This is a genomic window from Pantoea leporis (assembly GCF_028048155.1).
GTDB lineage: Bacteria > Pseudomonadota > Gammaproteobacteria > Enterobacterales > Enterobacteriaceae > Pantoea > Pantoea leporis.
On the sequence record NZ_JALMEU010000007.1, the window covers coordinates 57,672 to 115,342 of the forward strand.

A 57,671-nucleotide genomic window follows, 5' to 3' on the forward strand; every position below is an offset into this window, starting at 1 on the left:
TACGCGACGGCGTGTATGCCAGCAATGCCTGGGCTGAAGGCGGCTATACCTGCGTGTTACTGGATCTGGGCTTGCCGCGTGAAGATGGCCTGCAGGTGCTGCGTCGTGCGCGCACGCGCGGTGACATGACGCCGGTGCTGGTGCTCACCGCCCGCGATACCGTGCAGCAACGTATTCAGGGATTGGACAGCGGCGCCGACGACTATTTGCTGAAACCCTTTGATCTGCAAGAAGTACTGGCACGTATGCGTGCCATTACCCGCCGTCGCCACGGTGCAGCAGATTCTCTGCTCGGCAGCGGCGATGTGCAGATCGACATCATGACGCGCGAGGTGCTGTACAAAGGTCAGCGCGAACAGCTCACCGCACGTGAATATGCCCTGCTCTACGCCTTGCTGGAGCGGCCGGGCGCCATTCTTTCGCGCGAACAGTTAGAAAACCGCATTTACGGCTGGGGCGAAGAGGTCAGCAGCAACGCGGTGGATGTGCTGATCCACGGAATGCGTCGCAAACTGGATAACGAAGTGATCCGCAACGTACGCGGACTTGGCTGGCGGGTACCGGCAATATGAAACCTTTCACCTTTATGCGCTCGCTGCGTAACAAGCTGCTCGCCACGCTGGTGATTCTGCATCTAGCGATGATTGGCGGCGTCACCTGGTATTTCTATCACTGCTACGGCGACATGATGGGCACCATGAAAGACGACCAGCTCGCCAAGATCGCCGATGCGTGGGCCAGCAGCCAACGTATGCCGGCCCTAATGCCGATGGTGATGCATGAAGAGAAACTGAAAAGCACCTATATCGTCCAGTTGTGGGACGAAAGCAATCATCTGCGCGCCAGCTCCTGGCCGGGCCTGCATGCGCCATTGCAGCTGAAAAAAGGCTGGACCGATTTGAAAGTCGGAGACTGTGGCGACGACTGCGAATGGCGTGTCTATACGCGACCCGGCGAGCTGGGCAGTGAAATTGGCAACATTCAGGTACTACACAATATCGGCTACATGAAAAGTATCATGGTCAAGCGAGCGCTCTCCGCCATCATTCCGCTGGTGCTGATGATGCCGCTCTCACTGATTGTGATATGGCTGGTGGTGCGTGCTATTACGCGCGATTTACGCGTGGCGTCGCGCCATATCGCAGCGCAGGAAACCCTGCATCCGCATAGCGTTTCACCTGATGGTTTACCGGATGAAGTGCTGCCGCTGGTGGCAGCTTACAACGCCTTGCTGGATAGACTGCGCGCGGCCTGGTCATCACAGCGCCAGTTCCTTGAAGATGCGGCGCATGAGCTGCGCACGCCGGTCACCGCCGTGACTTTGCAGCTGGAGAATCTGCGGCAACATATCCAACCCGGTGAAGCCAGCCGCCAGTTTGACCAGCTGGAAGCGGGCGTGACGCGCACGCGCCATCTGGTGACGCAGCTGCTGAATATCTCGCGTCAGGAAGATCAATCGGTGGTCGCCACAGTGGAAAGCATCGAACTGGACGACCTGCTGAAAGAGAGCATTGAGCAACTGATGGTGGTGGCGGATAAGCGCGGCATCGATATCGGCTTCAACGGCACCACACACTATCGCCTGCACGCCAGCCGCTCCGATCTGCGCAGCCTGTTCGATAACCTGATTGGCAATGCGATGCTGCATACGCCGGAAGGCAGTTTGGTCGATGTGCTGCTGCATCGCGTCGGCAATCACACCGTGGTGGATATCGTCGATAACGGTCCCGGCATGGCGGAATCCTTTATCGAGCGTGCCTTTGACCGCTTCACCCGTTCGCCGGATGTGCAGGCGCAAGGCAGCGGACTGGGCTTGTCGATTGTGCGCAGCGTAGCGCAGAAACATCAGATGCAGGTTGCGCTGTCGAACCGCCACGATCCGCAGGGGCAGATTGCCGGCCTGCAGGTGCGCGTGACATTGCCATAAACTTCACCGTGCCGTAGCGGCGCAATTTATTGCGCAAAGTTGCTGTGGGCACGGTGCGACATCAAAACAATGCGATAAACCGCGCCGCTACATCCTTTCCCTACATCAATAACTTTCCCAGCTGTACGCGACACGTAAACGGTTGCGGGGTTCCGTTCGCTACATGGCTTTAATGTGATAACGATCACATTTCCAGTGAATCAAACTGCAACACTTTTTGACAAACGTGACCAAAATCTATTTTCTATGCCTCTGTTACAGGCACATTACGCAAGCTTGAAAATCTGGCGATGCAGACCGGATACGACAACTCACTGCCCATCCCCTGGGATCAATTTCACCCGATCGCGGCGACGGCCCGGCGATCAAAAGCATGTGGTTAACAATAATGAAATATAAAGCGTTGATAGCAGGGGCCTTATTGGCCAGCAGCTGGACTGGTGCGGCACAAGCAGCAGACAGCGATCCGCAGTACGTTTCTGACTGGTGGCATCAGAGCGTGAACGTGGTGGGCAGCTACCACACCCGTTTTGGACCCCAGTTCAACAACGACGTGTACCTGGAATATGAAGCCTTTGCCAAAAAGGATTGGTTCGATTTCTATGGCTACCTCGATCTGACCAACTTCTTCGGCGTGGGCAACAGCAACGCTAACGGCGTGTTCGACCACGGTTCGCCGATGTTCATGGAAATCGAGCCACGTTTCTCCATCGATAAGCTGACCGGCACCGATCTCTCTTTTGGTCCGTTTAAAGAGTGGTACTTCGCTAACAACTACATCTATGACATGGGTCGCAACAGCGATAACCGTCAGAACACCTGGTACATGGGTCTTGGCACCGACATCGATACGCACAGCGATATCGGCCTGTCGCTGAACGTTTACGCTAAATACCAGTGGGAAAACTACGGTGCGGCGAACGAAAACAGCTGGGATGGTTATCGCTTTAAGGTGAAATACTTTGTGCCGATTACCGATCTGTGGGGCGGCAAGCTGAGCTATATCGGCTTTACCAACTTCGACTGGGGTTCAGATCTGCGTGATAAGTCCGATCGTTCACGCACCAGCAACTCGATTGCGTCCAGCCACATTCTGTCGCTGAACTACGATCACTGGCATGTTTCTACCGTGGCGCGTTATTTCCACAACGGCGGCCAGTGGGCTGACGGCCAGGAGCTGAACTTCGGTAACGGCCCGTTTGAAGTGAAATCAACCGGTTGGGGTTACTATTTGGTGGTGGGTTACAACTTCTAAGTTGTTGGTTTCCCTCACCCCGGCCCTCTCCCGCAAGCGGGCGAGGGAGTAAATAGGCTCGATCGGTTCCCTTTCCCACCCGTGGGAGAGGAAATAATTCGCTTGATCGGTTCCCTCTCCCACCTGTGGGAGAGGGTTAGGGTGAGGGCCAGCGCGCACCCTCTACTCAAATCTGCGGCTTATACGCATTTACCATCCACGGCACGCCGAACTTATCGGTCAACATGCCAAAGCCATTAGCCCAAAACGTCGGTGCCCAGCTTTTCGTCACCTCACCGCCCGCTGACAACGCCTCAAACCAACGCTTGCCTTGCGCCTCATCCGGCGTGGATAAACTCACGGCAAAACCGCCATACGCCGCCTGCGGTGCGCCGTCACTCATCATCAATTCACCCTGCCCGATACGCAGATGGGCATGCATGATCTGCTCCGGCGAAAAGCTCACGCCCGAGATACAACCTTCATCCTCCACCGGCGTTTCATCCGGCATATCGCCATAGGTCATCTTGAACAGCAGCTCGCCGTCGGTGGCGTCGAGGTAGAAGGCAATCGCCTCTTCGCAGCGACCGCTGTAAAACACATACGGGGTAACTTGCATGGTCTGTTCTCCATAAAGGGAATGTCCACTGCAAGTGTAGTGCGCATTATTTAATCGGTTGCGAGCCGGGCCGCACTCTTACCTTTGCTGACAGCAGCGCCGGAACAGCTGCGCCATGTAGGCACTCATCGGCGTCAACGCGGTGTCTTTGCGCTGGATAAGATAGAAAGTGGCTTTCGGTAAAGGTTCGTCGAGAACGAGAGAAATCAGCTGGCCGCCGTGCGTCGGGTCTTCAATCACATCGCGCGAAATAATGCTGACGAAATCGCTCTGCGCCACCAGGCTGGTGCAGGCCATAAAGGTCTCGCAGGTGACGACAATTTTCGGCGCCATGCCGCGCTCGCCAAACAGATCGTGTAGCAGCCGATAATAGCTCCCTTGCGGTGTCGGCATGGTCCAGTCGCAGTGTTGCAGCTCGGCCAGCGTGCGCGCATGCGCCATCGGATGCCCTTTGCGCATCACCACCTGATAATCGCGCTCCATCAGCCGTTCAAAAACTAACTCCTGATCGAGATGATTTTTATCGTAGGTATTGATGGTGAAATCCAGCTCGCCCTGACGCAGTTCATGCACCATCGAAACAAGCTGACCTTCAACAATCCGCACCTTGACCAGCGGATATTCGCGATGAAACTGATTGATCACCTGCGGCATGACGGTGCGCGCAATACTGCCACCCACGCCGATATTGACGCGCCCGCCGGCCAATCCCAGCCGCTGCTGAATATCTTCCTGCGCCACCCGCAACTCTTCCAGCACCAGGCTGGCATGCTTGAAAAAGTTATCACCGATATCAGTCAGCGTAACGCCCTGCTGTCGCCGCTCGAACAGGCGCGCGCCCAGCGCCAGCTCCAGTTCCTGGATCGCTTTGGTCAGCGCAGGCTGTGAAAGCCCGGACAAGCGGCTGGCGGCGCGGATGCTGCCCTGACGCGCCACAGCAACAAAAGCGCGCAACTGATGAAGTTTGAGGTTCGCAGACATAGTTTGGTGATAACCGTTGTTTATCAGTAGCAAGATATTCGCATCTTATGCGCGGCAATACCAATGTGTAGATTCGGATGAATGCATAAAAAACCAACACAAAGGAAATGCCGATGAAAACCCTTTCTGACCTCGTCAACGCGCGCATCCCGCAGATGCAGACCTGGCGACGCGATCTGCACCACTTTGCCGAATCGGGCTGGCTGGAGTTTCGCACCGCCACACTGGTGGCAGAAGAGCTCCATCGTCTTGGTTATCAACTCAAGCTGGGCCGCGAGGTGATCGATGCCGATTCGCGCATGGGATTGCCCTCTAATGAAGTGCTGGCGCAACAGGAAGCGCGCGCGCTGGAGCAAGGCGCGCTGCCGCAGTGGATTAAACACTTCTCCGGCGGATTTTGTGGCGTGGTCGCTACACTGGAAACCGGTCGTCCCGGCCCGGTGATGGGTTTCCGCGTAGATATGGATGCGCTCGATCAGAACGAAAGCCACGCCGCCGATCATCTGCCAACGCGCGAAGGCTTTGCCTCCTGCAATCCCGGCATGATGCACGCCTGCGGTCACGACGGCCACACCACCATCGGTTTGGCGCTGGCGGGCGTGTTGATGGAGATGAAAGCGCAGCTGAGCGGCACCATCAAAATCATTTTCCAGCCAGCGGAAGAAGGCGTACGCGGTGCGAAGGCGATGGTGGCCGCTGGCGTGGTGGATGATGTCGATCTGTTCACCGCCATTCATCTTGGTACCGGCGTGCCCGCCGGCGAAATCGTTTGTGGCAGCGACAGCTTCCTCGCCACCACCAAACTCGACGTCAGTTTCACCGGCGTCGGCGCGCACGCCGGCGGCAAACCAGAAGAGGGCCGCAACGCCCTGCTGGCGGCGGCGCAGGCCACGCTGGCGCTGCACAACCTGCCGCAGCACAGCGGCGGTGTGGCGCGCGTCAACGTCGGCGTATTGCAGGCCGGAACCGGACGCAACGTGGTGCCCGACTGCGCGCTGATGAAGGTGGAAACGCGCGGCGTCAGCAACCAGGTTAACGACGATATCTATCAGCAGGCGCTGCGCGTGATTGGCGGTGCGGCGGCGATGTACGGCGTGGAATATGACGTCAAGCTGATGGGCGGCGCGCGCAGCTGCACACCGAGCCCGCCATGGGTGGCGTTCATCCACCAGCAGGCCGAGGCGCTGGGCATTTTCACCTCAGTGGTCGATACGAAACAGCAGGCGGCGGGCTCGGAAGATGCCACTTACATGCTGGAACGCGTGCAGCAGCGCGGCGGCCAATCCTCCTACGTGATTTTCGGCTGCGATCTGGCGGCGGGCCATCACAACGCGAAGTTCGATTTTGACGAAGCGATCATGGCGACCGCGGTGCAAACGCTGGCGACGCTGGCCCTTAATCACGCACAGTTTGGAGGCCAGCGATGAGCCACAGCGAATTTATAGATCGCTACATCAATCAAAATCAGCCACGTTTTGCCGCCCTCAGCGATGCCATCTGGGACATACCGGAAACCCGTTTTGAAGAGACAAAGTCCTCCGCACTGCTGGCCGATGCGCTGGAGCAAGAAGGTTTTCGCGTGGAGCGCGGCGTCGGCAACATCGATACCGCGTTTATCGCCAGCATTGGCAGCGGCAAACCGGTGATCGCCATTCTCGGCGAGTTCGATGCGCTGGCCGGTTTAAGCCAGCAATCGGGGTGCGCCACGCCACAGCCGCTGGTGGAAAACGGCAACGGCCACGGCTGCGGACACAATCTGCTCGGCACCGCCGGTTTGGCCGCCGCTTTCGCCATCAAAGCCTGGTGGGCGCAACACGGCCAGCGCGGCACGCTGCGCTTTTACGGCTGTCCCGGCGAAGAAGGCGGCTCCGGCAAAACCTTTATGGTGCGCGAAGGCTTGTTCGACGATGTCGACGCGGCGGTGACCTGGCATCCCGAAGGTTTCAGCGGCATGTTCAACCTCAGCACGCTGGCCAATATTCAGGCCGCCTTCCGCTTCAAAGGCGTGGCGGCGCATGCGGCCAACTCACCGCATTTAGGGCGCAGCGCGCTGGATGCGGTGACGCTGATGAACACCGGCGCCAACTTTCTACGCGAGCACATCGTGCAGGAAGCGCGTCTGCACTACGCGGTGACCAATGCCGGCGGCGTCTCCCCCAATGTGGTGCAAGCCGATGCCGAAGTGCTGTACCTGATTCGCGCGCCGCAGCTCGATCAAGCGCAGGATATCTATCAGCGCGTCATCAACATCGCCAAAGGCGCGGCGCTGATGACCGACACGCAGATGACGGTGCGCTTCGATAAAGCCTGCTCCAATTACGTGCCGAATCGCGCACTGGAAAGCGTGATGGAGCGCTATTTGCATCAGTTTGGTTTGCCTGACTACAGTCAAGCGGAACAGGCGTTTGCCGCCGAGATGCGCTCCACGCTAAGCAAAGACGATCTGCGTAACGCACGTCTCAATGCGGCGCGCACCGGCGGTGAAGCGGGCGTTGCCTGGGCAGCGGCGCTGGGCGACAAGATTTTGATGGATGAAGTGGCGCCCTATGCGGTGACGCGCGAGATCCTTTACGGCTCAACCGACGTCGGCGATGTGAGTTGGGTGACGCCCACCGCGCAATGTTTTGCGCCCTGCTTCGCCTTCGGCACGCCGCTGCACACCTGGCAGCTGGTGGCGCAGGGCCGCACGTCCATTGCGCACAAAGGCATGTGTCTGGCCGCCAAAGTGATGGCCGCCACCGCGCTGACCTTGCTGCAGGATGACGCGGCGCTGGCGCGCTGCCGCGACGAGTTCCAGCGCGTACGCCGCGAGCAGCCTTACGTCTGCCCGATTCCAGCGGATGTCACACCGTCGAAGTTAACGTCCTAGGATTTACCTCTCGCGTTTATAAACGCGGGCAAAAAAAAATATAAAAACTAAAGCCCAAAATAATTCGAGCTGCAGGAAGGCGGCAAGTGCGGGCATCCCCAGGAGCTTACTCAAGTAAGTGACTGGGGTGCACGCACGCAGCCAACGCACCTGCAGCTCGAAGTATGAAGGGCTTGCAAACACAATAAGACGACTGATGAGGACCTGCCATGGAAATAACAACGGAGAACCGCAGCCCTGGAAAGCTGTTTAGCTGGATTGAACGCGTCGGCAACAAAGTGCCGAACCCGTTTTTACTGTTCGTCTATTTGATTGTGGTGCTGATGGTGGCCACCGCCGTGCTCAGCAGCCTCGACGTGGCGGTGAAAAACCCGGCCAACGGCGAGCTGGTGCGGGTGAATAACCTGCTGAGCGTGGCAGGGATTCAATGGATCCTGCCCAATATCATCAAAAACTTCAGTGGCTTCACGCCGTTGGGATCGATTCTGGCGCTGGTGATTGGTGCCGGCCTGGCGGAAAAAGTCGGCCTGCTGCAGTCGCTGATGGTGAAGATGGCTTCGCGCGTGAGCCGTCGCTACGCCAGCTACATGGTGCTGTTTATCGCCTTCTTCAGCCACATTTCGTCCGATGCCGCGCTGGTAGTAATGCCGCCGCTCGGCGCGCTGATCTTCCTCGCGGTGGGACGTCATCCGGTGGCGGGATTGATGGCGGCGATCGCGGGCGTGGCGTCCGGTTTTACCGCCAACCTGCTGATTGTCACCACCGACGTGCTGCTGTCCGGCATCAGTAGCGAAGCCGCCAAAGCGGTGAGCGACACCGTACACGTTAGCGTGATCGACAACTGGTACTTTATGGCCAGTTCGGTGATTGTGCTGACCATCGCCGGTGCGCTGCTAACCGATAAGTTTGTCGAGCCGCGCCTGCCCGCGTGGAACGGCGGCAATAGCGATCGTCTGCCGCCGCTCACCGCGCTGGAGAATCGCGGCCTGAAAGCCGCCGGCATCGCCGCGCTGGTGTTTATCGCGCTGATGGCGCTGCTGGTGGTGCCGGAACACGCGCCGCTGCGCAATCCAAAAACCGGCGGCATTATTCCCTCGCCGTTTATTCAGGGCATTGTGCCAATCATCATCCTGTTCTTCTTTGTGGTGGCGATTGCCTATGGCGCGGTAACCAAGCAGATTCGCCGCGCGGATGATATCCCGCAGCTGCTGGTGGATCCGATGAAGAGCATGGCGGGCTTTATTGTGATGGTGTTTCCGCTGTCGCAGTTCGTGGCCTTCTTCAACTGGAGCAACATGGGCAAGTTTATGGCCATCGGCCTGACCGATGTGCTGGAGAGCGCGGGCATCAGCGGCGCACCGGCGTTTATGGGCTTGATGTTCCTGTCGGCGTTCCTGTGCATGTTTATCGCCAGCGGATCGGCGATCTGGTCGATTCTGGCGCCGGTATTTGTGCCGATGTTTATGCTGCTTGGCTTCCATCCGGCGTTTGCCCAGATGATCTTCCGCATCGCCGATTCTGCGGTGTTGCCGCTGGCACCGATGTCGCCGTTCCTGCCGCTGTTCCTCGGCTTCCTGCAGCGTTATCAAAAAGATGCGCAACTGGGCACCTATTACGTGCTGATCTTCCCCTATCCGCTGGTGTTCTTCACCACCTGGATTGTGCTGCTGCTGGCGTGGTACGCGCTGGGTTTACCGATCGGTCCCGGCGTCTACCCAAGCCTGCACTAAGCCTGCGCCACGGATGGCGATCACTTTTCTGTGAACTGCAACGTATGTTGCCAAAATGTCACCGTCCTGCCTCTCGGCAACTCTCAGCGAATTTATTATCCTGCTATTCCTTCGCTTGCTAACGGTTAATTATTTTTAAAACCCATCTCAGCCGTCAGCGGGTTCTGCTAACACCGAGGTATACATAATAATGACAACCATCACGTCGACAGGGATGGCGAACGATCACATGAGCGCGGATCGCCGCACCTTAGCCGGGCGCATTGATGCGCTGCCCTCGTCCGCCGGCCTGTGGCGCTTTATCACGCTGCTGGCGCTGGGCGGCTTCTTTGAGCTCTACGATCTGTTTGAAACCGGCTATATCAGCTCCGGCCTGGTGGCGGCGGGCGTGTTTCATACCGGTTCTGCGGGCGTGTTCGGCATCGCCGACCAGGCCGCATTTGCCTCGGCCACCTTCCTCGGTTTGTTTGTCGGCGCGAGTTTGCTTGCGCCCTACGCCGACCGTTTTGGTCGCCGCCTGACCTTTATGTGCGCGCTGGCGTGGTACGGCGCGTTTTCGCTGCTGATGGCGTTCCAGCAGAGCGCAGAGATGATTATCCTGTTCCGCTTCCTGGTCGGCATTGGCCTCGGCGTCGAGCTGGTGACCATCGATACCTATCTTTCCGAATGGGTGCCGGCGCATCTGCGCAGCCGCGCGTTCGCCTTCTCCTTCTTTATCCAGTTCCTGTCGGTACCGACGGTGGCGCTGATGTCGTGGTGGCTGGTGCCGCAAACCATTCTCAGCCTTGAAGGCTGGCGCTGGGTGGTGATTGCCGGTGCGGTCTGCTCGCTGGTGATCTGGCTGATTCGAAAAAACCTGCCCGAATCGGCGCGCTGGCTGGCGCAACAAGGACGACATCAGGAAGCGCATCAGGTGCTGAGTGCGATGGAAAAGCGCTGTGGTATCGCTTCTCCCCTTCCCCCTGTTGCGGAGGAAGGCCGGGATGGGGGACAGTTCGCACCTGAGCAACATAAGCAAGGGCGTTTCAGCGAGATTTGGGCACCGGCCTATCGCCAGCGCACGCTGATGCTGGTGGTGATGAACTTCTTTCAGGCGATTGGCTTTTTTGGCTTCGGCAACTGGCTGCCGGCACTGCTGTCGGGCAAAGGCGCCACCGTCACGCACAGCCTGCTGTATGCGTTTTTCATTACGCTGGCCTACCCGCTCGGCTCGCTGATTTGCAGCCGCTACGCCGATAAGCTCGAGAATAAATGGCAGATCGTGTTTTCATCGCTGATGACGGTGGTGTTCGGCACGCTGTTTGCGTTTATGACCCATCCGGTGCTGATGATCATCTGTGGTTTCCTGATCACTTACAGCAATGCATGGCTAACCTTCAGCTATCACGCTTATCAGACCGAGATTTTCCCGACGCACATTCGCGCCCGCGCGGTGGGTTTCTGCTACTCGTTTAGCCGCCTGTCGACGGTGTTCAGCAGTATTTTGATTGGCCTTATTTTGCAGTATGCCGGCAGCCAGGGCGTGATCGCCTTTATCGTGCTAAGCATGCTGATTGTGATGCTGTCGGTGGGGATTTACGGGCCGAAGACCCGTGGGATGGATTTGGAGAATATTTGAAGACTAATAAAGAAATGGCGGCCAATATTGCCGCCATGATTAGACGCGGTTAAACCAGATCGATTTTCACGCCTTGTTCTACCAGTAATTCAACATCCAAGCCGTCGTGGGTATATATCTGATATTTCAAGCCTTCCACTGATACATTTCCTTTCTGCCGATGCCAATCACCTTCATCAATGCCATTGCCTAACAAATCATCAAGCTTAATGACATCATTTTTATTGCCGTGCACCACCATTTGCGTTTTGCCATCCTGAATAAAGAGATCTTTGCTACCCGCGCTAAGGATGTCACTGACATTAATACTCAGTGTATTCCCAGCAGTGCTATTAGCCATATTCACAATCGATTTTTGGCTGCTGGTAGCGAGTAAGTCAGCTGAGTAATCGTATGAAATGCCATTCATTTCGGATGTAAAACTATCGGGTTTGGCGTCAAAGGTGAAAATAGTCGCTTTAGGATCCCGTACCGTGCTGCCGGATACCTGGAAATCGTGCCTGCCGTATGCGGTGAGCTGCGGCACATTAAATGTCCATTCGCCATTGGCATTAGCCTTCGCACTGCCACTGATCCACCATGTGCCGTTGTCATGCCTGGCATGAATGTAAACGGTGCTGTTAGCCGATGTATAGCCTTTCAGGGTCGGCGTCAAATCGTCAGTCCGGCCACCGTTCTCAACACTGCCCTGGAGCAGACCATTGTTGTCATGGGCAGAAACAATGACCGGAACAACCAAACTATCAGGCGCGGCATACAGCGAGAAAATGCTGGCGCTGGGATCGCGTACTTCACGGCCAGAGACCTGGAATGCGTAGGTGCCGTAGGCAGTCAACTGCGGCATATCATATGCCCACTCTCCTTTGGCGTTGGCTTTCGTGCTGCCACTTATCCACCATGTACCATTTTCATGCTTAGCATAAACGTAGACGGTATCGTTAGCAGGGGCACTGCCTTTCAGGGTTGGCTTCAGGTCGTCGGTACGTCCACTGTTCGCAATGGTGCCCTTGATCAGGCCAATATTGTCGTAAACGGAATCAATCACCGGAGCATCAGGAGCCGCATACAACGTGAAAGTAGCGGCTTTGGGATCGTGGGTCACGCTGCCCGAAGCCTGAAAATCGTAGATGCCGTAATTAGGCAGTTGCGGCATATCATATGACCACTCACCTTTGGCATCCGCTTTCGCACTGCCGCTAACCCACCATTTGCCGCTTTCATGCTTGGCATGAATGTAGACAATTGCGCCCGCAGAGGCATGCCCTTTCAGAGTTGGCGTCAGGTCATCGGTTCGGCCATTATGCTCGATTGTGCCCTGCCTCAGACCGTTGTTGTCGATGAGGTAATCAATGACCGGTGGAATCTGCACGTCCGGGCCCGCATACAGCGTGAAAGTCGCGGCTTTTGGATCGCGTGTCGCGCTGCCAGAGGCCTCGAAATTATAGTTGCCGTAGGCGGACAGCTGAGGTAAATCAAATGTCCACTCCCCCTGGGCGTTGGCCTTGGCACTGCCGCTGACCACCCAGGTACCGTTTTCATGTTTAGTATGAACGTAGACAATCGCGCCAGCAGAGGCATGCCCTTTCAGGGTTGGTGTCAGATCGTCGGTACGCCCGCCGTTCTGGATGGTGCCCTGAAGATAGCCATTATTGTCGTAGGCAGAATCAATGACCGGCGTAATCTGCACGTCCGGGCCCGCATACAACGTGAAAGTCGCTGCTTTTGGATCGCGTGTCGCGCTGCTGGAGGCCTCGAAATCGTAGTTGCCATAGGCGGAAAGCTGCGGTAAATCAAATGTCCACTCTCCCTGAGCGTTGACCTTCGCACTGCCGCTGACCACCCAGGTGCCCTTTTCATGTTTAGTATGAATGTAGACAATACTGTTAGCAGTGGCATGCCCTTTCAGGGTTGGCGTCAAATCGTCGGTACGACCACCGTTCTGGATAGTGCCCTGAACGTAGCCATTATTGTCGTAGGCGGAATCAATGACTGGTTGCACATATGCATTGATCTGGAGAGAGAATTCGCCACTCTTACCGTTATAACTCGTTGAGTTAGATGCCTGGAAATCATACACGCCATTGCCGTTAGTCAGCTCAGCTACTTCAATATTCCAGAATCCGTTTGCATCGGCTACGGCACTGCCTTTAAGGGACCAGCTGCCATTTTGATGACGCGCATGAAGGTAGACAATACTGTGAGCTTCAGCACTGCCACTAAAGGATGGCGTAAAATCATCGGTGTCAGCACCAGAAGCGAGTTTGCCCTGCGAATTACCGAAATTATCCCATGCATACTCAATCTTCACGGTAGTGGGGGCAACTGCAATCACGTCAAACGCTGCGGTTGGCTGGCTTAATTCACCTCGGTTGTTCTGCGAACGCAGAGTAATGCTGTTTTTGCCATAGTGCAGAACATCTGAGTTTGCTTCCCAATCCCACTTTCCATTCTCAACCGGAGCAATCCCTACGCGCTTTCCATTAACATAAATATGTACGGATTCGGCGCCAACTGGCGCATTACCACTCAGTGATGGACGAAGATCATCTGTATTTTCGCCATGTTTGATGACACCGGTTTCCTGGCCGTAATTGTCATACACCTCCAGCAATTGAGGTTTATTGATGGTGGGTTCATTGATAAATAGCGTGAAGACATCAGAATCTTCACTGACTTGACCAAAACGATCGGTAGCGGTGATGTAGATACGGTGTTCACCATCACTCAATTTAGGTTCCATTGTCCACTGGCCATTTTTCTCAGCCTGCACACTACCCAATAAGATGCCATTGCTGTATACACGAACAATACTGTCTGGCTCGGCATAACCAGAAATCGTCGGCTTAGGGTCATCAGTAAATCCCTTATTTCCAACTGGCCCCTTAACACTCCCCACATCATCCATAACACTTGTGATACCAGGCTTATCCGGTGCGCTGAGATCAACATTGATGCGTGATTGATAAACATCACCACGATTACCCGCTGCATCATAAAAACGGATGGCAACATTATGTCCACCTTCAGCCAGTTGGAGAGGCAACTGGAATTCCCAATCACCGTTTTCTGCAACTTTGGTCCGGAATGTTTTTCCATTAATAGTAAACTCAACGGTACCATTTTTTACATCAATATAATTTCCTTTCCAGTATTGATACGGCGTATTTACCCAAATTTCCAGACCTGGCAGAGTGGGATCATAAGATTTTAACATAACAACTCCTTGTGTTAATTTGTTAACAAATTATATAAACTCATCTTGAGGTCCGGATTTTAAATAATTACATAATAATAAAATAACAGAACGGTCTTAAAAAAAAGAAGAGCAATCAATAAGATAATAATAAAAAAACAATACTCAAAGTTAATCGCTTCACATTACCCCTCACTATCGCAAAATTAAAAAAAAGCATACCAATATATAAAAAATTTAATTATGTAAAAATCAAACAAACCACATTTAATTTTACATAAATACTTAAAGTAAGATAATATTAAAGGAGTGAGGATATTTTGATAAGTGTACATGATTAAAAAATGGAGGCCATACCGGCCTCCATTAATATTACTGCCCTTCCAACACCTTAATATCCGCATTACCCTGCTTCGGCTGCACGGTTTCATCTTTACGCAACTCGGCCACATCTTTCGCCGACACGCTCGACTTCACGCCATTGCCCCAGCTGCCACGGATAAAGTTCACCACATCCGCCACCTGCTGATCGTTCAGACGCCAGCCGAACGCTGGCATGGTGATCGCCGTCGGTGCGCCTTTCACGCCAGGCAAAGTGCCGCCGACCAATACGATGTGAATCAGCGAGGTCGGATCATCTGCCATCACCACCGGATTGCCGCGCAGCGCCGGATAGAAGCGCTGATAGCCGCTGCCGTCGGTTTTGTGGCACGCCGCGCAGCTATCGACATAAGTCGATGCGCCTGGCTGGCTGTCGTCACCTTTCCACAACGCCTGAGACACCGCATCATCCTGCTTAAACACCGCCTGATTCGGATCTTTCGCGCCTAGGGATTTCAGATACTTAGCAATCGCGCTGATATCGTCATCGCTCAGATACTGCAGGCTGTGCTGCACCACATCGGTCATGCCACCAAACACCGCAGTGTGATCGTTGCGGCCAAAGCGCAGGAACTGCCTGAGATCCTCTTCGCTCCAGCGGCCTAAGCCATCGCGGTTATCGCCACGCAGGTTGCTGGCGGTCCAGCCATCAATCGGTGCGCTGCTGCCGGCGAGATAGTTATTGCCTTCGCCATTGTTGAGCGCTTTTTCCTGCATGGTGATGCTACGCGGCGTATGGCAAGCGCCACAGTGACCGAGACCTTCCACCAGATAGCGACCGCGTGCCAGTTGCGGATCTTCCTGTGCCGCCGGCTGGAACGCTTTCACATCCGGCGCAAAGATGCCGCGCCAGATGGACAACGGCCAGCGCATCGACAGCGGCCACGGAATGTCGCTCTCTTTGTTGGCCTGCGCCACCGGCTGCACGCCGTGCATGAAGTAGGCGTAGAGCGCCTTCATGTCGTCATCGCTGACCACCGCGTAAGACGGATACGGCATCGCCGGATAAAGCGTGTCGCCGTTTTTCGCTACGCCGTGACGCACCGCTTTCTGGAAATCGTCGTAGCTGTAGTCACCAATCCCGGTGGTTTTATCCGGCGTGATGTTGGTGGAGTAAATGGTGCCGATCGGCGTCGCCATCGGCAGTCCACCGGCAAACGGCTGGCCGCCCTGCGCGCTGTGACAGGCCACGCAGTCGCCCGCGCGCGCCAGATACTCACCGCGCTTCACCAACGCGTCCGAACCTGCTTCGTCCGCCACTGCGGCGAACGTCATGGTGCCCAGAAACAGGGCTAAAATGCTTTTGATCATCGCCGTGTTCCTTATGCCTGTACCAGCGGGCCGGGGTTCTTCAGATACTGTTCACGAATCGCTTTGGCTGACCAATAGGTCAACGCGGCGACCATGCCCGTTGGGTTGTAGCCGAGTCCCTGCGGGAACGCCGACGCACCTGGCACAAACACGTTCGGCACATCCCAGCTCTGCAGGTAACGGTTCACCGCGCTGGTGTTCGGATCTTCACCCATGATCGCGCCGCCGCTCATGTGCGTGGTTTGATACACGGTGGTGTCGAAGTGCGAGCCCGGCCCTTTCGCGCCGCCGATGATCATTTTCGGGTTCATCGCTTCGGTGATTTTGCGCATCTTACCGATCATGAACTGCGCCATCTTGATGTCGTTATCCTGCCAGTCAAAGGTCATACGCAGCAGCGGCTGGCCGTAGGCATCTTTGTAGTTCGGATCGAGATCGAGATAGTTGGCGCGATACGACTGGTGCGCGCCGTGCGCATCCATCGAGATGTGATGGTTGTAGGTATCCGCGACCGCGGATTTCCACTGGCTGCCCCAGTTTGGCGTACCTTTCGGCGTCGGCAAACCGGAAATCGGCTTGGTACCGGCCTGGTTCACCCAGAATGGCGAACCGCCCACGAAGCCGTGCGGACCGTGATCGAAGTTGTCGGCGTTGAAATCATCCACCGCCACACCTGCGCCACCGGCACCGATAAACGGGTTGGTGGTGGTGTTTTTGTCGAACAGCGCTTTCAGCGTCGAGATGTTCTGATAGGCGAAGTTACGCCCAACCACACCTTCGTTGGAAATCGGGTTATATGGCTTGCCAATGCCGGAGAGCAGCATCAGGTGCACGTTGTGGAACTGGAACGCCGACAGGATCACCAGATCCGCAGGCTGCACCACTTCGCGGCCCTGACCATCGAGATAGGTCACGCCGGTGGCGCGCTTTTTATCGTCGGTCAGATTAACGCGCAGCACGTAGGCGTTGTTGCGCAGCTCGAACTTCGGTTCCTGACGCAGAGCGGGCAGGATGTTGACGTTCGGCGAGGCTTTGGAATACATGTAGCAGGCGTAACCGCTGCAGAAACCGCAGAAGTTGCACGGGCCCATCTGTGCGCCGTAGGTGTTGGTGTAGGGGCCTGAGGTGTTGGCCGACGGCATATCATAAGGGTGATAACCCACCGATTCCGCCGCTTGCGCGAACAGCTGTGCCGAGTAGGTGCGCTTCTGCGCCGGCAGCGGGAAATCGCTGGAACGATCTGGCGCGTACGGGTTGCCGCCCTTCTCTTTGCCCAGCAGTTTGCCTTTGATTGACCAGGCGCTGCCCGAAGTGCCGAACACTTTCTCGGCCTGATCGAAGAAGGGTTCGAGCTCGTCATAGTTGACGCCGAAATCCTGGATCGTCATGCCTTCCGGGATGAAGTTTTTACCGTAACGCTGCTCGTAATGGCTGCGCAGGTTCAGTTCTACCGGGTCAACACGGAAATGCACGCCTGACCAGTGCAGACCCGCGCCGCCGGTGCCAGTGCCGGGCAGAAACGCTGCCAGCTGGCGATAAGGTACGGCGGTTTGCGAGGCATCGTGACGAATCGTTACGGTGCTTTTCGACAGATCCTGGAACAGCTTTTTGCGGATGTTATAGGTCAGTTCGTCAATCGACTGCGGATAAGATCCATCCGGGTAGGTATCGCGATGCGGACCGCGCTCCAGCGCCACCACATTCAGGCCCGCTTCGGTCAGCTCTTTCGCCATGATGGCACCCGCCCAGCCGAAACCGACGACGACCGCATCCACTTTTTTCAATTCATTTGCCACGCTTACGTCCTCTCCCCGCGAATATCCACTGACGGGAACGGATAACGTTCACCGCGTTCTACCCAATCCATAAAGTCAGCGCGCGCGCCTGGGAAGCCAATCAGCTTCCAGCCCACCATGCCCTGGTTGCCGCCGTGGATGGGATCGCTGAAATAACCCTCGCGGGTGTTTTGCAGCAGGAAGGAGAAGAAGGTTTTCGCCGGCAGCTGCGGGAACTCGGCGCTGCCGCTTTCAAACGCGGTCAGCAGCGCGTCTTGCTGTTCGCCCGTCAGCTCGGCAAACACTTTGCCATGCTGTTTTTTGCTCCAGCCATCGGCATCGGCGAGGCCGAGACGGTAGATCTGCTGCGGCACCAGCGGCAGCTGATAACCTAACTCTTTTGGCAGATCGGGATTGAACGGACCTTGCATGTACCAGTTGTTACCGGTGGCATACGGCGTGTTCATTTGACGATCGATAAATTCCGGCACGCCGGCTTCCAGTGCGCCAGGACCGCGTTCGTCGTTGGGGATCAGGCGCGCCACGGCCGCAGTGATAAAGGCAAACTCTTCGGCGGTGAACCAGGTGGGCTGGTAGCTACGCGCCTGTTGTGGTGATGCGTTTTGTTCTGCTGCCCCAGCGGCCATTGGTACCACCAGTGCGCCCATCGCCGTACTGCCCACCGCCATTGCCGGCGCCAGGGTGATGGTTCTCAGCAGAAAATCCCTGCGAGTGTGACCATTTTTTTGTTCTGACATGACATTGCCTCAGTACCACATATAATGCGGCATGAAAGTTAAGTAGTTGCGTTGTATTGTTTTTTTATTGATAGCTTAAGGGATACAGCAGCACTGTTACCGGTAACAGTGCAAATATTGTAACACCATTGCTGTGGATAATTTAGTTGTTAGAAACAAATTCGCACTAATTACTTAACAATTGCCGCTGTCGTTTTACATCGCAGCGGCGAAACTGACATCGTCAGATACAACCCACAACAGACAGATAGAGGTCTGAAGCGGTATAAAAGCGTACACACAACAGCGGAGTGCCTATGTTTAAGTCCTTTTTTCCGCGGCCAACGCTGTTTTTCAGCTCAGCTGCGATTTGGAGTTTGCTGGCGATTTTTGCCTGGTTTGGCTTTTTCAGTGATTTCCCGGCGCGCTGGCCTGCACTACAGGCGGCGATGCACGAACCTTTGCCAACCAATGCCAGCCGTTTTATTCACATCAGCCAACTGTGGTTTTATGCCTATTACTGGATCGTTGCTGGCCTCTTTGCGCTGGCGTGGCGCGTGATTGATAACCATCCGTGGCAGCGCTGGTCGGTTTGGGGTTCAATTCTGATCATCTTTGTCACCTGGTTTGGCGTGCAGGTCGGCGTGGGCGTTAACGCCTGGTACGGCCCGTTCTACGACATGATTCAACAGGCGCTGACCAAAGCCGGTTCCGTCGCCATCCACCAGTTCTATGTGCAAGTGCTGGCGTTTCTCGGTATCGCGCTGATTGCGGTGGTGATTGGCGTGATGAACTCGTTCTTCGTCAGCCATTGGGTATTCCGCTGGCGTACCGCGATGAACAATTACTACATGCACAACTGGCAGCGTCTGCGTCTGGTTGAGGGGGCGGCACAGCGTGTACAGGAAGACACCATGCGCTTCGCTGGCACGTTGCAGGATTGGGGCATCAACTTTATTCAGGCGATTATGACGCTGGTGGCGTTCCTGCCGGTGCTGGTCACGCTGTCGCACCATGTGAAAGAGGTGCCCATTCTTGGCAGCATTCCGTATGCATTGGTGATTGCCGCGCTGCTGTGGTCGCTGTTTGGTACCGCGCTGCTGGCGCTGGTGGGGATTAAACTGCCGGGGCTGGAGTTCCGCAATCAGCGGGTGGAAGCGGCCTACCGTAAAGAGCTGGTATATGGCGAAGACGATCCTGAACGCGCCTCACCGCCGACGGTGCAGGAGCTGTTTAGCCGCGTGCGTCAGAACTATTTCCGCCTCTATTTCCACTATTTGTACTTCAACATCACCCGCATTATGTATCTGCAGGTGGATAACGTGTTCGGGCTGTTTGTGCTGTTCCCGTCGATTGTGGCGGGTACCATTACGCTCGGTCTGCTGAACCAGATCACCAATGTGTTTGATCAGGTGCGCTCGTCGTTCCAGTATTTGATCACGTCGTGGTCAACGCTGATTACGCTGATGTCGATCTATAAACGTCTGCGCAGTTTCGAGCAGATTTTGCAGGATATTCCACACGAAGAGATGATGCGCGAAGCCGCGGAGTAAGGTGGTAGTGCGGTGCGGTCTGGTGCCCTCACCCCGGCCCTCTCCCACGGGGAGAGGGAGACACTGCCAAATGTCAAATATGTGCTCGGTCAGTCCCCTCTCCCGCTTGCGGGAGAGGGTTTGGGTGAGGGGCCAGGCGCACTCTGTTTAACCCGCCAACACCGCAAACACCTTCTCAATCGCATACGCGCCCGGATCTTTCACGCCATCCAGACTCTGCTGGTTCAGATACGCGGAACGCCCCGCTTTGGCGCTCTGCATCTGCGCAGTGGCGTCGGCGCCTTTCTGCGCCGCTTCTGCCGCCGCAGCCAGCGACTCGCCCGCCACTAACGCTTCCAGCGCTGGTTGCAGCGCATCCACCAACGTACGATGACCCGGCTGCGCGCCGCCGTAATGTTTCATGCGCTCCAGCCCGTGCATCAAGGCCTGCGGCAGCGCGCTGCCCTCTTCCAGCTGCTGGCCGGCGCTGGTGAACAGAATTGACATCAACACGCCGCTCGATCCTCCCATCACCGTCGCCAGCTGCTCGCCAATCAGCGCCAGCAAGGTTGGCAGCTCATCCAGCGGCAGCTGTTTTTCCTGCAGGCCGCGCTGAATTTTCTTCGCCCCGGCGGCAAAGGTTGAGCCGGTATCGCCATCGCCCACTTTGGCATCGAGCGCGTTCAGCTCGCTTTCCAGATCGATCAGCGTCTGCGTGACGCTGGCGACGATGCGCGCCACCTCCGCATTCTCAGAGGCATCAAAATCCAGCACGCTGCCGATTTTCTCTGCACGTTGCAGGCTGATCGGCGCAAAGTCATACACCGGCACCCAACCCAGCACCTGAACCGGCGCGTTTAACGCTTCAAGGAACGGCACCTCCAGCGCCAGCAGCGTCAGCGAAAAACCTTTCATATCCAGCGCGCTGACCAGCGTTGCCGGCCCCAGCAGATGCGTGATGCGTGCCGCCAGCGGCGACTGCAACACTTCACGCGTTAACAGCGCCAGCTCCAGCTGCGAGAAGCCACCGAGATTGTTGATCAGCAACAGCGCTTGCTTGCCGTCCGGCAGCGCCTGCGCCAGTTTATCGGTCATGATGCTGGTGATTTGGCGGCTGTCTTGCGTATCCAGCGTGATTACACCCGGCTCGCCGTGAATGCCCATGCCGAGCTCGCTGTGCCCGGGCTCGACGCGCTCATCGCGTTTTTCGCCCGGCACATGACAAGTGGCAAAAGCCAAACCGATGGACGATGTGGCATCAATCGCGCGCTGCGCCAGCGCTTTGACCTCATCCAGCGATTGTCCCTGCTCCGCCGCAAAGCCAGCAATTTTGTGCACCAGCACAGTCCCGGCGATGCCGCGTGGCTGCGGGTTTTCCGGCAGCGCGATATCATCCTGCACCATCACCAGCTCAACTTTGTAGCCGAGGTTTTTGGCTTTCTCTGCCGCCAGTCCGAAGTTAAGACGGTCGCCGGTATAGTTCTTCACAATCAGCAGGCAACCGGCATCGCCGGTGACGTTAACAATGGCGTTCAACACCGCATCGACGCTCGGCGAGGCGAAGATATCGCCGCACACCGCCGCCGTCAGCATGCCTTTGCCGACAAATCCGGCATGCGCCGGTTCATGGCCAGAACCGCCGCCCGAGATCAGCGCCACTTTGCTTTTATCCCAGTCCGAACGCACCACCACGCGAATCTCATCACCGAGATCGAGGCGACTGAGGTTGTGCCACGGCGTACTCAGCAAAACCCCTTCGATGGCTTCGTTAACCAGATCGTTTTTCTCATGCATAAAAAACTGGCTCATTGCATCCTCTCCATTGGTGTTGTCGTCCTACAAGGTAGCGTATGTGCGTAAAGAATAGGCGCAGCGAAGTGCGGAAATGCAAAGGGCGGCACAAGCCGCCCTTTAATTCAGACTATTACCGCTTATAAAGCGATACGCAGCACGCTATCTGGATTCTTTGGTGGTTCTTTGCGTGAACCCGGCTGCTTGATGCTGACAAACAGGGTTTTGCCATCGGCGGAAAGCGCCAGGCTGTTTGGCAGGCCCGGCGCTTTCACCGTGCGTTTTACTTTGTAACTGCTGGCGTCGATGATACTGATTTCGCCCGCTTTACGGTGCGTGACGTACAGCTCATCACGATCGGCATTAAACAATACCGCCAGCGATTCCGGCACATCGATCTTGTGGATCACCTGCTGAGTGCGGGTATCCAGCACCAGCACCTGCGGTTGTTTTGAGTCGCTGAGGAAGGCGCGATGGCCTTTGGTATCCAGCGAGATATTGAGGAAGAAGTGATCGTTGTCGCCATCGATTTTCTGACGCTTTTCAATCGCGTTCAGGCGCGTATTGATGGTCACCAGTTCGCCATCGGAGTTAGTGACGTACAGTTTTTGCGCCGCAGAATCGATCGCTAAACCGGTGCCCATTTTACCGGTGTTCGGCACGGTGCTGATCAGTTGCAGGGTTTTGCCATCCACCACCCACACCACGCTCTGCTCACCGAGGCCAGTGATGTAAACGCGATCGGTCGCCGGATCAACCGCCAACTGGCGCGGCTGCAGCGGACGCACGGTTTCACTGCGCTGACGACCATCCAGCACCAGCGTGTTGATCACCTTGCCGCTGGTGGCATCCACTGCAGTCAGTGCAGCATCGCGGGTGTTACCCAAATAGAGAATGTTGGTTTTCTGGTTGATCGCCGCGCCAAAGGTCGGCAGATCGGTGTTGATGGTTTGCTTTACCGCCAGATCCTGCGGATCGAGACGATAAACGGTGCCGCCTTTTTTGTCGGTGGTGCTCTGCGCGGTCGCCAGGAACAGCGCATTATCGCTGTTGCTGAACGCCAACTCGTAAGCGCCTTTTGAGATCGCCTGGTTGAACGGCTGAGACTCCGCCGCCATCACCGCAGAGGTTGAGAACAGCGCTGTTGCCAGCAGCAGTGGACGCAGCGCCCACGATTTTTTATTCGCCTTCATAACTTCTCCATAGCAAAAACACCGCCTGATGGCAGTGAAGTGAAAGCCCGACATTACAACCAATGTTAAAAAGACAGCCCGAGGCGAGCCGACGAAGGGTGCTACTTTTTGAGAATAGTAATCATTTCGAAGGGAAAGTGACAGGATTTTATCGGCTTACCAACGCCGCCAGGGCGCCCGAAGGCACCCTGTCAGCACAGAACGTTAATGCAACTTATTTGGTCAGTTCCGCAGTCATGTGCACGCCGTTGTTAAAGTTGGCTTCGGTCACTTTATACGAAGCACCAGCTTCATGCGCCTGAGCAGCGATTTGCGCTTCTGCTCCATCCAGCGTTGAAGCGGTTGCAGTGATGCTTTGCGCAAAGGTAGCGAATGGCAGAACGGTCAGAGCAACAACAGCAGCAAAAGTTTTGATGGTTTTCATGGTCAATTCCTTAATGTACGTTTGATTGAGTAAGGCGTCATCGCCTTGTTGAGAGATATAATAGGCGCAGAATTGATCAGTAAAAAGCGGAGAGATTTGCCGTTGTCATTCGAATATTTTGAACATAAAAAGCACGTTTGGATTAACCTTTGTGCAAAGGGTTAAAAATCTGACATTTAATTAAAAGGCAGGATATATGGCTGCGATAGGCACAGCGCACATCTCTGTAGCGGCGCGATTAATCGCGCACCTTTCTGCCTTATATAAGGTCAAAGACGCGCAATAAATTGCGCCGCTACGGATTGCAGACGCATCAGCCGTGATGACGAACACGGGTGAAGATGGTGATGGCCGCCAGCAGCATCAGCACGCCGCTGGCGAGGAACACGCCGCCAGCGCCTTGCAGATCAAACATCCAGCCGCCGGCTGCGGCACCGGCGGTGATCGCCAGCTGAATGGTGGCGACCAGCAAACCGCCGCCTGATTCCACATCGTCCGGCACCGCGCGGGATATCCACGTTGACCAGCCGGTTGGCATCGAACCAAACGCCAGGCCCCACAGCGCCACGCCCGCCGCGACCAGCCACGACACCTCGCCGAAGCTCACCAGCAGCAGCGCGGTCACGCTCATCACCAGCGCCATCGCGGTTAATGTCAGCGATACGCTGCGCGTCACCAGATATCCTGCCAGCGAAGTACCGAAGAAGTTCGCCACGCCAAACGCCAGCAGCACCAGCGACAGCTGATTGACGTTCAGCTGCGCGCTGCCTTCGAGGAACGGACGCAGATAAGTAAAGAAGGCGAAGTGGCCAGTAAACATCATGATCACCGCCAGCATGCCCCAGCGCATCACGCTTTTACGCAGCAGATCCAGCACGCCACCGCTGCGCGCTTTATTAATCGGCGGCATCGCGGGCAAGGTGAAGAACTGCCACAGCAGCGCCAGCACGCCTAATGCGGCGGTCAGAATGAAGATGTTACGCCAGCCAATAATGCCGCCCAGATAGCTGCCGAGCGGCGCAGCAATAATGGTCGCCAGCGAAATACCGCTAAACACGATGGACAGCGCGCGCGGCACCTGATCGCTCGGCACCAGACGCATGGTAATCGCGGTCGAGAGCGTCCAGAAGCCGCCAATCGCCACGCCCAGCAGCACGCGGGCCAGCAGAATCATTGGCAGATTCTCGGCAAAGGCCACCAGCAGCGCGGAGGCAATCAGCAGCAGCGTAAAGGCCAGCATCACCACGCGACGATCGAGCTGGCGCGTCACGTTGCCAATCACCAGGCTGGTGAGCAGCGCCACCAGCGCAGTGACGGTCACGGTTTGTCCCGCCTGCCCTTCGCTGATGCGTAGCGTGTCGGCGATCGGCGTCAGCAAGCTGACCGGCAGAAATTCTGCGGTAATCAGGCCGAACACGCCAAAGGCCATGGCAAACACCGCGCCCCACGCCGGTTTATCCACGTCTAACGGTGTTTCGACTATTTCAGTATCCAGGCTCATCTGTGATCCCCATCACAAAATATTTAGCGTTAAGCATAGTGACTGTTCATCAGACGATCTATGATGCAGAAACTTTGTTTTTTGATTATTCGTCTGGGATTGGTATGAGTCGCTATGAAGATCTGACCAGTGAATTGCTGATGGGCATGCGCCTGTACGGCGTCAAATACCAGCGTATCGCGCTGCACGCGCCTTTTGGCCTGCAATATGACGACGCGCCTGGTCGCGCGCAGCTGCATTTTGTTGGGCGCGGATCGTTACTGATTCGCTCGGCGTCAGGCGTGATCTATCCGCTGCAGGCCGGCGATGCGTTGCTGATCCCGCACGGCAAACCGCACGCGCTGATCTCCAGCGAAGAGGCCGTTTGCGAACCCATTTCGACGTTTAATAGCCGCCCGATTTGCGCCAGCGTCTGTGCCATCGACGACAGCACCGAACTTTGCCCGGATAACAGCGATGTGATTCTGTTCAGCGCCTGCATGGCGTTTGAACTGGGCGGCATGCAGCCGCTGGTGCACACCATGCCAGACGTGATGCTGGTGAGTACGCTGCTGGCGCAGTACCCGGAAATTCAGCCGATTCTCGATGCGATGGAGCGCGAAACGCGGCAGCGCAAAGCCGGTTTCGCCGGGATTTTGTCGCGGCTGGCGGATGTGGTGGCGGCGCAAATTGTGCGGGGCTGGGTGGAGAACGGCTGCGGCAAAGGCAGCGGCCTGGTGCAGGCGCTGCGCGATCCGCGTCTCAGCCTGGCGATGGCGGCGATGCATCGCGCACCCGGCGAAAACTGGACGGTGGAGCGGCTGGCGCGCGAATCCGGCAGTTCACGCTCGGTGTTTGCCGCGCGCTTCCAGACGGCAACCGGCATGACGCCGCTGCGCTATCTTACCGAGCTGCGCATGCGGCTGGCGGTGGAACGTATCGTGAACGAGGGCGAAGCGGTGGAAAGCGTTGCCTTCCACCTCGGTTACGGTTCGCTGGCGGCGTTTAGCCGCGCCTTCAAACGCATTGTTGGCACGCCACCCGGCGCACTGCGCGCCGAACGCGACATGCGTTAACGGAACACGCTGATCGCTTCCACCAGACGATTGGCCTGATGCTTCATGCGACCGGACGCTTCGGCGCTTTCCGCCACGCGCGCGGCGTTTCGATGGGTGATATCGTCGAGATCTTCCACCGCTGTGCTGACCTGCGTTAGGGCGATGGCCTGCTCGGCGGTCGCGCCGCTGATTTGCGCGATCAGCGCAGTGACATTCTGCACCTGATCGACAATCTCCTGCATGGTGTGCCCAGCCGCATCGGCGTGATCGCTGCCCGATTGCACGCGGCTGGCGCTGGTTTCCACCAGATGTTTGATTTCGCTGGCGGCTTTGGCGCTGCGTTGCGCGAGATTGCGCACTTCACCGGCCACCACCGCAAAGCCTTTGCCCTGCTCACCGGCGCGCGCGGCTTCCACTGCGGCGTTAAGCGCCAGAATATTGGTCTGAAAAGCGATACCGTCAATCACGCTGGTGATGTTGGCGATGCGCTTCGAGCTGTCGGCGATCTCCGCCATCATGCCCACCATCTCCTGCATCACTTCGCCGCCTTTGATCGCCGCATGACTGGTGTTTTCCGACAGCCCATTGACCTCTTTGGCGGTATCGGTGTTGCTCTTCACCGTGGCGGTCATTTCGTTCATGGTGGCGGCGGTTTGCTGCACGTTAGCCGCTGCTTGTTCGGTGCGACGGCTCAATTCGTCGTTGCTGCGCGCAATGGCATCGCTGGCGCTCAGCACGTTGATCGCCTGGCCGCTGACATCATCCACCAGCCAGCGGAACATCAGCCCAAGCTGGCCAATGGCGCGCAGCGTCACGCCAATCTCATCAACGCGATCGATCTGTTCCACTTTATGGCTGGCGCCGGTCGCCACGCTCAATGCCTGACGGCACATGCGCTCCATCGGACGTGAAATTTGCTGCTCCAGCCACAGACTCGCCAGCAGTAAAAGGCCCGCCATGCCGCCGGCAAAGCAGCCAACGGCAAGAGGTGCAAGGCCCAGCAGCCAGACGCCAATCACCGAGAGCGGCAGCAGCGTTAATAAGGTTGAGCGGATGCGCCAGCGCAGCGGCAGAGTTTTCAGGATCGAGCCCAGGCGACGCCAGCCGGTGCCGACCATCAAGCCTTTATGGAAGCGGCGTCCTTTGACGCGCCCTTCGCGGAAGTCGCGGTACAGCGCTTCGGTCTGGCGAACCTCCTCCACCGACGGCTTGGTGCGCACCGACATAAAACCCTGCACTTTGCCTTCACGCACCACCGGAATGGCGTTGGCGCGCACCCAATAGTGATCGCCATTTTTACGCCGGTTTTTCACCAGCGCCGTCCACGGTTCGCCCTGTTTGAGGGTCGCCCACATATCGGCAAAGGCTTCCGGCGGCATATCCGGGTGGCGCACCATGTTGTGTGGCTGGCCATTCACCTCTTCCGGACTGAAGCCACTGACTTCAATAAAGGCATCGTTGGCATAGGTGATGTAGCTGTTGAGATCGGTAGTCGACATCAATGTGGCGTCATCGTCAAAAGCGAATTCACGCTGAGTGACGGGCTGGTTGTTACGCATGTGTGTGTCCTTGCAATACGCAGGCGAAAAGAAGCAATCGATAATACTTTTTTATCTTTTCGGCATCGTACGGCTTGAGCTTTAGCACCAGTTTCAAATTCAGGGCAATAAAAAAGCCGCTTTGCAGCGGCTTTCACACTTTTTCACTTAGCTCATCGATTAACCGGGTTTTACAATAAACCAAATCAATCTTTAATTAAAAACCCAGTCAGCAGACCTGCAGCGCAAAGGGCGCAGGGAGATGGGATTTCCCAAAGCCATTTGTGTTGCAGGAAGGCGGCAAGCTCGCTCATCCCCGGGAGCAGAGTGAACTCTGTGACCGGGGTTAGTGAGCGCAGCCAACGCACCTGCAGCGCAAAGGGCGCAGGGAGATGGGATTTCCCAAAGCCATTTGTGTCGCAGGAAGGCGGCAAGCTCGCTCATCCCCGGGAGCAGAGTGAACTCTGTGACCGGGGTGAGCGAGCGCAGCCAACGCACCTGCGGCGCAAAGGGCGCAGGGAAATCAGAATTGCCAGCGGACCCCCACGTTATACCGCCACCCTTTAGCACCATTGCCAGCGATCTCTTTGCGATAATCCGCTTCCGCATACAATGAAACATCCTTCTGCAAGGTTGCGGTGCCGCCGGCGCCCACTTCCCACATCTGTCCAAACTTGCCGCTGCTGAAGGTGGCGCCAAATGCCGGATTATCCACCGATGACACCGAGGTATCTGCGCTGCCGCCCCAACCTTTGTAGTAGTTCGCGCGCAGATAAGGGGTGTATTGACGATTGCTGTCGTCGGTCCAGGTACGATCGAGGCGCGCGCCGAGACGACCAATAGTTTGGTTATAGTCGCCGTAACGCACGTTATTGCCGTCTTTATCGGTGAAATCATTCATATTCAGCTTCATGTACATCAGCTGCGCCTGCGGCTCAAGCTTATAGCCATCGCCCAACGCAAACGGATAGCCGCTCTCCAGCGATGCCGTCCAGCCGTGGCCTTTCAGCTTCGCAACTTCTTGCGTGCGGGCGATATCGGTTTCGCCGCGATGCCAGTCAAATGACAACACACCGTCCAGATAGAAGCCGCTCTGACGCTGCCAGGTGCCGTAAAACGCCAGGCTGTCGCTGTCGAAAGTGGTGCTGCTGTAACCGTCGGCCGCATGCGGACGAATGCGCGTATTACCGCGCGTATAGGCTAAACCGCCGCGCAGGCTATCCTGCTCGCCATCGAGTCGCAGCAGATTGCCGCCCACCTGCACCGCACTGTAATCGAGGTCAAAGTCGTAACCGAAGTCGCGGAAACTCTTATCGCTCTTGTACTTCAGGTTCGAGCCGATATAGCGCAGGAACATCTCGCCGCCGTTGCCTTGCGGACGTGTCTGCTCGTGGCGCAGTTCACCAAGACGTTTATGCAGATCGTCGATAATCGCCGAGGTGTAATAGGCCAGGCCAACCGGTGCCGACACATAAGATGGCACCTGCGGCACCACCGCCGGACGCGAATCGTAGCTTTGCGGCGTGCCAAAGGCATCGGTGACGAAGGTCGGCTGACAGTTAGCGCTATCCTCACACACGTAGTAGTTCGCCAGACGGTAATCCCAATAGTTATTGCCGCTGCCGCTGACTAAACGCTGGCTGGGATCGCTGCTGCCCGGTGCAAAGGTGTAGAGCCGATATTGCCACGGCCCGGCACCGAGATAGCCATCCTTCAACGCGAAGCTGTTGGCGCTGGCATTACCGCCGACCTGCGCCAGCGAGATCCCTTCGTTGCCCTCTACCCCTCCATTTTGATTGAGATCGGTGAGTGCGCCGATGCTGGCATCCGCCAGTTTCACATTCACCAGCGTGGTACCGCTGGCATTGCCGGTGACGTTAATGTGGTCAGTGAACTGATTGCTTAGCGCACCACCCTGGTTGAGATTAGTGACCAGATTGAGCTGGCCGCCGCTCGACGCCAGCGAGCCAGCAATATCCAGCGTGTTGCCCGGTGAACCCGCGCCGTTGGTGAGATCCAGCGTACCGGCGTTGTTCACCAGCAGCGAATCGGCGGTGCCGCCGGATAGCGTCGGATGCACGTTATCGCCGGCATACAGCGTGGAATCCGCATCGACATTGATGGTGCTGTGCGCCAGCTGCAGGTTATCGGTTAGTGTCCATTGGGTATTGGCGAAGTTGATGGTGCTCCAGCCGCTGCCAAGATTAACGCCTTTGCTGAGATCGTCGGCGCTGAAGCTGCCGCCGCGCGCGCCAATCTGATTGAAGGTCAAGGTGTTGCCGGTGCCATTACCACTGGTGAGATGGTAGGTGGTGCCGAGATCGACATTGCTCACTTCAGCGGTGTTGTTGTTGTCGTTGCCCATGGTCAGGCTGCCGTTGAGCGTTCCGCCCGTCCAGCGGAACCGATCCGATCCGCCGCCCGGATTGATATCGCCCTGCACCGCGCCTTCGGTCAGCAGAATTTCGTCATCGGCGTTGCTGCCTGCTACCGCCACGGTTTGTGGATTGGCGGTGATGATGTTGCCGAGGTTCTCGAAGATGGTTTTACCGCCGCGCAGATCCACCACCGGCGCCGTCAGGCTGTTGGAGGTGAAGTTGCCGGTATTGACGATGGTGCCCGCCGTGCTGGAGACCAGCGCCGATCCGCCCGCCGCATTGTCGATATTGACGTTGGCAGCGGTGGTGACATTGCCGGTGGTATTGGCGCGGATACCGGTGCCGCCTGCGCCGGTAACATTAAATTGATAGCCCGACCCCAACGTCAGATCGCCGCGGGTGGTGGAACCATCGGCATTGGCGATATTCAGGCCGCTGCCGCTGCCGGAGACGTTGGTGGTCACCGTCGAAGCCGGATCAAATGGCACGGCGGTGCGAATCCCGTTGCCGTCGCCGACGTTAATGGTGAGATTGCTCAGACCAACGTTGCTCAGTTCGGCGCGGTTTTCGATGCCGTTGCCACTGCCCAGCACGTTCACCGTGGCGTCGCTGGCGCTGAGAGCGGACGCACCGCTATCCAGCAAAATGCCATGCGCATTGCCGCGCGTGGTAATCACCGTGTTGCTGCCGGTAAGCGCCAGCTGCGCGCCGTCGCTGATGCGCACGCCCGCGACACCGTTATCGACATTGATGGTGCCGCCTTTCGCCAGCGTGCTGCCGCTGCCGGAGACATCCAACCCGGTGCCGTTGGCTACGTTGACCACGCCGTTGTTGGTCAGCGTGCTGCCGGCGCGCGAACGAATCCCAATATTGTTGCTGCCGGTGAGGTTCACATTGCCGTTGTTGACCAGCTCTGCGCCGTTGGTGACATCAAAACCCATCGCGCCATTGCCCGCGCCGCTCACATTGCCGTTGCTGGTAACGCGGGTGGCCGCTGACGTGCCATCCAGCGCGTTGCTCAAATCGGTACGCAGATTATTGATCAGCACGCCGACCGCGTTGCTGCCGCTGAGATTGATGCTGCTGCCGCTATCGAGCGTGGCGTTCGCACCGCCCTCAGCACGGATCGCCGTGCTGCCCTGGCCGCTGGCGGTGAAGTTGGCGTTGCTGCTATTCAGGCTGCTGCCGCTGCCGGAGATAATCGCGCCGGTGCTGTTGCTGGCGCTGGCGGTGAGGGTGGTCGGCGTGGTGAAACTCAGCGCCGCGCCGTCATCAATGCGATAGCCGGTTGAGCCGCTGCTGTTGATATTTAACGCATTGGTGGCGGAGCTAATGCGCGATCCGCTGCCCGCCGCGTGATAGGCAATTTGGTCACTGTTATTGAATACCGGCGGCGATATTCACCAGCGCGCCGTTGAGCGCTTCCGCCCCAATCGCGCCGGTGCCGTTGAGATTCAGCGTGCCACCGTTCAGGTTGGCTACCGCGCGATTGCCGCTGGCGCTGACGCCTCGGCTGCGGTTGGTGGTGCTGCCGCCATTAACATTGATGGTGCCGGTGTTATTGGCGGTGGTGGCAAAGGTGCTGCTGCCGCTGTTCACCGCGATGCCGGTACCGCCATCGTTGATGTTGATATTGCCGCTGTTGGTGCCGGTCGCACCGCTCTCGACGCGAATGCCGGTGGCGTTGGCGCCGCTGAAGGTGATATCGCCGCTGTTGGTCAACTGCGCGCGATTGCGGGCCAGATAACCAGTCAACCCACTCTGTGACGCATTCAATGACGCCGCAGAGTTCAGGCGGGTGCTGGTCACCGGCGAGCCGCTGTTTCTGCCAAAGATATCGTGTTTTTGTCCGTCAACGATCGCGCCAATTGCGTTGCTACCGGTGAGATTCATGGTGGTTGCGGCATCAATAACACCCGTTGCGCCCCCTTCCACCGTAATGCCATTGGCACCGCTGCCGCTGACGTTGATCACTGCCGCATCGCTGCTCACCTCGGTGCCTGCGCCGCTGCCGAGCACGGCGGTAGAACCGGCACCCGACGCGGTGAGCGACAAGGCGTTACCGTTGAAGTCTGCGCCCTGCTCAACACGAAACAGCGTGGAGTTCTGCGTGGTGACATCAAACGGATTGTTACCCAGCACGTTAATCAGCGCATTGGGGCCGTAGGCAAAGAAGGCGATCTGATTGGTACCGTTAGAAAAGGTCGGCACGGCAGCCGGATCCACGGTCACCGTGGAATTGCCGCGCGCATGTACGCCGATCGCGCCATTGCCGCTGAGATTGATCGGGCCATCGACGGTGGCCTGCGCCGTGCCGGTTGCACCTTGCCCTTCCACCCACACGCCATAGTTGCGCGTGCCGCTGGCAGGATCGGCGCCGCCTGCCACGTTGATGGTGCCAGTTGAGGTGGCGCTGGCGGTGTTGCCATTGGTCGCCAGCACTTTCAGGCCGGTGCCGTTCACGCCATTCAGGTTAATGGTACCCGCGTTATTGATGTTGCCGGCACTGTTGGTCACCAGCATGCCGACGTTTTCACGCGGAATGGTGGCAGCCGCACCGTTCACATTGATGGCGCCGGTGTTGATCATGGTGGCGTTATTCGCACCGGTCGCTGACATCCCCGCCGCGTTCTGCGTTCTCGTGCCGAGGGTAATGTTGCCGTTGTTAACCGCGTTGCCGTTGGCGACCAGAGCGATACCGCTGGTCAACCCGCTTTGGTTCATCGCGGTATCCGCCGTCGCCTCACCAAGGCTGTTTTGCGGTCCGCGACCAATGTAGATATTGCCGCTGGCGTTATTGGTGAAGCTGGAAGTGGCGTCGGTCAGTAACACGCCAGACGCGGTGCCGCGCGCGCTCGAACCGTTGACGCCGACGTTGATATTGCCGCTGTTATTGGCGGTGGATGACACGCCAAGATTGATGCCCGCCACGCCATACTGTGAATTGCTGCCGGTGGTGGCGAGGTTGAGGATGCCGTTGTTGTTAAAGGTGCTACCGGTTTGCACGGCTACGCCGTTGGCACCGTAGCCGGTCGAGCCAATGCCGGTACCATCCTGACGATTGAGGAAGCCGCCGTTAATTACCCCATTATTGGTTCCACTGCTGTTATCGGTTAACACCAGCGCCGTGCCGTTATTGGTGATGCTGCCGCGACTCGCCAGTTTGCCATCAATCACCGCTTGCGCGCCGTTGGAGGCTTTGATCGCACCGCCCGTCGCGCCCACCACTTCCAGCGTTTTACCCGCCGCCAGATTGACCCTCGCGTCCGCGCCATTGGCATTGATCACAATGCGATTGCCGATCGCCTGCGTCACCTCGTCTGGCGGCGTGGCGCTAACGTTGTAGACGATGTTGGCATTGGTGAGGGTGACGGCTTTGTTGAATTCAGGCAGATAACGGGTTTTATCAAGATTGCCCGCCTGCAGCTGACCGATCAGCCAGTTGTTGTAGCTTTGCAGCTGGCTGGCGTTGGTGACGGTAAAGCTGGTGCTTTTGCCATCCAGCGTCTGCACGCTGAATGCGCCGTTATAGGTGGCGAGGTTTTGCACCTGATAGCTGCTGGTGGCCGATCCCGCGCCGTCCGGCGTAGCGGTGGCACCGAAAAAGCTGATGCGGTTATTGCTGTTCCAGTTCACCGTGCCGGTGCCGCTCACATCAAATAGCTGTGTCTGTTTAGCAGCCATGGTCCAGCTGTTGGTGCTGGCGCTGCTGAGCGCATTCGCCTGCCCGATATTCACATCCAGCGTACCGCCGGTAACATCCGCAACGCGCGCATCGATGTACTGCGCATCATTGACGTTCTGCACATCCGGCACGCTGGTGGCGCTGGTGACGGGCGCTAAGGCGACAAGACTGGCGGAGTTATATACCTGGAATGTGCTGTTGGTGCCGGTCGCGGGATCGGGCGTGGTGATCGCAAAGTTTTGCGGGCCGGGATCCAGGCGATCCTGATTGAGATACTGCGATCCCGAGGTGATCGCCACTTGCCCGAGCGTGGTGGTGACCGCGCCATCCGTTCCTGCCGTGAATGCCTGATTGCCGGTCAAAGTTTCATTGCCGCTGCTAACGGTAATTTTACCGGTTTGGTTGTCATTATTTTCTGGTGTGTAAGTCCCCAACGTAACAGCCTGACTTTGCATTGCTGGATAGATCAGCAATTGCGCCGCCAACATCCCTAATGCGATAGGATTTAATGTAAACCTCATACTTCCTCCAGTGGGCGTGCAGCGTCCGCGCTGTTATTGCAACAGCGTTAAATTCTTCGCGTGGGGATAAAGCGGCAGATAATGACCAATCCCGTGTAGCAATCTAATTTGAGAACAACTGTGTGAAGAAATACGGTGCAGTGAAAAAAGGGATGGAATTGTTGTTATAGATTAATTGGCTTTAGGTATAGACTTTTTCGCTGGTGAGTGCAAAAGACAATTATGAGTAACCTATTGTCATCTCGGGGAATTAATTGCGATGCAGGTTGGATATTCTAAATAATTTGAGGCCATTTTAAATATTAGGTCTGGCTTTCTATCTCCTTAATAAAACCTTTATTTTTTGCTAACGCTTTACTTACAAACGGTACTTAAGCAGTGAATGTGGCTGTGACGGGTTAAGCGACTTGAGAGAGTTTAAAAGCGTGATCGTGATCACGGTTAGACCAGGTCACGCTTTATGCCGACCTGGTCGATATCCGTACTTCACTTAACTTAAATCCACATTGCGGGTGCCGCCCCACCAGGTAAAGGCGAACCCGCCAATCCACGCCACGATCAGCCCGGCGAGATACACCGCCATGCCGGCAAAAATGCCCTGCGATGAGGTCATTAGCGGCAATGTGACTAAACCTGAAGGGCCAAACACGGTGTTCATTCCCACTGGCAATCCCAGCCATGCCACCAGCCCGATAAAGAAGCCGCCCAGCGCACCGCCAAAACAGGCGGTGATAAAGGGTTTCAGACGCGGCAGCGTGACGCCATAAATCAGCGGTTCGCCGACACCGAGCAAGCCCGGCACAATGGCGCCTTTGATCTGTTTACGCAGCAGTGAGTCTTTATCCGCTTTGCACCATAACGCCAGTGACGCGCCGACCTGCCCGGCGCCAGCCATCGCCAGAATTGGGAAGAGCGAGTTAAAGCCCTGGGTTTCCATTAGCGCGAAATAGACCGGAATAAAGCCTTGATGAATGCCAAACATCACCGCGATCAAAAACAGTCCGGCCAGAATAGCGCAACCAAACGGATTGTTATTTAGATGAATGAACAACCACGACATGCCTTTAAATAATTCGCCGCCGATTGGCATAATCACCAGGAAAGTCACCGCGCCGGTAATTAATAACGTCAGCAACGATGTCAGGATCATATCGAGATTATCGGGAATGATTTTTCGCAGCTGTTTCTCAATCCAGGCACCAAATATTGCCGCCAGCAGCACGCCAATAATATTGCCGCGCGGATCGATCACCATGCCGAAGAAATCCTGCATCCCGCTGTAATAACCGACCTTCGCGTCAGGGATATAACCGAGCACAAACAGCGAGGCGATAATGGCCCCGTTGACGCCGGTACCGCCAAAGGCTTTCTGCGCGTTATAGCCAATCAAAATACTCAGGAAGGTGAACAACCCTTTGCCAAACACCTTCATGTACGCCACGGTATCCAGCAGCCAGCGTGCATGATCGCCAGGCTGATTAAGGTGGAAGATCTGCTCAATCAGCGTGGCGAAACCCAGCAGCAAGCCGGCACCGATAAAACCGGGGATCAGCGGCGTAAAGATGGTGGCGAAGCAGGAGAGAAAACGGTGCAATGCGCTGGTCTGCTTCGCCTTCATCTGCTGCTTTTGCGCGCTGGCGATGGCCTGCAGATCGCCCGGCGCCTGTTGATTAAGCAGTGCCTGCATTTTCTCTGCTGCAGTTTGCGCTTTACCGGGACCGAGCACGATCTGCAGCTGCGCATCGCTGTCGATCACGCCCAGCACGCCCGGCAGCGTTTTGAGTGTGGCGCTATCCACTCGCGCGGCATCGTTGAGTGTCAGACGCAGGCGCGTCATGCAGTTGCCGCACTGCACCACATTATTGGCGCCGCCCACCGCCAGCAAAATGTCGCGCACCAGATCTTCGGTAATGGCCGCCATTATTGCGCTCCTGCGTCACGCAAAGCGTTGCGAATGAAGCCCTGATTCTGACTCAGCAGCGATTTTGCTTCATCGGCCGTTAATCCCGCCAGCACCATGACAATCGCGGTTTTACAGTGCCCATTACTCGCCGCCAACGCCTGCTGTGCGGTAGCATCGTCACAGTCGGAGGCTTGTTTGACGATGTTCACCTGGCGCTGCACCAGCTTCTGGTTGGTGGCTTCCACATCGACCATCAGATTGCCGTACACCTTGCCGCTGCGAATCATCGCGCCGGTGGTGAGCATATTTAGCACCAGCTTCTGCGCCGTGCCGGCTTTCATGCGCGAAGAACCGGTGACCACTTCCGGGCCGACCACCGGGGTCAACGCCACATCCGCGGCCTGCGACATTGGACTGTTGGGATTACAGGTTAACGCTGCGGTAAATGCGCCTTGCTGACGCGCGTACGCCTGCGCGCCCAGCACATAGGGCGTGCGGCCGCTGGCGGCAATCCCGACCAGCACATCGTTAGCGTTGAAATTGATATCACGCAGATCCTGCGCGCCCTGCTCCACGTTGTCTTCGGCGTTTTCCACCGCCTGCAAAATCGCGGTGTGGCCGCCGGCAATTAGCCCAACCACCTGGCTGCGCGGCGTGCCGAAGGTCGGCGGACATTCGCTGGCATCCAGAATCCCCAGACGACCCGACGTGCCTGCGCCGCAATAGATCAGGCGACCGCCTTTGCTGAAGGCGTGGGTGATGGCATCCACCACCTGCGCAATCTGCGGCACGATGGCCTCCACCGCCAGCGCCACTTTTTTGTCTTCATCATTGATCACCCGCAGCATCGCTTCGGTGGTCAGCTCATCAATGTTGTGGCTGGCGGGATTACGACCTTCGGTGATCATCTGGCTCAGATCGATCTGCATGAGACACTCCTGTGTAAGAATAATTTATTCGTAAAACTATATATCACACAGAATTGTTAATTCCTCTGCTGCGCGGGATTTTTTTGCTTTTTGCCGCAGCGGACATAAAAAAACCCGCCGAAGCGGGTTTCTGTGCGTAGCGGTCGCCATGAATGGCGAGGTTTTCGTAGGGTGCGCATTCATGCGCACCTGGAAGATTAGCTGGCGCTTTGCGTGCGCAGCTGTTGCTCGTAGGCGGCGGCTTGTTTGGTGTCGAACTGGTCTTCCCAGCGCGCAATCACCAGCACCGCCAGCGCGTTACCGATCACGTTCAGCGCGGTACGCGCCATGTCCATGATGCGATCGACACCAGCGATAAATGCCAGGCCTTCCAGCGGAATGCCCACGCTGCCCAGCGTTGCCAGCAGCACCACGAAGGAGACGCCCGGCACGCCAGCGATGCCTTTCGAGGTCACCATCAGCGTCAGCACCAGAATGATCTCGTCGGTCAGCGACAGATCGATGCCATACAGCTGGGCGATAAAGATCGCCGCGATGCTCTGATACAGCGTTGAACCGTCGAGGTTGAACGAGTAACCGGTCGGCACCACGAAGCTGGTGATGGCTTTCGGCGCACCGTAGGCTTCCATCTTCTGCATAATGCGCGGCAGCACGGTTTCTGAGCTGGAGGTAGAATAGGCAAGAATCAGCTCATCTTTCAGAATGCGCATTAGCGTGGTAATGCGCAGCTTACAGAAGCGCGCCACCGTGCCGAGCACCACGAAAGCAAAGAACAGAATCGCCACGTACACCAGCAGCACCAGCTTGGCGAGCGGATAGAGCGACGCAAAACCGAAGTTCGCAATGGTGACCGCAATCAGCGCAAACACGCCGACTGGCGCATAACGCATGATCATGTGCGTCACTTTAAACATGGTTTCGGAAATCGAACGGAATACCGTGACCAGCGGATCGCGATGTTCCGATGGCAGCGCCGACAGGCCCATACCAAACAGCACCGAGAAGAAGATAATCGGCAGCATGTCGCCCTTCACCAGCGAGGCGAAGATGTTCTGTGGGATCAGCGACAAAATGGTGGTGACCAGACCGTGCGGTGCACCCTGAACCGCTTCGGTGGTGGCTTCGTATTTAGAGATGTCCACCGTTGCCAGCGTTGACATATCAATGCCGCTGCCGGGTTGGAATACGTTGGCCAGCGTGATGCCGACCACAATGGCAAGGGTGGTGATCACTTCAAAATAGATAATGGTTTTAACACCAATACGTCCGAGCTTTTTCGCATCACCCACGCCAGCAATGCCGACAATCAGTGAGGAGATAACAATCGGTACCACAATCATCTTGATAAGATGAATAAAGATGTCACCCGCGGGCGTCAGAATGTTAGTGATTAACCATTCACGATCGTCGGGCTGATTATGCAGCACGGTTCCCACAATCACGCCCAGAATCAGCGCGACTAAAATCTGCCATGCAAGGGTGAACTTAAAACCTTTCATAACGCGTTATTTCCTCAGTTAAAAACCCCTTTGCTCTGCTGCGAAGGTGCAGGAGAAATGTCACACAGGGAAGTGAGCAAAAGCCCGATAAAATAGAGGGTTATTTATGACTACGTCGGTTACAGCTGTGCAGGCATTTTGCGCCTGCGGGGTGATGCAGTCTGAGTTGATACCTGCTGAACAGGGCCGAGATAAGTACCATTTTCACTACGGTAAATGCAACCCCCGGCGCGATAGCGCAAATCTTATTCAGGTTAGTAGCATAAAATGCTGACGAAGGTTAACGGCCATAACTCGCTGTTATGAAAAGTGTTAATTCGATAAGTTTCAGCATAGCTATGCAATATTGCGCAAAAAGCGGTCCGGCGCGTTTGCTGATTATTTGCACAGCAGAGGCAGCGATCTTGTAGGCTTAAGGCAAAAGATCGCCCTGCTGGCGCGGCGTTTTTGCCCGCCGTTCGCTGGGGATTTGGCAGTGATAAAAGGTCGTGATCCAGACTACAAAACAGAAACAAAGCCCTCTGGTGGTCTTCAATTAACCATTGATTGACATATGATTAACATCTTCAAGGAGGTCAGCCATGAGCCAAATACACAAGCATCCCGTACCCGCAGCCATCGCAGCGAATGCTCTCATTAATGCCGATCAGTATGCGGCGCTGTATCAACAATCGGTTGACGATCCCGACACCTTTTGGGGTGAGCAAGGCAAAATCCTCGACTGGATTAAGCCTTACAGCAAAGTGAAAAATACCTCCTTTGCCCCCGGCAATATTTCGATTCGCTGGTATGAAGATGGCGCACTGAACCTCGCCGCGAACTGCCTCGATCGCCATCTTGCCACGCGTGGCGACCATCCCGCCATCATCTGGGAAGGCGACGACGCCAGCGAAAGCAAAACCATTACCTTCCGCGAACTGCATGCGGACGTCTGCCGCTTTGCCAATGTGCTCGACAGCCTGGGCGTGAAGAAAGGCGACGTGGTGGCGATCTACATGCCGATGGTGCCTGAAGCCGCCGTTGCGATGCTGGCCTGTGCGCGCATTGGCGCGGTGCACTCGGTGATTTTCGGTGGCTTCTCACCGGAAGCGGTCGCCGGACGCGTGGTCGATTCCAACGCCAAACTGATCATCACCGCCGATGAAGGCGTACGCGCCGGACGCAGCATTCCGCTGAAGAAAAACGTTGATGATGCCCTGAACAATCCAAACGTCACCACGGTGAAAAATGTGGTGGTGTTTAAGCGCACCGGTAAAGATACCGGCTGGCGTGAAGGCCGCGATCTGTGGTGGCACGATCTGGTGGCGAAGGCCAGCGATCAGCATGAACCGGTCGCCGTCGATGCCGAACATCCGCTGTTTATCCTGTATACCTCCGGTTCCACCGGCAAGCCGAAAGGCGTGCTGCACACCACCGGCGGTTATCTGGTGTATGCCGCCAGCACCTTTAAGTATGTGTTTGATTATCATCCTGATGATGTTTACTGGTGTACCGCCGACGTCGGCTGGATCACCGGCCACAGCTATCTGATTTACGGCCCGCTGGCGTGCGGCGCGACCACGCTGATGTTTGAAGGCGTGCCGAACTGGCCAAAACCAAGCCGCATGGCGGAAGTGGTGGATAAACATAAGGTGACGCTGCTGTATACCGCGCCAACCGCGATTCGCGCGCTGATGGCCGAAGGCGATAAAGCGATTGAAGGCACCGACCGCAGTAGCCTGCGCATCATGGGTTCGGTGGGTGAACCGATCAACCCGGAAGCCTGGGAGTGGTATTACAAGAAGATTGGCGACAGCCGTTGCCCGATCGTCGATACCTGGTGGCAAACCGAAACCGGCGGCTTCATGATCACGCCGCTGCCGGGCGCGACCGAACTGAAAGCCGGTTCCGCCACTAAACCGTTCTTCGGTGTGCAGCCAGCGCTGGTGGATAACGAAGGCAATCCGCTCGAGGGTGCCACCGAAGGAAACCTGGTGATTGTCGATTCCTGGCCAGGCCAGGCGCGTACGCTGTATGGCGATCACGATCGTTTCGAACAGACCTACTTCTCCACCTTCAAAAATCGCTACTTCAGCGGTGACGGCGCGCGTCGTGATGAAGAGGGTTATTACTGGATCACCGGCCGCGTCGATGACGTGCTGAACGTCTCCGGCCACCGTCTCGGCACCGCCGAGATTGAATCGGCGCTGGTGTCGCATCCGAAGATTGCCGAAGCGGCGGTGGTGGGCATTCCGCACAGCATCAAAGGCCAGGCAATCTATGCGTATATCACGCTTAACCACGGCGAAGAGCCGTCGCCAGAGCTGTATACCGAAGTGCGTAACTGGGTGCGTAAAGAGATTGGCCCGATTGCCACGCCGGATGTGCTGCACTGGACCGACTCGCTGCCAAAAACCCGCTCCGGCAAGATTATGCGTCGCATTCTGCGCAAAATCGCTACGGGCGATACCAGCAATCTCGGCGATACCTCTACGCTGGCCGATCCGGGCGTGGTAGAGAAATTGCTGGAGGAGAAACAGTCCATCACCATGCCGTAACCGGCTTCTGTTGTAGGGGCGACCATTTGGCCGCCCTTATATGCCACGTATTTCTGAGTTCGCACAACTTATAAAACTAGAATATTCAGCCAGTTAAATCACTTTATCGTGAGATATCTGTCTGCCTTGCCTCTGGAGAAAATGTGATGAACGAAACCCCTGAACAGGAAGCAGTCTGGCAACAAGTCGAGAATAATCCGCGCTTTCATGAACTGGTGCACAAGCGCCAGGCGTTTGCGCTGCTGCTCAGCGTGATCATGCTGGTGCTCTATATCGGCTTTATTCTGCTGATCGCTTTTGCGCCCGCCTGGCTCGGTACGCCGCTGCACGCGGGCACTAACGTTACGCGCGGCATTCCGATTGGTGTCGGTTTAATTGTGATGTCATTCGTGCTGACGGGCGTCTACGTGTGGCGCGCCAACGGCGAGTTTGATCGTCTGACTAAACAGATCCTGAGCGAGGTGAAATCATGAAGCGCCTGCTTTCGGTATTTTTAGCCATCGTGCCCGCCAGCGTGTTTGCCGCCGATGCCATTACCGGCGCGGTGCAACGGCAAGCCACCAACTATGAAGCCATCATCATGTTCGTGGTGTTTGTCGCGGCGACGCTCGGCATTACCTATTGGGCCTCGAAACGCACCCGCTCGCGCAGCGATTACTACACTGCAGGCGGCAATATCACCGGTTTCCAGAATGGCCTCGCCATCGCCGGTGACTTTATGTCCGCCGCCTCTTTCCTCGGTATTTCTGCGCTGGTTTACACCTCAGGTTACGACGGGCTGATCTACTCGCTCGGCTTCCTCGTCGGCTGGCCGATGATCCTGTTTTTGATTGCCGAACGTCTGCGTAACCTTGGGCGCTACACCTTCGCCGATGTCGCCTCCTATCGCCTCGCGCAGAAACCGATTCGCACGCTGTCAGCCTGCGGCTCGCTGGTGGTGGTGGCGCTGTATCTGATCGCGCAGATGGTGGGTGCGGGTAAGCTGATCCAGCTGCTGTTCGGCCTTGATTACCATATCGCGGTAGTGATGGTCGGGATTCTGATGGTGCTGTACGTGCTGTTCGGCGGCATGCTGGCGACCACCTGGGTGCAGATCATCAAAGCGGTGCTGCTGCTGTTTGGGGCCAGCTTTATGGCGATTATGGTGATGAAAGCCACCGGCTTCAGCTTCAACACGCTGTTCACCGAAGCGATGGCGGTGCACCCGAAAGGCGCGGCGATTATGCAGCCGGGCGGGCTGGTGAAAGATCCCATCTCGGCGTTGTCATTGGGTCTCGGCTTGATGTTCGGTACCGCCGGTTTGCCGCATATTCTGATGCGCTTCTTCACCGTGGCCGATGCGCGTGAAGCACGTAAAAGCGTGTTCTGGGCCACCGGCTTTATGGGCTACTTCTACTTCCTGACCTTTATTATCGGCTTCGGCGCGATTTTGCTGGTGGGATCGAATCCAGCCTTTAAAGACGCCAGCGGCGCGCTGCTCGGCGGCACCAACATGGCAGCGGTGCATCTGGCGAACGCGGTCGGCGGCAGCCTGTTCCTCGGCTTTATCTCGGCCGTGGCCTTCGCCACCATTCTGGCGGTGGTGGCAGGTCTGACGCTGGCGGGGGCTTCGGCAGTTTCACACGATCTCTATGCCAGCGTGATCCGTGAAGGTAAAGCGACGGAACGCGATGAACTGCGCATCTCGAAGATCACCGTGCTGGTGTTAGGTTTGGTGGCGATTGCGCTGGGGATTCTGTTTGAGAAACAGAACATTGCCTTTATGGTCGGTTTGGCGTTCTCGATTGCTGCCAGCTGTAACTTCCCGATTATTCTGCTGTCGATGTACTGGTCAAAACTGACCACGCGCGGCGCGATGGTGGGCGGTTGGCTGGGACTCGTTACTGCGGTACTGCTGATGATCCTTGGCCCAACGATTTGGGTGCAGGTGCTCGGGCATGAGAAACCGATCTATCCGTATGAGTATCCGGCGCTGTTCTCAATGCTGGCGGCATTTATCGGTATCTGGCTGTTCTCAATTACCGACCATTCTGCTCGCGGTGCCCAGGAACGTGCCCGCTTCCGTGGGCAGTTTATTCGCTCACAGACGGGGATTGGGATTTCGCAGGGGAAATCGCATTAAGTCCGTGCTGGCTTTCCCTCACCCTAACCCTCTCCCATAAATGGGAGAGGGAACCGATCGAGCTCGTTTTTCTCCCTCTCCCGCTTGCGGGAGAAGGCCGGGATGAGGGACAGACCGCACCCAAACAAAAATGGCGACCCATTGGGCCGCCATTTTTCATTCTAATTTAAACAATTAGAAACGCAGTGATGCGCCAACATACGGGCCATCGACCAGTACGTTATCTTTGCGGCTGCCTTTGTTGTTCAGCTCAATATACTGATAACCCACACGCAGGTTCAGCAGCGAAATCGGCGTGAAGCTCAGGCCGCCTGAGGCTTCCTGGTAGCTATCCAGACGATCGGAGAACGCTTCTGGCGCATAGTAATATTCGCCGTACAGGCCCCACATGCTGTTGAAGCTGTATTGCGCTGCGCCACCGACTGCCACGGTGAAGCCATCACGACCATCTTCCGGATGGGTGAACAGCGCTTTCGCAGTAGGCGCAATGCGGAAATCACCCACGTCGATGTTATAGCCGAGGCCCGCACCGTAGGTGCTGCCATCGTGATCGCTGCGCAGCCAGTTGCCTTTCAGGAACAGGCCCGGTGAAGTGGTGCCGAGGCCAAGGTTCAGGTTGGTGCTATGCTCACCCACGTCAACACTGCCCTCAATTGCCTGTGCGCCGCTGCTCAGCAGTGCCAGACCCAAAACGCTTCCAGTAACAAGTTGCTTTAACATGTGATTCCACTCCATGAAGGACAAATAATTCGGCGGCAAGGGTACCAGCCTGGCGACGAGAGACAACATTATTTGGAAAGCTTTACGTAAAAATGGATTACGGCGGGGAAAAAAGTGGCCCTAAAGCCACTTTTCAGATTAGAAGCGCCAGGCTGCGCCGATAAAAAGACCATCAATCGCACGATGGGTTTTATATTCGTGCAAGCCACTGCCGAGATAGCGGTAACCGGAACTCAGCGTTAACCAGTGGGCCGGTTGGTAGTAAACTCCGGCCTCAAACTGATGCAGATGATCCAGCTTATAGGTGCTGAAGTTAGGCGCCATGCTGAAATCGAGATAGAGCCAGGTATGGCGCGCTTGTGGCAGTGGAGCCATCGCGCGTATACCCGCGTTAACGCCGTAGCTGGACGTTTTATCGTGGTTCAATTCAGCCCAGAACAAACCGACGCGCGGCACAATGCGCATTGCGCCTATAGCCACGCCGTAACCCAGATTGGCGTCCAGCAATTCTGACTGATGTTTGGCATTCACGTATTCCACGCCATATTGCAGGCCTGGCGCGGTTTTTTGGCTGTTGATGGCGGCCGCAAAGAAATCACTGCCCCCCTTTACGCCGATTTCCTGAGCAGTTACCCCAGCGGAGGCCAACAGGAGCCCCATTGCAAAATACTGACTTTTCATTTTTCGCTTCCTTATCGTTTAAGCGGGCAAACAATAAGCAAAGCGATCGGGCTGCTGTATGAGCAATGACTCAAAACCAGCGGATTACGATACCCACAGTAAGTGGCTTAACAGCGGCGCGAGAATGACGGTGACGACGCCAGACAGCATCATCACCAGGCTCGACACCACGCCTTCCTGCTGGCCGAGTTGATACGCGCGCGCGGTGCCTGCGCCATGTGATGCAGCACCAAAACCGGCGCCTTTAGCCACGCCCTGCTTGATGGCAAGACGCAGAAACAGCACGTCGCCCACCGCCATACCAAACACACCGGTGATCACCACAAACAGCGCCACCAGATCCGGCTGGCCGCCGATCGGCTGCGCGGCTGCCAGCGCAAACGGCGTGGTGATTGAGCGTACCGCCAGGCTACGCTGAATGGTTTCCGGTAACGTCAGCCAGCGCGCCAGCCACACCGAACTGCATACTGCCACCAGCGTGGCCGTCAGCACGCCCACGCTCAGCGACAGCCAGTGACGCTTGATGATCTCAAGGTTCTCATACACCGGCACGGCAAATGCCAGCGTCGCCGGGCCAAGCAGCCAAATCAGCCAGTGGCTTTCAGCGATGTAATTTTTCCAGCTGACGTGAGTGAGCAGCAACAGCGCCACCAGCACCAGCGGCGTCAATACCAGCGGCATCAACAGCAGCGTGCGCCAGCGGCGATAAAGAATTTTGTTGAGGTAGTAGACCAGCAGCGTGAACGCCAGACACAGCAGACTAATCAGCAGATCATTCATGATGCGCCTGCTTGCGTGCGGCGCGCGCCAGTTCGAAGCGATATAAACGATCAACCACCAGTGACGTCGAAGCCAGCACCAGCAAGGTACTGACGCCGATCACCACGCAGATGCGCCAGCCTTCACTGCGCAGCAAATCGCTGTAGTTCACTACCGCCACTACCGCTGGAATAAAGAACAGCAACATTTCTGCCAGCAGCCAGTTGGCGCCAGCTTTCACCCAGCGCAGCGGCACGATGCGAGTCATTATCAACACCAGCAGCAGCACCATGCCCACTACGTTGGCGGGCAGCGGCAGATGCAGCCAGCTCACCAGCCTGTCGCTGAAAATAAACAAACCGACATACAGCACCAGCTGCAGCGGAACAAACGTACGTTGCAGGAGATCCGTTCTGCGCGGACTTAATGCCATCATTGCTTGTTACCTGGATGAAGAATTGAGGTGCCCAGTATAAATCCGCCGCAAACTGTGAAAGAAATGAATTAAAATTATTCAAACTATGCCAAAAAGGAATGTTTATGGATGTACGCGCCCTGCGCTACTTCACTGAGGTGGTGCGCCAGCAGAGCTTCACCCGCGCCGCTGAGAAGCTGTTCGTGACGCAGCCGACCATCAGCAAAATGCTGCGTCAGTTGGAAGAGGAGCTCGGCTGCACCTTACTGCTGCGCGAGGGCCGCAAACTGCATCTAACGGATAGCGGTCAGGCGGTTTACCAACGCGGACTGGTGATTCTGCAAGAGTTCCACCAGCTTGAAGCGCAGTTGGGCGATATCAACCAGCTGAAAACCGGCGAGCTGCGGCTGGGTATTCCGCCGATGGTCGGCATGCAGATGGCCGGATCGATCTCCGCCTTTCGCCGCCGTTATCCCGGCGTACAGCTGAAAATATCCGAGTTCGGCGGACTGACGGCGCAGCAAGCGGTGCTGAGTGGCGCGCTGGATATCGCCCTCACCGCGCTGCCGATCGAATCCGAACTGCCGCTCAATACGCTGGAGCTGATGCACCATCCGCTGTGCGTGCTGCTGCCGCGCAGTGAACAATGGCGCGATCACCGTAAAGTCGGTTTGGCAGAGTTAGCCGAACATCCGCTGCTGATCCTCAATGAAGAGTTCGCCTTGAATCGCCAGATTCGTAAAGCGTTTCAACGCCAGAACCTGACGCCAACTATTGCGCTGCGCAGCGCGCAGTGGGATTTTCTCGCCGCGATGGTGCAGGCGGGCATGGGACTGGCGATTCTGCCGGAGCCCATTTGTCAGCGGCTGGATAAGCAGTCGCTGCTGTGGCTGCCACTGGAATCGGAGCTGCAGTGGAGTTTGGGGTTGATTTGGCGGGAAGGCAGTTATCTGTCGCGCAGCGCCGAGGCGTGGATTGAATGTTGCCGTGAACACTGGCCGGATAGTGCGCCGCGGCTGTCGGTGTAAAAACAACCGCAGCACATTAGCGTAGCGGCGCAATGTTTTGCGCCGCTACCGATGAACAATATGGCTTACTGCTATTCCTCTTTCTCAATCAGCAACGCTTCCAGCAGATCAAGATCGTGCAGCAGTTTCTGCATTGTCTCGTTGGAGATCTCCTGCGTGGCGCGCAGATGATAGACCTCGGCGCGCTCGGCGCGCAGCGCATTGAGGCGGAAACGACGCTCGAGATTTTCGGCAAATTGCGCCTGCTCGATATCGTTTTTCCCCTCCGCACGACGACGCAGGTTACCAATCACGCGCAGGCTGACCTCTTTCAGCAGCTCAGGATCGATGTTCTCTTCGGTGTCGCTCTCAAGACGCTGCTCCATTTTATGCAGGCTCTCAATCGCCACACCCGCCATCGCGGCACGCGCAAACTGAATCTCACGACGATGGCCGACCTTATCGATGCTTTCCACGTCGCGCAGCAGAATCGGCAGCAGCACCACGCCAACCAGCAGCGACACCAGAATCACGCCGGTAGCGATGAAAACCAACTCATAGCGCGCCGGGAACGGATCGCCGTTGCTCAGGAACAGCGGAATCGACAGCACACCGGCCAAGGTAATGGCACCGCGCACGCCGGCAAAAGAAGCAATCAGCAATTCACGCAGTGAGTAATTGGTAAACTCCAGCGGCTTCTTCTTCAGCAGACGTATGCTGGTGCGCTTCATGATCCACAACCAACCGAAACGCACCACCATCAGCGCGGCGTACACCAACAGAACGTCGGTAAACAGCATCCACAGTTCCACGTTAGGATCGGCTTGCGCCTGCGCAATCGAGGTGGAAAGGATGTCGGGCAGCTGCAGGCCGAGCATCAGGAACACCATGCCGTTGAACACGAACTCCAGCATCTGCCACACGCTGTTCGCGCGCAGACGCATCGCCAGCGGTGCCTGGCGGATAATGCCGGAACGCGTAATGGTCATACCGGCGGCGACGGCGGCGAGAATGCCCGACACGCCAAGGTGTTCCGCAATCAGGTACGAGGCGAACGGTAACAGCAGCAGCAGCACGGTCTGTGTTGCCGGGTCATCCCCGCTCCAGCGGCTCAGCAGACGCAGCGAGCGGCCATACAGCCAGCATATCGCCACACCAGCGACCAAACCGCCGACCGCCACTTTGAGAAACTCAACGCTGGCGCCGCCCCACGTAAACACCATGGTGCCCATCGCCACCGCGACGGCAAACTTCAGCGATACCAGGCCCGACGCGTCGTTCATCAGGGCTTCGCCCTGCACAATCGACATAATTTTTTTCGGGATGCGTCCTTCACCGACAATGCCGGACAGCGCCACGGCATCGGTTGGCGAAAGCACCGCCGCCAGCGCGAAGGCGGGAATCAGCGGAATCCCTGGCACCAGCCAGTAGATCAGGTAGCCAATCCCGACCACCGTGATCAGCACCAGAACCAGCGCCAGCCCCATGATTTCGCGACCGTGATGCAGGAACTCGTTTATCGGCGTTTTCCAGCCATCCGCAAACAGCAGCGGCGGAATGAACAGCACGAGGAACAGTTCCGGATCAAAATCGACATGCAGGCCGAAGACGGGAAATGCGAGCAGTGCACCGGCGGCAATTTGCACCAGCGGCAGGGGAATTTGAAACGGCAGAATACGTGCCGCCACGCTGGAGAGTGAAACCACCAGCGTCATGATGAGAATAGTAAAGAAGATTTCCATGCTTTCCTTAGGCGAATCAATTTCATTAAAGCGATGTTGTTGCGTGGGAAAGTGTAAAACAAAACGCCGCACAGCGGAGCAACCCGATGTGCGGCGTGATGCAGAAAGCGAATAATCCTGGAATTATTCAACTTTCAGATCAGATGGCCCAGCCACCGGCATAGAACGCGACCAGCGCGACAGCAATCACCACGGTGCCCACGTTCAGCTTGCGCCACTCACCGGCAAACAGGCGTCCAATCACCAGTGAAGCGAAGCCGAGCATGATGCCGGTGACGATGTTGCAGGTCAGCACGATGAACACGGCGGTCAGCAAGCCGGACATCGCATCAACGAAATCGTTGAAGTCGATTTTTGCCACGTTACTCAGCATCAGCAAGCCAACGTACATCAGCGCCGGCGCGGTCGCGTAAGCCGGAACCAGATAGGCCAGCGGCGACATGAACAGGATCACCAGGAACAGCAAACCCACCACAATCGCCGTCAGACCGGTTTTACCACCCGCCGCCGTGCCCGCCGCCGATTCGATATAGACCGCAGCTGGCGAAGCGCCGACCAAGCCGGCAAACAGGCTGCTGACGGAATCGGTGGTTAACGCACGACCGCCGTTGATGATCTGCCCCTCTTTATCCAGCAGATTGGCCTGCCCCGCGACCGCGCGGATGGTACCGGTGGCATCAAAGACGGCGGTCATCACCAGCGCCAGCACGCTTGGCAACACCACCGGTTGCAGCGCACCCATGATATCGAGGCTAAACATCGCTGATTGCCCGTTAGCATCCTTCAGGCTCGGCATGGCAAACAGACCTTGATAGGTCACCGCCGGATCGAAAATCAGGCCGAGAATCGAGATGGCGATGATGGTCAGCAGAATGCCGCCCGGCACGCGGCGTTTTTCCAGACCAAAAATCGCCGCCAGTCCCACCAGCGACATGATCACCGGGAACGAAGCGAATTGACCCAACGCCACCGGCAAGCCCGGAGCCGGATTTTTCACCACTAAACCAATACCGTCAGCGGCGATCAGCAGCAGGAACAAGCCGATACCTACGCCGGTGCCATGCGCCACGCCCATTGGTAGGTTGCGCAGAATCCATGCGCGGATGCCGGTGACCGAAATCAGCGTGAACAGCAAGCCCATCAGGAACACCGCACCAAGCGCCACCGGCACGCTAATGTGCTGGCCGAGCACCAGGCTGAACGCGGTGAAGGCGGTCAGCGAGATGGCGCAACCAATCGCCATCGGCAGATTGGCCCACAAACCCATGATGATCGATCCAAAACTGGCGACCAGACAGGTAGCGACGAACACCGCCGTTGGCGAGAAGCCCGCTTTGCCCAGCATGCCGGGCACCACGATGACGGAGTACACCATCGCCAGAAACGTTGTCAGACCCGCCAATACTTCCTGACGCACGCTGCTGCCGCGTGCAGAGATATTGAACCAGGCGTCCAGTTTTCCACTGGCCGGGCGCGATTCGCCAGACATAATTCTTCCTCAATTTTTTTGTGATGTGAGTCGCCGCGCGGCGCACGTTTGCCGTTCCCTGATGGCGGTTTTTCATGATGAAAATCCAGGCAAACGTTTACGTCGCCGCGTATTCCAGGCCGTAAAGGGGGACACGGAAAAAAGGCAAACGATTATCTGGCGTTTGCCCTGGGGTTTTCAACTCTTAATCACGGGCATGACAGGATAAATCCAGGCAACTCACCCCTCAGGGCCACCAATTATGGCGGCCTGGCTGAACTCAGCGGCTTAATTCAATCGCGCCGCCCTGCTGAATCGCCCGCTGCCAGGCCGCGCGCTGCTGCATGGTTTCCAGCCAGCGGGCGGTGGCGGGCGTATCGCTCAGGGAACCACGCAGTTGCAGCGCCAGCAGCGGGAAGCTCATCTGCACATCGGCGATGCTAAAACGTGAACCGGCAAAAAACGCATGCTGCGTGAGATGCTCTTCAATTACGCGGCCGTGCAGAGCCAGCTGCTTGTTCAGCCAGGCTTTCTGGATCCCTTTGCTCAGGGCGATGCCGGCCGGGCGCAGCAGCCACGGCACCGGCTTTTTGCCAAACTGCGCAAACACCAGTTTCATTACCAGCAATGGCATCAGCGAACCTTCAGCGTAATGCAGCCAGTAACGCGCCTGAATCTGCTCATCTTCATGACTCAACGTCAGCTGATGCTCGCTGTCGTACTTCAGTTGCAGGTATTCGAGAATTGCGCCTGACTCGGCAATCACGCGATTGCCGTCGGTAATCACCGGGGATTTGCCCAGCGGATGCACTTTCTTTAAGGAATCGGGTGCCAGCAGGCTGTTTTCACGCTGATAGCGTTTGATTTGGTAAGGCACCGCAAGCTCTTCCAGAAGCCATAACACGCGATGCGAGCGGGAATTTTCCAGATGGTGAACGGTGATCATACGGTTTCCTTGCCGGTAAAAGTGTTCCGCCAAGTATAGTCGATCAGCGTTTTTGCTCGTCCTGTTCCGGATCGAGTAACACCGCGCCCGAACCTTGCTCGCCCAACCGGTCACCGGGATTGCGCAGCGGGCAATCGCGCATCGATAAACAGCCGCAGCCAATGCAGCCATCAAGATCGTTACGCAAGCGCGTGAGGGTTTCGATGCGTTTATCCAGCTCCTCGCGCCAGTGCTGCGTCAGCGCGTCCCACTCTTGTGTCGACATCCGTTTATTAGCCGGCACATGCGTCAGGCTGTCGCTCACCGTCGCCAGCGGAATGCCAATGCGTTGTGCAATTTTGATGATGGCAACGCGACGCAGCACGTCACGGCTGTAGCGACGTTGGTTGCCGCCGTTGCGCGAGCTACAGATCAATCCTTTGGTCTCATAGAAGTGCAGCGCAGACACCGCCACGCCGCTGCGCTTCGCCACTTCGCCCGGCGTCAAAACCGGCTTCGGGTAATTGCGTTCTTTTTTCATTTAGGGCCTTTACCTCAAGTTAACTTGAGGAATTATACTCGCACACCAGCAAAACTTCGAATTTCTTACCAGGCAAAAAACATCAGAAGGATGAGGCTATGATGCAACAGGAAATCATTCATTCGCTGTCCAACTGGATCGATCAGAATCTGGATAAAGCGCTGTCAATTGATGAAGTCGCGGCAAAATCAGGTTACTCAAAATGGCATCTGCAGCGTATGTTCCGTGCCGTCACGAAACAAACGCTGGGTGGCTATATTCGCGAACGTCGTCTGACCCTGGCCGCTGAAGCGCTGCGTCAAACCCAGCGTCCGGTGTTCGATATCGCGATGCAATACGGTTATGACTCGCAGCAGACGTTCTCGCGCGTGTTCCGCCGTCAGTTCTCACAAACGCCAACCGCTTATCGTCATACCATGCGTCGCCAGGCGATAATTCAGCGTCCGCGTTTGCTCAGTTTTGACTGTGCAGACAACAACATGACCAGTTTTGCCCAGCGTACCACCGGCGAGTGCTGCCCGGTTAGCTAACCCTCTCTGCGCGCCCCTTGCGGGCGCACCTCGCTTTTCCTGCCTGTTTTTTCCTCAGTTCGATAAAAATATTTCTACCTGACCCGGTATAAATTTTGTTCAAAATTTAAAATCGAGTGATATAATGTGAGCCAAGTCACACTTTCCTATCTTCAGTAAGACGGCCAGAAGGACTTCCCTGACCTTCCTTCTTAGCCGCCAGTGATGTCGATTGAATGTCGGGGATATCACTGATTCTAAGAGGTTTTTGCAGATGGCCACCCTAACCACCAGTTTGATTGTAATGCGCTGGGAACTCCTGAGTGCGGTAATGATGTTTTTCGCCAGCACCATGAAAATTCGACTGCGTCAGAACAGTCATCACGTGATGGCGCTGCTGTGCGGTGGCATCGGCGTTGGCATGTCCTGCTGGTTTGTGACCGGCCTGCTCGGTATCACGCTGAGCATGGAGAATCTGCATAACTTTATGGAAATCTCCAAAAACGCCTTTATCGAAGTGATGAGCCAGACGCCAACCGATTGGCCAATGCCTTAATCGCCGCCAATAAAAAACCCCGCCGAAGCGGGGTTTTTTATTTTGCTGTGTGATTCTAAATTTTCTTCAATACGGCCGGAATGGTCACTTCCGCCACCGTGATGCCCGGTATCTTCGTACCGCGACGATCCTGAATCCACATATCACCCATCATCTGATTTAGCCCGCGATCCAGACCGGTCACCAAACCCGCGCCCGGCGTGAAGGTTAATTCGCCGAAGTAGATCTGCTCGTTATCGATGTACCAATCCACGCGCACATAATCGAAATCGCTCGCCAGCTTTTTACTCAACGCCAACGCGTGCTGCAACGAGGCCATTTGCGGCGTCACGTCCAGGCCGGTATCACGAATTTTGTGATACGCCTCGTTGAGGTTGTTGACGTAGAAGTTCATCGACAACAGCGGATTGCAGCGGTTGTAGATCACCTGCAGCACATACTCAAAGCTACCGTCGCGCTTGTTGAACATATGGAACTTGTAGTCAATCGGTGCCGATTTACCATCGCCAATGTACTGCTCCACCAGAATGCGTGGCTTGATGTAGCGATAGTGAATCTCGCGCGCTTCGTTGGCGAAATCGGTCTTCAGCCAGCGATGGCAATCGTTGATAATCTGCTGCTTCTTCAACGCATCCGGCTCTTCCAGCAGGATCTCCACCATGTTGGAGGCGTGATTCGGCTTGATAACGGTATTTTTCCAGCTCGGCAGCGTGTGCAATGAGCTGGGATCGCTGGTCTCGTAAACCAGCGGGATCAGGTATTCGCTGCCCACCTTCTCGGCGATATATTCACGCACCGAATATTTGTCCGACAGACGACCATAAATCTGATAATCGCCATGGATGAATTTGCGATACAGCACCTTCTCGTTAAACACTTTCGGCTCGCGCAGATTAGGCAATTTGCGGAACTTGTGAAAATAGTAGATACGATCCTGGTATGCCCAGGGCATCTTCTTGATGAAGTACTGAACGCTTCTTCTGAGTTCATCTTTCAACTTGAGCATATCTGACCTCATTTGTAGGTTTTGTAGTTGAGTGAGGAAACCTGGATTTTTTGGATGACGCCGTTTTTGAAGAAGTAATTCATTACGGTAAGAGACAGCAATTCTGAGATGAAAACGCTCCATGCGGCACCCATGATGCCGTAGCTCTGGATCAGCCACCACGACAGCGGCAAGCTGATGACCATCAGGCAAACGATTTTCTTCAACAGATAATTAAACCCGCCTTCTTTGACCATGTAGCGATACGCCACGGTCCCCATCGCCGAAAAGCAGGTTGCTAACGACAACAACGTAATGAGACTTCCTGACTGTGTGTACTCGTGACCATATAAAGCGATGATGATTTTTTCGCCGTACATCGCGATCACCGCTAACAACAACAATGAAACACCCATGACATAACCATTAAGCCGTGCTGTCAGCTTGATGGCGGTTTCTCCACGCTCACGGAAGATTTCCGAAAAGCAGGAAGTGATGATGGCGACCGGGATAAAAATCCAGGAGGCCGAAATGGTATTGGCGGCGGCGAACAACCCAAGATCGCGCGCTGAGGCGATGCCTGCCAGGAACATCTGTGCCGCTTTCACCTGCACCGAGATAAAGATGCTGGAGATGGCCAGCGGCAATCCGGCGTACAGCAAGTAGCGCAGATAGGTGTTGCGCTTATCCTGCGGCGGCGCCACATCCTGATTTTCGCGATAAAAGTTAAAACGCTTAATGACGTACGGCACCAACGTGACGGCGACAATCGAAACGGTCAGCCATAGTGGATTGAGGTGCAGCCAGGCAATGGCGAAACTTAAGCTGAAGCCCAGCAGCAATCCGACAGAGTTGGCGATGGTATTCAGCCGCGACGCTAAGCGCGCATTGTTGTAGACACTGAAGGTGTCCTGCGTCACGAAAACCGAAGAGATAAACGAGGCCAGTGCAAAAGCGAGGAAGTTTTCCTGCATGTTGTACCAGACCCAAATCAAGACGGGCAGCGATGTGAGCAACAGCAAAACCATGCGCATGTTGCGCGCTACGGTCATCAGGCGGAGCCCTTTCGGTGCACTCTTACTGATACGTTTAAACAGAATGGTTTCCGTACCGAAAATCGCCACGGTCTGCACCATGGAAAACAGTGAGGTCGAAAACGCCATTTGGCCAAAGATGGTTGGACCAAAGGATTTTGCCACGTAGGAGGTCACAAATATGACGCCGAACACGGAGACGATCTTTTCAGACATCATCCAGGCGGCATTCGACATTACGCTCAATTTCATTGACTGATCCTTAGTATTACGAACTACAACAACTTTCGGTACAACGTCCTTGAAATGAATTAACAAGCGCTCAGTGGGCCTGACTTAATTTATTAACTTCAAACCAAACTGGTCCGAAAAATGAGACTCGCGTCAGCAATTAGGAATTATATTCAGGAAAATTCCGATTATATCCGGTGCGAAACTCGGTGGATGTAAACGATTTCAGCCTAAATTCTAAGCAAAAGTTTACTGGCATACCCTGACATTTCTGCAAGTGGTTTATGCCGATTTTCCAATGAATGTAGTATTTTTCTGCATTTGGGATGGAGAGAATTTATATCAAAAACCTAAAGCCAGGAAGGCGTTCAATGCCATTCGGAATAAAATAAGATTTATCCCATGATGATATTTCTTCTAAATATCTTAATTTAACCCTCGCAATTCAAATCGCGCACTTTAATACTGCATTAATAGTGTTTTTGCAGTGCCAGATATTAATACAGTAATTCTCATCCACTAATTGATAAGAAAGGTAATAGCATTTATGAGAAAGTCACGATATAGCGAAGAGCAAATCACAAATGCCATTAAAGCTTCTGAAACGGGAGTGAAAGTCAGGGAGATTTGTGAGGAGCTTGGCATTTCCGAGGCCACTTTCTATAGCTGGAAGAAGAAGTTTTCTGGGCTCTCTTCCGAAGAAGGTAGAAAAATCAAGGAGCTGGAAGATCAGCTACTTAACCTCACGCGTGAGCTGCAATCACTGAGTTCCGATAAAGAGATGCTGCAAAGCGTATTGAAAAACTTCTTCACCACCAATGAAAAGCGTCAGGCGGTTAACTTTCTGCAAACGACATTCGACATAGGTACCCGTCGTAGCTGCCGTTTACTGGATATTAGCCGTAGCGTTTATCATTATCCTGCAGGTACAGATAATCGCTAATACCATTAAGGCCGATGTTATTTGACCTAATGCTGAGATTTGTTCTTACCAGAAGATATGAAGATCATTTAATACGGCGTTCACAACATAACAATTCGCACCAATTTTTCCTGATGAATACCATCGCGGAATTGCTTCCTTTTTTGCGGTAAAATAGATTCACATCAGCAAAAGTCTCTCTATTCAAGCCATTCTAACGAAGTCCAATCTCATTTCGGTGAGATTGGCGCTTCGATTATTACTTTACCAACATTAATCATCAGTCCTGAATGCGGATAGTTCTGTTAAGCATTAATGAACAACCGCGTGTAACCGCTCACACACAACCTCTGTTTTCATCTGGATCTGTTCTGAGATCGATTCGTCAATCGTTTGACACGCGTAGACCATAACTCCCTCTTCTGTTGCCAGGAATAATCCTGATAACAAAGGTTACCTGCCCTAAACAATAACGGCCAAAAAGCGGGAAATAAGTTAAATTCCTGCACCCTATTCATCGCTACGCTTAATGGTTTTTTGCCAAAGGTTAATGGAATCTTTCTTAACATCTCTCGATTCCCTTAAGCAAAAAGTGGTTTTCAAGTGCCAATCTTCAGTGCCAAATGGCAATAAAAGGTAGGTTAGATGCATGTTTTTGCGCGTTAATGCGTCGGTTTTTTCCGCTTTAGGGCCTGCGATAGCCAGGAAGATCGGAGATTCGTGAAGGTTCAGGAAGCCTTAATACGGTTAAACACTCATGCGCCGGACGAAACGGTATGACTTTTTATGACAAATCAGCGCTAAAAAGAGGGCTGTAATTAGCCAAAATGTTATATCGATGGCCAGCTGAGCGCCTGAATGGGCGAAGAGGCGCGTGAAAAGGGTTAGTCAAATTCTTAAAATACAGCGTAGTACGCTGCCGAAATGATTTTTCAGCAGCCCTATTTTGATGACCTATACCGCAGTGATGCGCGGCTCGGGTTTAATACGCATCGCGTAGATCACGCCAATAATCAAACAACCAATGCCAAGCGCGGTTAGCAGCGGCGGCCAGCTTTGTCGCCACAGGAATGTCCACAGCAAACCGGCTAAGGTTTCGAACACAATCAGCGGCCCCATGATCACCGTCGGCACGCGTTGGCTGGCCGCATTCCAGCAGAGCGTGCCCAACCATGAGCAAATCAGCCCGATACCTAACATCAATAATAGAAAGCGTTGCGGCTGCGGCCCGAATGGCAGCGCAAATGCAGGTTGCTGCCAGTGAAGCTGCACGCAGACTAATAGATAGAACACTATTGCCAGCGGCAGCGTCACCAAACCTTGTGCCGTCGCCCAGCTGGATGGCTTGTGCTGGGGATGCGCACGTAACCATAAACCATTACGCAGCGGATACCATGTCCAGCATGCCACCGCCAGAACCGCTAACCCTAAACCGGTGAGATAGCGCGACCAATCAAAATCGGGGCCTTGCGTCTGGAGTTCGGCGGCATTCACGCAAGCCAGGCCCACAGCAATAATCAGCAACGCTGGCGTCAATTTACGCCACGGCAAGCGCCCTTCAAGATGGCCATAACAGAGATTGGCCGTCACGGTAATCACCACCGGCAAGGTGCCGATAATCATGGTAGAAATGGGCGCGCCGGTGCGTTGAATCGCGCTGGCGAGAAACGCGTAATAGAGCAAATTGCCAATCAGCGACAGCTTCAGCGCTTCAATCCAGTCTTTGCGCGCCAGCTGACGCAAACGACGGCGATCCAGCCAGGCGAGCGGCAACACCACCAAACCAAAGGCGACGTAGCGCCCGGCCGATTGCAAGGTGCCGGGATAATCCGGTATTAACAGCGGGCCCACAAAGATCAATCCCCACATCAGTCCCGCCGCCAGCGCAAACAGTATTCCAGCAAACATAAACTCTTCCTTTATATGCATTCCGCTGCAGTGTGACGCAGGCGGGGGCTAAAGGCTTGTAGCAGATTGCGGTTAGCGTGAAGGGAACACTTGTTTTTGATAGCGGCCCGGCGTGATGCCGTAGCGATGCGCGAAGGCGCGGGTGAGATGAGCCTGATCGGTAAGACCAACCGATGCCGCGACGGTTGCCGCACTGTCGCCGCGTGCCAGCTGCTGTTTTGCTGCGAACAGACGAAAAGCCATCAGCATTTGATGCGGCGTGACGTGGAAGTGTTGTTTAAAACTGCGCAGGAAATGCCACGG

General features: G+C 55.9%; 45 protein-coding genes (2 of these 45 cut by a window edge). 17 read left to right on the plus strand and 28 right to left on the minus strand.

From position 1 onward, the window contains the following. The 3 genes from MWH02_RS17040 to MWH02_RS17050 all read left to right on the plus strand — a co-directional run. A protein-coding gene (locus MWH02_RS17040) for a response regulator (protein ID WP_008105599.1) crosses the window boundary here: on the plus strand, nucleotides 1-572 show its 3' portion. Its footprint begins 88 nt before the window's first position; 572 of the gene's 660 nt are visible here — the last part of the coding sequence; its start codon lies beyond the left edge, outside the window; its stop codon occupies nucleotides 570-572. After that, the gene (locus MWH02_RS17045; RefSeq protein ID WP_137384992.1) at nucleotides 569-1,927 is read left to right on the plus strand and encodes a sensor histidine kinase; all 1,359 of its coding nucleotides are present in this window, start codon (nucleotides 569-571) and stop codon (nucleotides 1,925-1,927) included. Before MWH02_RS17040 ends, MWH02_RS17045 begins: the two co-directional genes overlap by 4 nt. A gap of 388 nt (nucleotides 1,928-2,315) precedes the next feature. Next, the gene (locus tag MWH02_RS17050) at nucleotides 2,316-3,182 is read left to right on the plus strand and encodes a nucleoside-specific channel-forming protein Tsx (RefSeq protein ID WP_101762354.1); all 867 of its coding nucleotides are present in this window, start codon (nucleotides 2,316-2,318) and stop codon (nucleotides 3,180-3,182) included. 166 nt (nucleotides 3,183-3,348) lie between these two features. On the opposite strand, the gene yjdN is transcribed toward MWH02_RS17050, so the two are convergent. After that, complete coding sequence (yjdN, locus tag MWH02_RS17055) at nucleotides 3,349-3,780, minus strand: VOC family metalloprotein YjdN (protein WP_137384991.1); 432 nt, start codon at nucleotides 3,778-3,780, stop codon at nucleotides 3,349-3,351. Nucleotides 3,781-3,858: 78 nt separating this feature from the next. Then, a complete protein-coding gene (locus MWH02_RS17060; RefSeq protein WP_271461105.1) occupies nucleotides 3,859-4,761 on the minus strand; it encodes a LysR family transcriptional regulator in 903 nt (300 codons plus the stop codon). A gap of 113 nt (nucleotides 4,762-4,874) precedes the next feature. On the opposite strand from MWH02_RS17060, the gene MWH02_RS17065 reads away from it, so the two are divergent. The 4 genes from MWH02_RS17065 to MWH02_RS17080 all read left to right on the plus strand — a co-directional run bounded on the left by MWH02_RS17065 (nucleotide 4,875) and on the right by MWH02_RS17080 (nucleotide 10,978). Beyond that, complete coding sequence (locus MWH02_RS17065; protein ID WP_271461106.1) at nucleotides 4,875-6,188, plus strand: amidohydrolase; 1,314 nt, start codon at nucleotides 4,875-4,877, stop codon at nucleotides 6,186-6,188. Then, nucleotides 6,185-7,630: a M20 family metallopeptidase gene (locus MWH02_RS17070; protein WP_217550026.1), complete on the plus strand. Its 1,446-nt coding sequence runs from the start codon at nucleotides 6,185-6,187 to the stop codon at nucleotides 7,628-7,630. Before MWH02_RS17065 ends, MWH02_RS17070 begins: the two co-directional genes overlap by 4 nt. Before the next feature lie 209 nt (nucleotides 7,631-7,839). Next, complete coding sequence (gene abgT / locus MWH02_RS17075) at nucleotides 7,840-9,360, plus strand: p-aminobenzoyl-glutamate transporter (protein WP_192235968.1); 1,521 nt, start codon at nucleotides 7,840-7,842, stop codon at nucleotides 9,358-9,360. A 190-nt stretch (nucleotides 9,361-9,550) separates the two neighbouring features. After that, nucleotides 9,551-10,978, plus strand: a complete 1,428-nt coding sequence (locus tag MWH02_RS17080) for an MFS transporter (protein ID WP_271461107.1) — start codon at nucleotides 9,551-9,553, stop codon at nucleotides 10,976-10,978. Nucleotides 10,979-11,027: 49 nt separating this feature from the next. Here the strand turns inward: MWH02_RS17080 and MWH02_RS17085 are convergent, their stop codons facing one another. From MWH02_RS17085 to MWH02_RS17100, 4 genes are all read right to left on the minus strand, one after another. Further along, complete coding sequence (locus MWH02_RS17085) at nucleotides 11,028-14,192, minus strand: Ig-like domain-containing protein (RefSeq protein ID WP_271461108.1); 3,165 nt, start codon at nucleotides 14,190-14,192, stop codon at nucleotides 11,028-11,030. Between the two features lie 351 nt (nucleotides 14,193-14,543). Next, nucleotides 14,544-15,863: a c-type cytochrome gene (locus MWH02_RS17090; protein ID WP_101762363.1), complete on the minus strand. Its 1,320-nt coding sequence runs from the start codon at nucleotides 15,861-15,863 to the stop codon at nucleotides 14,544-14,546. An 11-nt stretch (nucleotides 15,864-15,874) separates the two neighbouring features. Beyond that, complete coding sequence (locus tag MWH02_RS17095) at nucleotides 15,875-17,659, minus strand: GMC family oxidoreductase (protein WP_192412642.1); 1,785 nt, start codon at nucleotides 17,657-17,659, stop codon at nucleotides 15,875-15,877. Between the two features lie 2 nt (nucleotides 17,660-17,661). Beyond that, complete coding sequence (locus MWH02_RS17100) at nucleotides 17,662-18,396, minus strand: gluconate 2-dehydrogenase subunit 3 family protein (protein WP_271461109.1); 735 nt, start codon at nucleotides 18,394-18,396, stop codon at nucleotides 17,662-17,664. A 296-nt stretch (nucleotides 18,397-18,692) separates the two neighbouring features. On the opposite strand from MWH02_RS17100, the gene sbmA reads away from it, so the two are divergent. Then, the gene (gene sbmA / locus MWH02_RS17105; RefSeq protein WP_101762366.1) at nucleotides 18,693-19,928 is read left to right on the plus strand and encodes a peptide antibiotic transporter SbmA; all 1,236 of its coding nucleotides are present in this window, start codon (nucleotides 18,693-18,695) and stop codon (nucleotides 19,926-19,928) included. Between the two features lie 147 nt (nucleotides 19,929-20,075). On the opposite strand, the gene MWH02_RS17110 is transcribed toward sbmA, so the two are convergent. The 4 genes from MWH02_RS17110 to MWH02_RS17125 form a co-directional block, all read right to left on the minus strand. Continuing rightward, nucleotides 20,076-21,716, minus strand: coding sequence for a dihydroxyacetone kinase subunit DhaK (locus tag MWH02_RS17110; protein WP_271461110.1), 1,641 nt, complete (start codon nucleotides 21,714-21,716; stop codon nucleotides 20,076-20,078). A 122-nt stretch (nucleotides 21,717-21,838) separates the two neighbouring features. Continuing rightward, nucleotides 21,839-22,891: a 7-bladed beta-propeller protein YncE gene (yncE, locus tag MWH02_RS17115; RefSeq protein WP_271461111.1), complete on the minus strand. Its 1,053-nt coding sequence runs from the start codon at nucleotides 22,889-22,891 to the stop codon at nucleotides 21,839-21,841. A gap of 214 nt (nucleotides 22,892-23,105) precedes the next feature. After that, entirely contained in the window at nucleotides 23,106-23,315 is a 210-nt protein-coding gene (locus MWH02_RS17120) for a YdgH/BhsA/McbA family protein (protein ID WP_101763034.1), read from the minus strand. 313 nt (nucleotides 23,316-23,628) lie between these two features. Continuing rightward, nucleotides 23,629-24,816, minus strand: a complete 1,188-nt coding sequence (locus tag MWH02_RS17125) for an MFS transporter (RefSeq protein ID WP_271461112.1) — start codon at nucleotides 24,814-24,816, stop codon at nucleotides 23,629-23,631. Between the two features lie 104 nt (nucleotides 24,817-24,920). Between MWH02_RS17125 and MWH02_RS17130 the strand changes: the two genes are divergently transcribed. After that, complete coding sequence (locus MWH02_RS17130; RefSeq protein WP_101763127.1) at nucleotides 24,921-25,871, plus strand: AraC family transcriptional regulator; 951 nt, start codon at nucleotides 24,921-24,923, stop codon at nucleotides 25,869-25,871. Here MWH02_RS17130 and MWH02_RS17135 read toward each other — a convergent pair. Next, nucleotides 25,868-27,412: a methyl-accepting chemotaxis protein gene (locus MWH02_RS17135; RefSeq protein ID WP_217550042.1), complete on the minus strand. Its 1,545-nt coding sequence runs from the start codon at nucleotides 27,410-27,412 to the stop codon at nucleotides 25,868-25,870. The two genes, MWH02_RS17130 and MWH02_RS17135, sit on opposite strands and share 4 nt — an antisense overlap. 502 nt (nucleotides 27,413-27,914) lie before the next feature. Further along, entirely contained in the window at nucleotides 27,915-30,818 is a 2,904-nt protein-coding gene (locus tag MWH02_RS17140; RefSeq protein ID WP_271461113.1) for an autotransporter family protein, read from the minus strand. On the opposite strand from MWH02_RS17140, the gene MWH02_RS17145 reads away from it, so the two are divergent. Then, nucleotides 30,808-31,053, plus strand: a complete 246-nt coding sequence (locus MWH02_RS17145) for a hypothetical protein (RefSeq protein ID WP_271461114.1) — start codon at nucleotides 30,808-30,810, stop codon at nucleotides 31,051-31,053. The genes MWH02_RS17140 and MWH02_RS17145 overlap by 11 nt on opposite strands. 93 nt (nucleotides 31,054-31,146) lie before the next feature. Here MWH02_RS17145 and MWH02_RS17150 read toward each other — a convergent pair whose 3' ends face one another. The 4 genes from MWH02_RS17150 to gltP form a co-directional block, all read right to left on the minus strand. After that, on the minus strand, nucleotides 31,147-33,975 hold the full coding sequence (locus MWH02_RS17150) for a beta strand repeat-containing protein (protein WP_271461115.1): 2,829 nt from the start codon (nucleotides 33,973-33,975) through the stop codon (nucleotides 31,147-31,149). Nucleotides 33,976-34,465: 490 nt separating this feature from the next. Then, entirely contained in the window at nucleotides 34,466-35,896 is a 1,431-nt protein-coding gene (gene murP, locus MWH02_RS17155; RefSeq protein ID WP_101763038.1) for a PTS N-acetylmuramic acid transporter subunit IIBC, read from the minus strand. Beyond that, a complete protein-coding gene (gene murQ / locus MWH02_RS17160; RefSeq protein ID WP_271461116.1) occupies nucleotides 35,896-36,807 on the minus strand; it encodes an N-acetylmuramic acid 6-phosphate etherase in 912 nt (303 codons plus the stop codon). Before murQ ends, murP begins: the two co-directional genes overlap by 1 nt. A gap of 197 nt (nucleotides 36,808-37,004) precedes the next feature. After that, nucleotides 37,005-38,306 carry a glutamate/aspartate:proton symporter GltP gene (gltP, locus tag MWH02_RS17165; RefSeq protein ID WP_007888562.1) on the minus strand — a complete coding sequence of 434 codons (1,302 nt, stop codon included), beginning with the start codon at nucleotides 38,304-38,306 and terminating at the stop codon, nucleotides 37,005-37,007. 581 nt (nucleotides 38,307-38,887) lie between these two features. Here gltP and acs point away from each other — a divergent pair. From acs to actP, 3 genes are all read left to right on the plus strand, one after another. After that, nucleotides 38,888-40,843: an acetate--CoA ligase gene (gene acs, locus MWH02_RS17170; protein WP_271461117.1), complete on the plus strand. Its 1,956-nt coding sequence runs from the start codon at nucleotides 38,888-38,890 to the stop codon at nucleotides 40,841-40,843. A gap of 146 nt (nucleotides 40,844-40,989) precedes the next feature. Continuing rightward, complete coding sequence (locus tag MWH02_RS17175) at nucleotides 40,990-41,316, plus strand: DUF485 domain-containing protein (RefSeq protein WP_008109989.1); 327 nt, start codon at nucleotides 40,990-40,992, stop codon at nucleotides 41,314-41,316. Continuing rightward, nucleotides 41,313-42,965, plus strand: a complete 1,653-nt coding sequence (actP, locus tag MWH02_RS17180) for a cation/acetate symporter ActP (RefSeq protein ID WP_271461118.1) — start codon at nucleotides 41,313-41,315, stop codon at nucleotides 42,963-42,965. Before MWH02_RS17175 ends, actP begins: the two co-directional genes overlap by 4 nt. 174 nt (nucleotides 42,966-43,139) lie before the next feature. Here actP and MWH02_RS17185 read toward each other — a convergent pair whose 3' ends face one another. The 4 genes from MWH02_RS17185 to MWH02_RS17200 form a co-directional block, all read right to left on the minus strand. After that, complete coding sequence (locus tag MWH02_RS17185) at nucleotides 43,140-43,685, minus strand: YfaZ family outer membrane protein (protein ID WP_008109987.1); 546 nt, start codon at nucleotides 43,683-43,685, stop codon at nucleotides 43,140-43,142. Between the two features lie 138 nt (nucleotides 43,686-43,823). Then, nucleotides 43,824-44,366 carry a YfaZ family outer membrane protein gene (locus tag MWH02_RS17190; RefSeq protein ID WP_271461119.1) on the minus strand — a complete coding sequence of 181 codons (543 nt, stop codon included), beginning with the start codon at nucleotides 44,364-44,366 and terminating at the stop codon, nucleotides 43,824-43,826. Nucleotides 44,367-44,450: 84 nt separating this feature from the next. After that, complete coding sequence (locus tag MWH02_RS17195; protein ID WP_101763044.1) at nucleotides 44,451-45,146, minus strand: LrgB family protein; 696 nt, start codon at nucleotides 45,144-45,146, stop codon at nucleotides 44,451-44,453. Then, complete coding sequence (locus MWH02_RS17200) at nucleotides 45,139-45,561, minus strand: CidA/LrgA family protein (protein WP_008109984.1); 423 nt, start codon at nucleotides 45,559-45,561, stop codon at nucleotides 45,139-45,141. The genes MWH02_RS17195 and MWH02_RS17200 overlap by 8 nt, the downstream gene beginning before the upstream one ends. Before the next feature lie 104 nt (nucleotides 45,562-45,665). Here MWH02_RS17200 and MWH02_RS17205 point away from each other — a divergent pair, with 104 nt between their 5' ends. Then, the gene (locus MWH02_RS17205; RefSeq protein ID WP_110868163.1) at nucleotides 45,666-46,568 is read left to right on the plus strand and encodes a LysR family transcriptional regulator; all 903 of its coding nucleotides are present in this window, start codon (nucleotides 45,666-45,668) and stop codon (nucleotides 46,566-46,568) included. Between the two features lie 71 nt (nucleotides 46,569-46,639). Here MWH02_RS17205 and MWH02_RS17210 read toward each other — a convergent pair whose 3' ends face one another. The 4 genes from MWH02_RS17210 to soxR form a co-directional block, all read right to left on the minus strand. Next, nucleotides 46,640-48,289, minus strand: coding sequence for a Na+/H+ antiporter (locus MWH02_RS17210; protein ID WP_271461120.1), 1,650 nt, complete (start codon nucleotides 48,287-48,289; stop codon nucleotides 46,640-46,642). A gap of 139 nt (nucleotides 48,290-48,428) precedes the next feature. Then, nucleotides 48,429-49,778 (minus strand): NCS2 family permease, encoded by a 1,350-nt coding sequence (locus tag MWH02_RS17215; protein ID WP_101763048.1) that lies wholly within the window; start codon nucleotides 49,776-49,778, stop codon nucleotides 48,429-48,431. A gap of 259 nt (nucleotides 49,779-50,037) precedes the next feature. Next, nucleotides 50,038-50,703 (minus strand): glutathione S-transferase family protein, encoded by a 666-nt coding sequence (locus MWH02_RS17220; RefSeq protein WP_217550054.1) that lies wholly within the window; start codon nucleotides 50,701-50,703, stop codon nucleotides 50,038-50,040. Nucleotides 50,704-50,746: 43 nt separating this feature from the next. Then, nucleotides 50,747-51,223 carry a redox-sensitive transcriptional activator SoxR gene (gene soxR, locus MWH02_RS17225; RefSeq protein ID WP_101763050.1) on the minus strand — a complete coding sequence of 159 codons (477 nt, stop codon included), beginning with the start codon at nucleotides 51,221-51,223 and terminating at the stop codon, nucleotides 50,747-50,749. A 98-nt stretch (nucleotides 51,224-51,321) separates the two neighbouring features. Here soxR and soxS point away from each other — a divergent pair, with 98 nt between their 5' ends. Both soxS and MWH02_RS17235 read left to right on the plus strand, forming a co-directional pair. Beyond that, on the plus strand, nucleotides 51,322-51,753 hold the full coding sequence (gene soxS / locus MWH02_RS17230; RefSeq protein WP_271461121.1) for a superoxide response transcriptional regulator SoxS: 432 nt from the start codon (nucleotides 51,322-51,324) through the stop codon (nucleotides 51,751-51,753). A 253-nt stretch (nucleotides 51,754-52,006) separates the two neighbouring features. Then, complete coding sequence (locus tag MWH02_RS17235; RefSeq protein ID WP_008109973.1) at nucleotides 52,007-52,288, plus strand: YjcB family protein; 282 nt, start codon at nucleotides 52,007-52,009, stop codon at nucleotides 52,286-52,288. A gap of 55 nt (nucleotides 52,289-52,343) precedes the next feature. Here the strand turns inward: MWH02_RS17235 and MWH02_RS17240 are convergent, their stop codons facing one another. Both MWH02_RS17240 and MWH02_RS17245 read right to left on the minus strand, forming a co-directional pair. Further along, a complete protein-coding gene (locus tag MWH02_RS17240) occupies nucleotides 52,344-53,294 on the minus strand; it encodes an ATP-grasp fold amidoligase family protein (protein WP_101763051.1) in 951 nt (316 codons plus the stop codon). 8 nt (nucleotides 53,295-53,302) lie between these two features. After that, a complete protein-coding gene (locus MWH02_RS17245) occupies nucleotides 53,303-54,559 on the minus strand; it encodes an oligosaccharide flippase family protein (RefSeq protein WP_101763052.1) in 1,257 nt (418 codons plus the stop codon). A 526-nt stretch (nucleotides 54,560-55,085) separates the two neighbouring features. Between MWH02_RS17245 and MWH02_RS17250 the strand changes: the two genes are divergently transcribed. Then, nucleotides 55,086-55,481: an IS3 family transposase gene (locus MWH02_RS17250; protein WP_008109970.1), complete on the plus strand. Its 396-nt coding sequence runs from the start codon at nucleotides 55,086-55,088 to the stop codon at nucleotides 55,479-55,481. Nucleotides 55,482-56,414: 933 nt separating this feature from the next. Here the strand turns inward: MWH02_RS17250 and MWH02_RS17255 are convergent. After that, nucleotides 56,415-57,368 carry a DMT family transporter gene (locus MWH02_RS17255; protein ID WP_271461122.1) on the minus strand — a complete coding sequence of 318 codons (954 nt, stop codon included), beginning with the start codon at nucleotides 57,366-57,368 and terminating at the stop codon, nucleotides 56,415-56,417. 72 nt (nucleotides 57,369-57,440) lie between these two features. Beyond that, nucleotides 57,441-57,671, minus strand: the final stretch of a protein-coding gene (locus MWH02_RS17260) for an AraC family transcriptional regulator (RefSeq protein ID WP_101763054.1). It continues 600 nt past the right edge of the window; only the last 231 of its 831 coding nucleotides appear in the window; the start codon falls outside the window, past its right edge; the stop codon is at nucleotides 57,441-57,443.

Coding starts and splice junctions, on each gene's coding strand:
- sbmA (WP_101762366.1), top strand. CDS start 18,693: ATGTTTAAGTCCTTTTTTCCGCGGCCAACGCTGTTTTTCAGCTCAGCT.
- MWH02_RS17125 (WP_271461112.1), bottom strand. CDS start 24,816: ATGAGCCTGGATACTGAAATAGTCGAAACACCGTTAGACGTGGATAAA.
- MWH02_RS17245 (WP_101763052.1), bottom strand. CDS start 54,559: ATGAAATTGAGCGTAATGTCGAATGCCGCCTGGATGATGTCTGAAAAG.
- MWH02_RS17215 (WP_101763048.1), bottom strand. CDS start 49,778: ATGTCTGGCGAATCGCGCCCGGCCAGTGGAAAACTGGACGCCTGGTTC.
- MWH02_RS17085 (WP_271461108.1), bottom strand. CDS start 14,192: ATGTTAAAATCTTATGATCCCACTCTGCCAGGTCTGGAAATTTGGGTA.
- MWH02_RS17120 (WP_101763034.1), bottom strand. CDS start 23,315: ATGAAAACCATCAAAACTTTTGCTGCTGTTGTTGCTCTGACCGTTCTG.
- MWH02_RS17045 (WP_137384992.1), top strand. CDS start 569: ATGAAACCTTTCACCTTTATGCGCTCGCTGCGTAACAAGCTGCTCGCC.
- MWH02_RS17250 (WP_008109970.1), top strand. CDS start 55,086: ATGAGAAAGTCACGATATAGCGAAGAGCAAATCACAAATGCCATTAAA.
- gltP (WP_007888562.1), bottom strand. CDS start 38,306: ATGAAAGGTTTTAAGTTCACCCTTGCATGGCAGATTTTAGTCGCGCTG.
- MWH02_RS17070 (WP_217550026.1), top strand. CDS start 6,185: ATGAGCCACAGCGAATTTATAGATCGCTACATCAATCAAAATCAGCCA.
- actP (WP_271461118.1), top strand. CDS start 41,313: ATGAAGCGCCTGCTTTCGGTATTTTTAGCCATCGTGCCCGCCAGCGTG.
- acs (WP_271461117.1), top strand. CDS start 38,888: ATGAGCCAAATACACAAGCATCCCGTACCCGCAGCCATCGCAGCGAAT.
- MWH02_RS17255 (WP_271461122.1), bottom strand. CDS start 57,368: ATGTTTGCTGGAATACTGTTTGCGCTGGCGGCGGGACTGATGTGGGGA.
- yjdN (WP_137384991.1), bottom strand. CDS start 3,780: ATGCAAGTTACCCCGTATGTGTTTTACAGCGGTCGCTGCGAAGAGGCG.
- MWH02_RS17060 (WP_271461105.1), bottom strand. CDS start 4,761: ATGTCTGCGAACCTCAAACTTCATCAGTTGCGCGCTTTTGTTGCTGTG.
- soxS (WP_271461121.1), top strand. CDS start 51,322: ATGATGCAACAGGAAATCATTCATTCGCTGTCCAACTGGATCGATCAG.
- MWH02_RS17175 (WP_008109989.1), top strand. CDS start 40,990: ATGAACGAAACCCCTGAACAGGAAGCAGTCTGGCAACAAGTCGAGAAT.
- murQ (WP_271461116.1), bottom strand. CDS start 36,807: ATGCAGATCGATCTGAGCCAGATGATCACCGAAGGTCGTAATCCCGCC.
- MWH02_RS17200 (WP_008109984.1), bottom strand. CDS start 45,561: ATGATGGCATTAAGTCCGCGCAGAACGGATCTCCTGCAACGTACGTTT.
- MWH02_RS17210 (WP_271461120.1), bottom strand. CDS start 48,289: ATGGAAATCTTCTTTACTATTCTCATCATGACGCTGGTGGTTTCACTC.
- MWH02_RS17100 (WP_271461109.1), bottom strand. CDS start 18,396: ATGTCAGAACAAAAAAATGGTCACACTCGCAGGGATTTTCTGCTGAGA.
- MWH02_RS17195 (WP_101763044.1), bottom strand. CDS start 45,146: ATGAATGATCTGCTGATTAGTCTGCTGTGTCTGGCGTTCACGCTGCTG.
- MWH02_RS17135 (WP_217550042.1), bottom strand. CDS start 27,412: ATGCGTAACAACCAGCCCGTCACTCAGCGTGAATTCGCTTTTGACGAT.
- MWH02_RS17190 (WP_271461119.1), bottom strand. CDS start 44,366: ATGAAAAGTCAGTATTTTGCAATGGGGCTCCTGTTGGCCTCCGCTGGG.
- MWH02_RS17150 (WP_271461115.1), bottom strand. CDS start 33,975: ATGAGGTTTACATTAAATCCTATCGCATTAGGGATGTTGGCGGCGCAA.
- MWH02_RS17090 (WP_101762363.1), bottom strand. CDS start 15,863: ATGATCAAAAGCATTTTAGCCCTGTTTCTGGGCACCATGACGTTCGCC.
- MWH02_RS17185 (WP_008109987.1), bottom strand. CDS start 43,685: ATGTTAAAGCAACTTGTTACTGGAAGCGTTTTGGGTCTGGCACTGCTG.
- murP (WP_101763038.1), bottom strand. CDS start 35,896: ATGGCGGCCATTACCGAAGATCTGGTGCGCGACATTTTGCTGGCGGTG.
- MWH02_RS17205 (WP_110868163.1), top strand. CDS start 45,666: ATGGATGTACGCGCCCTGCGCTACTTCACTGAGGTGGTGCGCCAGCAG.
- MWH02_RS17130 (WP_101763127.1), top strand. CDS start 24,921: ATGAGTCGCTATGAAGATCTGACCAGTGAATTGCTGATGGGCATGCGC.
- MWH02_RS17235 (WP_008109973.1), top strand. CDS start 52,007: ATGGCCACCCTAACCACCAGTTTGATTGTAATGCGCTGGGAACTCCTG.
- MWH02_RS17080 (WP_271461107.1), top strand. CDS start 9,551: ATGACAACCATCACGTCGACAGGGATGGCGAACGATCACATGAGCGCG.
- MWH02_RS17220 (WP_217550054.1), bottom strand. CDS start 50,703: ATGATCACCGTTCACCATCTGGAAAATTCCCGCTCGCATCGCGTGTTA.
- MWH02_RS17240 (WP_101763051.1), bottom strand. CDS start 53,294: ATGCTCAAGTTGAAAGATGAACTCAGAAGAAGCGTTCAGTACTTCATC.
- MWH02_RS17065 (WP_271461106.1), top strand. CDS start 4,875: ATGAAAACCCTTTCTGACCTCGTCAACGCGCGCATCCCGCAGATGCAG.
- MWH02_RS17110 (WP_271461110.1), bottom strand. CDS start 21,716: ATGAGCCAGTTTTTTATGCATGAGAAAAACGATCTGGTTAACGAAGCC.
- MWH02_RS17050 (WP_101762354.1), top strand. CDS start 2,316: ATGAAATATAAAGCGTTGATAGCAGGGGCCTTATTGGCCAGCAGCTGG.
- soxR (WP_101763050.1), bottom strand. CDS start 51,223: ATGAAAAAAGAACGCAATTACCCGAAGCCGGTTTTGACGCCGGGCGAA.
- yncE (WP_271461111.1), bottom strand. CDS start 22,891: ATGAAGGCGAATAAAAAATCGTGGGCGCTGCGTCCACTGCTGCTGGCA.
- abgT (WP_192235968.1), top strand. CDS start 7,840: ATGGAAATAACAACGGAGAACCGCAGCCCTGGAAAGCTGTTTAGCTGG.